The sequence below is a fragment of the Pontibacter sp. H249 genome (genome assembly GCF_037892465.1).
Classification (GTDB): domain Bacteria; phylum Bacteroidota; class Bacteroidia; order Cytophagales; family Hymenobacteraceae; genus Pontibacter.
On the sequence record NZ_JBBKTR010000011.1, the window covers coordinates 110,971 to 163,562 of the forward strand.

The following is a 52,592-nucleotide window of genomic DNA, read 5'->3' on the forward strand; positions in this document are numbered from 1 at the left end:
TAAACGCATTCTACCAACTGGCCCTGGACAGCGGGCAGCAGAGCTGGATCTTCTGGTTCCTGTTTATCGCCTTTGCTATTAAAATGCCGGTGTTCCCGTTCCATACCTGGCAACCGGACACTTATACAGAGTCGCCTACACAGGCTACGATGTTGCTTTCAGGCATTATGCTGAAGATGGGTATTTATGGCGTGATTCGTTGGCTACTACCGGTTGTGCCGATGGGTGTTAGCCAGTGGGCTGACCTGGTGCTTATACTTTCCATCATCGGTATCGTTTACGGTTCTATCATCGCCATCCGCCAGCGCGACCTGAAGCGTTTGATCGCTTACTCTTCTATTGCACACGTTGGCCTTATCGCCGCTGGTATCTTTACCCTGAACGAGCAAGGCTTACAGGGAGGTGTTATTCAGATGCTGAGCCACGGTATCAACGTAGTTGGCCTGTTCTTCATCATCGACATCATTTTCAGCAGAACCAATACAAGAGAGATCACCAGCTTAGGCGGTATCACGCAGAATGCTAAGTCACTATCGATCTTCTTTATGATTCTGTTATTGGGCTCTGTAGCGCTTCCGCTTACAAACGGTTTCGTGGGCGAGTTCTTGCTACTGTCTGGTGTATTCCAGTACAATTACATTTATGGCGCTGTAGCCGGCCTTACGATTATACTTGGTGCAGTATATATGCTGCGCATGTTCCAGGGTGTGATGTTCGGCACTAAGTCTGAGGCAACAGAAGGATTCACAGACCTGACACTGAACGAAAAAGCGGTACTTATTCCGTTAGTGATCATGGTGTTCTGGATCGGTTTGTTCCCGAACACATTCCTGAGCATTTCGGAGCCAGCTGTAATGAACCTGCTGACGATCATTAACCGCTAACAGCAGCTAAATAAAGAATAACGAGTTTATCAGAAATACGACATGACTTCGATTATACTTCTATCCATATTCGGCATCGTAAACCTCTTTGTAGGTTTCGTGAAGTCTAAGAGGATACTGTTGCCACTAGCAATCCTGTTTTTGGTAGTAGTTTTTGGTGTTAACCTGCTCGACTGGAACAACACACAAACCTACTTCAGCAACATGCTGACCATCGACAACTATGCAGTCGCTTTTACAGGCATTATGACATTAACCACTATACTGCTCCTGCCGTTCTCGAAGCGATACGCTGATGAAGAAGATGAGAATCTGGCAGAGTACTATAGCTTATTGCTGTTCGCTTTGGTAGGTGCCATCATGATGGTAGGCTACGAAAACATTATCATGCTTTTCATTGGTATAGAAATCCTTTCTATTGCCATGTATGTGGTGGCAGGCTCAAATAAGAAAAGCCTGCGCTCTAACGAAGCAGCCCTGAAGTACTTTTTGATGGGTTCATTCTTTACAGGTATCATGCTATTTGGTATTGTAATGATCTATGCGGCCACTGGTACATTTAACATCACAGAAATAGGCGCAGCACAGATAGCAACAGACGGCGTAATGAACTCTATGTTCATACTTGGTTTGCTGATGATCGTTATTGGTATTTCGTTCAAGATTTCTGCTGCCCCATTCCATTTCTGGACTCCTGATGTGTACGAGGGTACTCCCACGTTCTTTACGGCATTCATGTCTACAGTGGTAAAGACTGCTGGTGTTGCTGCATTCTTCAAATTGATGGCAGCTGCTTTTGCAGCGTCATATGTCGCTTGGTTCCCTACACTGATCGCTATAACTGTACTTACCTTAGTTGTTGGTAACATTGGCGCAGTAGTACAAAACAGTGCAAAGCGAATGCTGGCATATTCTAGTATATCGCACGCTGGTTACCTGCTGATGTCTTTAATCGCATTTAACGAAAGCTCTGCTTCTTCTATCCTGTTCTATTCACTGGCATATGCCACTGCCTCTATTGCCGCATTTGGTGTACTGATGCTGGTTTCTGATCAACGTGGTTCGCACACATATGATGCATTTAACGGACTTGGAAGAACAAACCCATTGTTAGCATTTGCCATGACAGTGTCAATGCTTTCGTTGGCAGGCATTCCGCTTACTGCGGGTTTCTTTGCTAAGTTCTTCGTATTCTCTGCCGTACTTCAGGATTCAAGCTTGATGTGGTTGATTATTATTGCTGTTATACTTGCCGCAGTTGGTATATACTATTATTTCAGAGTAGTAATAGCTATGTACATGCAGCCAGTTGAGAACAAGGAAAGAATACAAGTAAGCAGCTTAGCATCATTAACGCTTATTGTTATTACAGTACTCACTATTTTATTAGGTATTGCTCCTGCTTTGGTAAGCGATATCTTATAAAGTATAAAAACCATACAAACTAGAAGAGGCTGCCCTAATAAGGCAGCCTCTTCTAGTTTGTACCCAACATAGTAAACAAACTGTTTCTCAGGCAAGTACATATAGTATCAAATTTAAAATACACAAGATGTACAGTGCCAGTTTATACTTTCACGTTGCCATGATTATACTATTAACTGTTACCAGTTGCAACGGACAAAACACACTAGAACAGCAAACAGAAGCTGAAGTTACAAACCAGAGAGAACCAAGAATTGGAGGCAGATGCGAAACTTGTGAACTGATGTATGTTGGAATGCCTAAAAGTATAAACGAAACCGACACCAGCGCGGCATGGACCAATGGGCTACAAAAACTGATTTTATCGGGTACTGTTTATAAAGCAGACAAAAAGACGCCAGCTGCTGATGTTATACTTTACTATTGGCAAACAAACCAAGAGGGTGTATATCCCAGCAAACCAGGTATGGATCCTAAACTGAAGAGGCATGGCTACATACGAGGTTGGGTTAAAACTGATAAAAAAGGGAAGTATAAAATTTATACTGTAAGGCCAGGCTCCTACCCTAACAGCAATAATCCGCAGCACATACACATGCTGGTGAAAGAACCCACACTACCTAATGAGTATTACATTGATGATATTCATTTTGAAGAAGACGCATTACTTACAAATAGTATAAAAAAGCAATTGAATAACGTAGGAGGAAGTGGTATAATAGAAGTGCAGCAGCAAAATGAAGTACAGAGAGCAACACGTGACATCATACTAGGTTTGAACGTTTCGGATTACCCAAGTAAGTAAAGCAAAAAGAACAGCAGTGACATATATGTAGAAATAACGCGTAATCACACTACCTCTGATACATCATACTTATTAACCTAACTTATCCACATATCCACAAAGACTTCTTAAAAATAGACTAAGCCTGTAAATAACAGGTATGAAATAGTAGAGTTATCAACATAAGATTAGTGGATAAGTGAATATTTGTGGATAAACAATAAGGCCTGCCTCATTTTATGAGGCAGGCCTTATTGTTTTCTATTATTAAACCGCTGTTACTGATGCGGAATATTTTTCATTCTAATGTGTAACTCTTCTAGCTGATTACCTGAAATTGGGGAAGGGGCATCAATCATTACATCGCGGCCTGAGTTATTCTTAGGGAACGCAATGTAATCACGGATTGATTCTGAACCACCGAATAATGAGCAAAGCCTGTCGAAACCAAATGCAATACCACCGTGCGGAGGAGCACCATATTCAAACGCGTTCATCAGGAAGCCAAACTGTGCCTCAGCCTCTGCATGCGAGAAGCCAAGTAAAGTAAACATTTGCTCCTGCAACCTGCGGTCATGGATACGGATAGAGCCACCACCAACTTCTACACCATTAATTACCATATCGTAAGCATTTGCCCTGATATCACCCGGACGGTCATCGATCAGTTCGATATCTTCTGGTTTAGGCGACGTGAATGGATGGTGCATGGCGTGCCAGCGGTTAGAATTATCGTCCCACTCAAGCAACGGGAAATCAACTACCCACAATGGTGAGTAAACGTTTTTATCGCGCAAGCCCAGGCGCTCACCCATTTCCAGACGAAGTTCGTTCAGGGCTTTACGGGTTTTATTTTTGTCGCCGGCAAGTATAAGAATAAGATCGCCACGCTCAGCACCAAAAGCACTTCTCCACCCTTCCAGATCTTCTGGAGAGTAGAACTTGTCTACAGAGGACTTTATACTTCCGTCTTCGTTCACTCTGGCATACACCAAACCTGTTGCGCCAATCTGTGGGCGTTTCACAAAATCAGTTAGCTCATCAAGTTGTTTACGGGTATAGTATGCAGCACCTTTAGCCTTTATACCTACTATTAACTCTGCATCATCGAACACTTTAAAGCCTTTGTTCTTTACCAGTTGGTTAAGCTCCACAAAGCGCATATCGAAACGAGTATCCGGTTTATCAGAGCCATAATATTTCATGGCATCGGCATAAGTCATGCGAGGCAATTTACCTAGCTTGATGCCTTTTTCTTTCTCGAACAGGTAAGCGATAAAGCCTTCAAACATGTTAAGCACGTCCTCCTGCTTAACAAAAGACATTTCGCAGTCTATCTGTGTAAATTCTGGCTGACGGTCTGCACGCAAGTCTTCGTCGCGGAAGCATTTCACGATTTGGTAATACCTGTCGAACCCAGATACCATTAAAAGCTGCTTAAATGTTTGCGGCGACTGTGGCAAAGCATAAAACTCGCCTGGGTTCATGCGGCTAGGCACTACAAAGTCGCGGGCACCTTCTGGCGTAGATTTTATAAGTACCGGAGTCTCTACTTCAATAAAGTAGTGCTGGTCCAGGTAATTGCGTGTTTCACGCATCATGCGGTGGCGCAACTCCAGGTTACGGCGAACAGGTGTACGGCGCAGATCCAGGTAACGGTACTTCATGCGCAGGTCGTCTCCTCCGTCAGTCTCGTCCTCGATCAGGAAAGGTGGCAGTTTGGCAGGATTGAGTACCTCCAGCTTATGCACCACAATCTCGATAGCACCGGTAGGTATTTTATCGTTTTTAGAGTAACGCTCTACTACTTTACCAACCACTCTGATTACATACTCACGACCAAGTGTGCGAGCCTGATCTATCAGATTTTGCGGCGTAACTCCTTCTTCGTAAGTCAATTGGGTAATACCATAGCGATCACGCATATCCACCCACAGCATTCCGCCTTTATCGCGCAGGCGCTGTACCCATCCGGTTAAAATAACTTCTTCACCAACGTTATCGAGGCGCAATTCGCCGCAAGTATGAGATCGGAGCATAGTATCTTGTATAGTTTTATGCAAATGTAATAAATAGTACTTATTGTTTACTTTACAAAAGCCTTTGTTGTTTACTCTAACAGGTCGCGCATGGTGGCTACATTATTTACCTGTATGGCGTCAGGCTGCAATTTTATCATTTTAGTGATGCGGGAACGTGATTTTCCGCCGAAAAGCGACACAAACAACCCCTGCTCCTTTGCCTTTTTAACTTGCTCAAACGAGACACTTTTACCCTCAGCACAAATGCCTTCGAAATTACGCTCTACAGCAACTTTATAAGCTGCCTCAAAGTCTCCGCCTGTATCAATCATTAGCGGTGCCTCCGGATTAACCTGCCGGAAAGCCTCCAGAAATTCCGGATCCGGAGAGATGAACATCAGCTTTTCGAAGGGATAATCATACTTTTGCAACAGCGTCAGCAGCGATTGTGCATAGTATAAATTTCGTTGTGGAGTATAATTACGCAGGTCTATCTGCAGGTATGGCAGCTCCGGATAAGTGCTAAACCGCTCCAGCATCATCTCCAGTGTAACAATCTCCTCATCATGGAACAGATCGTAAAAAAAACCACCTTTATACTTAACCCCAACAACATCAGCAGCTTTCAGGTTTTCGATCATCCCGCTTTTGTCAGACATAGAGTTGAGATCTAAATCGTGGTAAAGTATAAATACACCGTCCTGGCTAAGTTGCACATCTACTTCTACTCCATCGGCACCATGCTCTTCCATAGCTTGCTCAATAGAGGCCATGCTGTTAGACGGAAGCGGATTAAAAGGATTGATCGGCGACATAAAACCAGAACCTGCATGCCCCAACACCAACACATCAGATTTAATTTTTTGGCCAAATCCAAAAGGATAATATATAAACCCTAACACAGACAACACAACTACTGTGGCTGTAACCACCAGCCAGCTGGGCATGCTGCCACTAACAGTTCTCGTATCAGTTTTTTTTGTGGTTGTTTTCAATTTTGAGGGGTCTATAGCAATTATAAAGCGAAGGTAACACCATTTCTTTTTAAATACCCTTAAATTTGCACCTGCACAACCTTAACCTTATGCAAAGTACAAGCAAAACCTCTGTAGCTAAAGCTTTTATCGCCGATGCTGATACGCTGGGCCAACCCTCGCAGGAACGTTACCTGATGCCCCTTTCAGTTATTTTGGTGATTGCTTTAGTTATACGAATGGTGGCAGCCGTGTTCTCAAAGGGCTACGCCTTCAGCGATGATCATTTTGACGTTATAACGATTGCACAAGGATGGCTGGATGGGCTACCGCTTTGGTTAAACGAGCCAATGCCGCCACGCCACAGTATGTTATACGCGCTGCTGCACTACGCCTTGTTTTACGTGTTGGAGGCCGTGGGCATTTTTAGTCCTGAGGTTAAGATGACGGTGGTACGGGTGCTGCACGGATTGTACTCGTTGCTGATCGTATACTTTGGCTACAAAATAACAGAACGCCTTTCTAATAAAGCGAATGCAAGGTTAGTAGGGTTGATGCTGGCACTGGTTTGGTTTATGCCCTTTATGAGCGTGCGTAACTTGGTAGAGATGGTGTGTATACCTCCTTTCATGGCTGCCTTTTACCTAATGCTGAAGCAGGACCAACGTGCAGATAAACGCCTGATGCCATACTTTTGGGCAGGTATTTTATTTGCACTAGCCTTCACTTTCAGATATCACACCGTACTTTTTGGCGCAGGTGCCGGTTTGGTTATACTTTACCGCAGGCAATGGAAAGAGGCTGTTAGTTTATTTATTGGCTTTGCGATTGGTGCCATGCTAATTCAGGGTACTATTGACGTTATCTTCTTCGACTATCCTTTTCATTCTATTGTAGCATACTTCCTGTTTAACACCGAAAACGCCTACGACTACAGCACCGGCCCTTTTTACCGTTTTGCCATAACCATACTTGGCTTTCTGGTGCCTCCGGTAAGTGCCTTCCTGATGCTTGGCTATACAAGAACAGCTAGACTGGCTCCGGCCATGTTCTGGGGCGGCCTTATCTTTTTTGTGGCACACTCCCTGTTCCCAAACAAGCAGGAACGTTTTATACTTCCGCTGTTACCGCTGGTCATGATACTAGGTGTTATAGGTTGGCAGGACTTTGTGCGTACTTCTGGCTTCTGGAATAAAAGGCGTAAGCTATTGGCTGCCTCCTGGGGATTCTTCTGGGTTCTGAACATCCTGGCTGCCGTTGGTCTGGCATTTACCTACACTAAAAAGAGCCGAGTTGCTCCATTGGTATACTTATCAGAAAAGCAGGACATGGATGCCATTGTATTAGAGTTTGGCAACCACAGTATCAAAAACCCGCCACTGTTCTACCTCAACCGCCTCAGCACAGACTATGATGTATACATAGAAGAAAATAAGTTATGGGATGACTATAAGAACGGCGAGAAGGTACTACCAGAGGAGTTTGTGATGGTGTATACACTGAACGGCGACAAAACAACTGCCGCCTTAGACTCTGCCATACAAGCCACGCCATACAAGCCGGATTATGTAGTGGTGGTAGGTACCAAGGATATGGAAGAGCGCATGGCACGCCTTAACATCCTGTTCCCGAACCTGAAACCGGAGCACACCATTACGCCATCTTTATACGATAAATTACTGCACTTCCTGAACCCACGCGTGCACAAAAATGAAAGTGTGCAGATATACGAGGTGGTGAGGTAGTAAAGAGTAGATTGATTTGTACTTTTATCTGTCATTTCGACTAATGGCTTTGCTGAATGTTAATCAGTTAGAATAGCAATTGTCATTACCACAACAAAGCCTATTAAATTAACCCAGGAGAGTAATATTACATACTTTCTGTATTTATACTGCTCCTCATCATTATCAGCGACAGTCACACTTATTGTGAAAGGGAAATAGATAACTGTCTTTATAAAGATATAACTCATCGGATTCAGCAAAAAACCAAGAAAGCTGACCTTAAGATTGTCTGTCTTTTGGACAAGTTTAAAATGATAGTATACTTTTAACTTGACAGTTACAATCAGTAATAAAACTATGATCAAAGCTGTATAGCCAGCAAATTCATTTATAGCCATTTCATTGCTCATAACTCCTCCCTTACCTCGTAAAAGTATAAAGGTAATTTATAGAGAAATTCCAGAAGAACACGAGAACGATGGCGCAGAATTTAGCCACGTAGAAGTTAAAGCGAAGGCGCTCTGTTAGAATATAGATGATAAAGTTATTCAGCAGAAGGCCCACTATAGCCACTACTAAAAATTTAGAATATTGCCAGCCAACTTCAGGGTCGAGGCTGCGGAAAGTCCAGATGCGATTAAGGTAAAAATTACTGGCACTGGCAAGTATAAATCCTAAACTGTTAGCTACATACTTGTTCCAGCGCAGTTTCTCTTTAGTAACGTAGGTAACAGCAAAATCAAGCAGCAAGCCAGAGAAACCAACGGTCCCAAACTTCAAAAACTTGAAAAATAGATTTTGCAGATATTCTGACATCAGCTTTTGTTAAAGTTGCCAGGTGAAGCAGCAACAGCAACCACAAAAGTAATACACTTAGCTTATCTAACCAACCTCCTTTGCAGTAAACCCCTTTACCATTTGGCCCTCAATTAAATAAGTAAAGCCTGGCAACAGCTAAGTTTTGTCGATAAAACCTGTTCATTTGTATAGTTTATTTTGAATGTTTACTAAGAATTATTTAATTGATTATTAGTAAGTTTCACCTAAAACAAACTATACCTATGGAATTAGTCATTCAAAACCTCTCCAAAACATATCCTAATGGCACAAAGGCTTTAAAGAACATCAACCTGACCATTCCTAAAGGTATGTTTGGTTTGCTTGGGCCCAACGGTGCAGGTAAGTCCTCGTTGATGCGCACCATTGCCACTTTGCAGGAAGCCGACACTGGCAGCATTATGCTAGGCGACCTAGATGTGCTACGCCAGAAAGAGGAAATGCGGAAAGTGTTAGGCTACCTGCCACAGGAGTTCGGAGTTTACCCAAAAGTATCTGCCGAAGAAATGCTAGAGCATTTTGCCGTGCTGAAAGGCATTAGCAATACGAAAGAACGTAACGAGGTGGTAAAAGCACTGCTACAGCAAACTAACCTGTACGATGTGCGCAAGAAGAACTTAGGTGGCTATTCCGGAGGCATGAAACAACGCTTTGGCATTGCACAGGCTTTGCTGGGCAACCCTCAGATCATTATTGTAGACGAACCAACCGCCGGCCTCGACCCTGCGGAGCGCAACCGCTTCCATAATTTGCTTAGCGAGATCGGTGAGAACATTATCGTTATACTTTCCACCCACATTGTAGAAGACGTAACAGACCTCTGCCGCAACTTTGCCATAATTAACAAAGGCGAGGTGCTGCTTGAGGGTGATCCGCTACAGGTAATCGATAACCTGAAAGGCCGCATCTGGCGCAAATTCATCAACAAAGACGAACTGGTACAGCACCAACTGCAGCACGAAGTTATATCATCGCGCCTGTTTGCCGGCAAAACAATCATTCATGTGCTCTCAGATGTACAGCCATCTCCTGAGTTCGAGGCCGTTGCTCCAGACCTGGAAGATGTATACTTCAGCAAGATACACGAAGCAAGCTTGCGGGAGAAGGCAGCGCCTGCCGTTGCAGTTCTGAATTAAGAATATCCTTTCCTGCTGATAATTTACTCATCTCTACCTATGGGAGGGGCTAAGAGTGAACGGACAATAGCGGATAAGATGACTTCGCTACGTGTTAAACGACATGAATTAATTCATCATTCATAATTATTAAGAAGATGTTTAAAGAGATATTTCTTTTCGAGCTAAAGTACAGGTTAAAGCGCCCTGCTACTTACATATACTTTGGCCTGTTATTCCTGATGGCTTTCCTGGCGATGCTGGGACTGGCGGGAGCGTTTGGCGCCAGCGTGATAATAGGCGATGCCAGCGGTGGCAAAGTATACGCCAACTCACCTTACCAGATCAACTGGATCGTGACGCTGTTGAGTTGGTTTGGTGTATTAGTAACTTCCGCTATGATGGGTACACCTATTTTTCGGGATTTCGAGCACAAAACGCATTCCCTATACTACACCACCCCTATCAGCAAGGCGGGCTATTTATTTGGCCGCTTTTTAGGGTCTTTCCTGATTACACTGCTCGTGTTCTTAGGCGTGGCAGTGGGTGCCTGGGCAGGCACGGTAATGCCATGGGTAGAGCCGGACAAGATTGGGCCATTTAACCTGATGTGGTACCTGCAGCCATATCTCACCATTATTATCCCGAACCTTATACTTACCGGGGCCATTTTCTTTACCCTTGCCACACTTACCCGCAGTGCACTTTCTATTTATGTTGGCGGAGTAATATTTTTGGTACTTTACGGTGTGTCCAGCAGCTTAACCAACGACTTGGATAATGAAACCATAGCGAACCTGCTCGACCCGATGGGTGCATCTGCCATTTACTATACACAGCGTTACTGGACAACCGCAGAGCGAAATACCCTAATGCTGCCGTTTAGTGAATATGTGCTGGCAAACCGTGCCCTTTGGACCGGTATCGGACTTGCACTGCTTGCTTTCTGCTATTTCCGCTTTAGCTTCTCGTTTGCCAATGTAGGTGTAAAACTGTTCCGCAGACGCAACGGCGAAGAAGCTGCCGGTGCCTTTGTACCTTCTGAGCGACTGCACCTGCCTAAGGTGAGGCAACAATTCTCCTTTAAACTGAGCTGGCAGCAGTTCCTGAAACTCACGAAGCTCGAGTTTAAAGGTGTAATTAAAAGCCCATACTTTTTGGCTATTATGGTAGCCGGCGTTATTTTCCTATTCGTTTCTGGCTCTCAGGTAGGCAAAATGTATGATACCACTACGTTTCCGGTAACGTCACAGATGGTGCAGATCCTGAGCGGCACCTTTGCCCTTTTCTTCCTGATCATCATTACGTTTTATGCCGGCGAACTGGCCTGGCGTGAGCGTGACAACAAAATAAACCAGATTTACGATGCGCTGCCTATTCCTAACTGGGTGCCGTTTGCTTCTAAGCTGCTGGCTCTGATGCTGGTGCAGGTTACGCTTCTGGTCGTGATCATGCTCTGTGGCATCATCATCCAAACGTTTAAAGGCTACTACAGCTACGAACTGGATGTATATGCAAAGGGACTATTTGGTATACAGCTGGTAGACTACCTGCTGCTGTGCGTGCTGGCCATGCTGGTGCAGGTAATCGTGAACAACAAATACCTGGGCCACTTTGTGATGGTGGTTTACTACCTGATGAACATCTTTAAAGGCCAGCTGGGTTGGGAGCATAACTTGTACAGCTATACTTCTGATCCTGGAATTACTTATTCAGCTATGAATGGCTATGGGCATTTTGTATGGCCTTTCTCGGTGTTTAAGATTTACTGGGGAGCCTTTGCCATTTTACTTGCCATACTAGCTAACATGCTGTGGCTGCGTGGCACAGAGTCTATGATAAAGTGGCGCTTTAAGCTGGCTGCTTTACAGCTAACAAGACCAACTATGGCCATGACAGGTGCAGCAATGGCCATCTTTATGGTTACAGGCGGCTACATTTACCACAACACCAACATCCTGAACAAATACCGAACCTCCGATGATCAGGAGCTGCAGCAGGCGGAGTTTGAGAAAACCTATAAAAAGTATGATGGCATTCCGCAGCCGCGCATTACAGATGTAAACCTTAATGTAGATATTTACCCGGAAGAGCGTGCCTTTGCATTTAATGGCTATTTCTGGCTTAAAAACAAGCACACCCAGCCTATCGACTCCATCCATATGATGCTGAGCGATGAGGTTGAGATAAAAAAACTAGCCTTTACGAAGGAAGCAAAGTTGGTGCTAGAGGACAAAGACAAAAGCTATTACATTTACCAGCTGGCGCAGCCACTCCAACCCGGCGATTCGCTACAACTGAACTTAGACCTGCTATTCGAGACAAAAGGCTTCAGAAACAGCGGCTCTAACACAGGCATCGTGTACAACGGCACCTTCATAAACAGCCAATATCTGCCTAAAATTGGCTACCAGAGCAACTTTGAGCTTAGCCAGGATGATGTGAGAAAAGAACATGGCCTGGCACCAAAACCACGTATGGCCGATGTGAACGATGACAAAGCACGTAAGAACACCTACATCAGCAACGAAGCCGATTGGATAAACTTTGAGGCAACTGTAAGCACTGTTCCGGAACAGATCGCCATTGCACCAGGTTATTTACAAAAAGAATGGACAAAAGACGGCCGCCGCTACTTCCATTACAAAATGGATGCCCCGATCCTCAATTTCTATTCTTTCCTGTCGGCAGATTATGCTGTTAAAAAAGATAAATGGGTGGGCAAAGACGGAAAAGAAGTAGCCATTGAGATTTACTACCATAAAGACCACACCTATAACCTGGATCGCATGATAAAGGGTGTAAAGAAGTCGCTGGATTACTTTACCCAGAACTTTAGCCCGTACCAGCACCGCCAGGTTCGCATTCTGGAGTTCCCGGGTTATTCTTCTTTCGCACAGGCTTTCCCAAACACTATTCCGTTCTCCGAGTCTATCGGATTTATTGCTGATGTAGATGATAACAACCCTGAAGAAATTGATTACCCATTCTACGTAACGGCACACGAGGTAGCGCACCAGTGGTGGGCGCACCAGGTTATCGGCGGTAATGTGCAGGGTTCGGTGCTGATGTCGGAAACCATGAGCCAGTACAGCGCCCTGATGGTGATGAAGCACGAATATGGCGAGGAGCGCATGAACAAGTTCCTGAAGTATGAAATGAACTCCTACCTAACAGGCCGCACAGCAGAACGCAAAAAGGAAATGCCTTTATACTTAGTGGAAAATCAGCCATACATTCATTACCGCAAAGGCAGCGTAGTGATGTATGCCCTGGCAGATTACATTGGTGAAGACAAGCTGAACAACGCTCTGCAGAGCTACATAAAAAAAGTTGCCTTCCAGCAAGCACCATATACTAATTCTGTTGAATTTATGCAGTATATTCGCGCCGCCGTTCCGGATACCCTGCAGTACCTTGTAAAGGACATGTTCGAAAACATCACCCTTTACGAAAACAAGACTACAGAAGGAAAATACGAGAAACTTAAAAACGGGAAGTATAAAGTTACTTTTACTGTAGACTCTAAGAAACTTTATGCCGACAGTTTAGGTTCTGAAACCGAAGCCGTTGTGAACGACTGGATTGATATAGGCGTAATGGCTCGAGAGAAAGTTAACGGTCATTGGCAGGACCAGCCGCTTTACCTTAAAAAGCATAAGTTAAAGTCTGGCCAAAACACATTTGAGTTTGTAGTGGATAAGAAACCGGCCAAGGCAGGCATAGATCCATATAATATACTGATAGACCGAAACCCTTCAGATAATACAAAGACATTGCTAGAAAGCTGATCAGCACTAGCAATAAGGCAAGCTTGTTTAAGGTGAGATGTAAGTAAGAATTGCCTTGCGCACTAAAAATCTACGTGACGTCAAAAAGAAGCCATACCTCTTGGGTATGGCTTCTTTGTTTTTATACTTTCCCTCAGCTGGCTTTACTTAAACATGCCTCCCAGCTTATCGCCAAGCCCTTTGCCGAGCGTATCCTTTAGCTTTCCTCCTACCAGGCCTCCCAAAATATCAGACTGCCCCAGATTGTCAGAGGCCATTTTCCCTGAGATTTTCTGTGTGATAAAGTTTATGGCAAATGGTGCCACTTGCTTGGCTATATTTTCTGGTATGCCTAACTTAGAAGTAAGGTCGCTTACATACTTGCTGATCATGTCATTTCCGCCAGCTGCTCCTGCTGCAGTTCCCTGTCCACCCTTTAGCATGTTCATGATGCCACTCATGTCTCCGCTGGAGGCGCGGCTTTTTACTTCCTCCATTATATTGTCTTTTGCCAGGTCCACGGACTTATTAGCTGTGTCTGGCTGTAGCTGAAACTTATTCTGCAACTCTCCGGTAAGTTGCCCCTTAACCTGGTTTATGATGTTTTCTAGCATAGTATTTACTCATTTAGTTGTAGTTATACTTCTGTTCTTTTACTCTTAAAGTATAACGGCAAACTTAACATCTGGATGTGTCCCTGGAATTTTAAAACCAGTTTCTGCGTTAGGTACTTTGGCAAAGTAATTGCACCAAAACAAGCAGTTTAAATCATTATAGCCAATAATTTTATAGCTTTGCCCCCACTACACCCATGAACATGCGTTATTTAACCTTTTTAGTAATTATCCTGCTGGCAGGGGCCACTTTCGGCCAAACCAAGCTAAAGAAGACACAAATCAGCAAAGAGATATCTGTTATGCTGCCACGTGATTTCACCCCGATGCCCGACGATGGAATTGCACGCCATTATCCTGCCACTACCAAACCACTTGCTGTTTACACCAGCCCTAATGGCCAGGTAGATTTTAGCGTAACACAAAAGCGCTCACAGTTCCGCGCCCAGGACCTGAACATGTTGCAGGAGTTTTACAAAGCCAACCTGCTGGAGAAGTTTACAGATGTTGACTTTATTCGTGAAGAGATCGTTGATATTAAAGGTGAGCAGTACATTGTGTTCGAGTTCGTATCGAAAGTAGCCGATGAGCGTGGCACTACTAACCTGGCTCCTGTTCAGAAGTATAGCATCATACAGTATACTATAAAAGGTAACCAGCTGATGATCTTTACCATGCATGCACCATTTGTACTTAAAAACGACTGGCAGCCAGCCATGCGTGAAATCATGAGCTCCATCAGGATAAAAGTATAGATTCTGTAAATCATACTTCAGGAAAGCCTCTCTTGCAAAAGGGAGGCTTTTTTGTTGAATTGAGATTCAATAGAGATTACGTCTTCTGTAGGTATAGGTAGCAATACAATGCCGTCAGCTTGAGACGAAACTGTGATTTCGAATTCTGTGAGAAATCTATTCAAGATTAGTCCTGAAAGAATTCTATAAAGATCTCTCCCGAAGGTCTAGATGACACAATTGCTGTTTTACTCACTTTAAGTTGAAGACATTGTACTGTAACCTATACATACCTTAGTCTCTTAAAGCTCATACTTACCTTCTCAGCCAAAGTATAGCTTTTCTAAACCACCATAACTTATACCTTTGCACTTATGGCAACAGAATTTTTATCGATACACAGCGACGAGCATTTTATGCAGCAGGCATTTGTGCAGGCGCAGCAGGCATTTGAGGAAGGAGAGATTCCGATAGGTGCTGTGGTGGTGGCCAATAACCGCATCATAGCCAAAGCCTATAACCAGACCGAGAAACTAAACGATGTAACGGCACACGCCGAAATGTTGGCTCTTACCGCAGCAGCTGAATACCTGGGCAACAAGTACCTGAACGAGTGTACCCTTTACGTAACCGTGGAACCTTGTGTAATGTGCGCCGGTGCCAGCTATTGGGCTCAGTTAAAAAGAGTGGTGTTCGGAACATCTGAGCCGAAGCGTGGTTATAGACGTGTAGGTAATTTGCTGCACCCTAAAACAGAGATGGTAAGTGGCATTATGGCGCAGGAGTGTGCCGAGCTGATGTCGAGCTTCTTTGCGGGTAAAAGAAATTAACTAACTTTGATACCAAGACGTACACCTTAACACTTTTGTACGGCACATATTTTTCACATATAAACATACATAAAACTATGGCTTTCGAACTTCCGAAACTACCTTATGCTTACGATGCTCTGGAGCCGCACATCGATGCGCGCACCATGGAAATCCACCATACAAAACACCACCAGGCTTACACTGATAACCTGAACAAGGCTATCGCAGGCACTGACATGGAGAACATGAGCATCGAAGAGATTATGCGCAATGTTAAAGAAGACAACAAAGCTGTTCGTAACAATGGTGGCGGTTACTATAACCACAACCTGTTCTGGACGGTGCTTTCTCCGAATGGTGGCGGCCAGCCGTCTGGCGAGATAGCTGATGCAATCAATTCTGCTTTTGGCTCTTTTGACCAGATGAAAGAGAAGTTTAACGCTGCTGCGGCTACTCGTTTTGGTTCTGGCTGGGCTTGGCTTTGCGTAAAAGACGGAAAGCTGGAAATCTGCTCTACTCCTAACCAGGACAACACACTGATGTCGTTTGCTGAAGGATGTGGCGGGCAGCCGATCTTAGGCCTTGATGTGTGGGAGCATGCGTACTACCTAAACTACCAGAACCGTCGTCCGGACTACATCAACGCTTTCTGGAATGTGGTTAACTGGGATGAGGTAACACGCCGCTATAACGAAGCGAAATAAACTATATTTATCTTAAAACAGAAAGCCCTGCCTGAGACGGCAGGGCTTTCTGTTTTACAGGACCTACAGCACACTTTACTGTATACTTTGTACATCCTGAAAGCTCTCTACTCAAATAATTTAAATTGTACCCGTGTTTGCTTTAAAGTTTCTGGCACCATAACCCGCACGCGACTCTGGTTATCGTCTACTAGAAACTGATCTACAGGTATTGCTCGCTCACCCTCTGCTTCAAATTCGGTTTTATTGTATACTTGGACAAGTACCTTTTTGCCTTTGTATTGACGTGGTACCTGCACCCAGGTAGCTTTTTTAGTTTGGGTGTTTATTAACCAGTGTGGTCTGCCTCCTGCTAATGCCACAGGCGGGTGTACCACCTGTATATCTACATAGCCTTTCTTAGCTCCGATCGTGACAGGATTTGCGCCATCAGAAGTCAAGACTGCAGGCGAATTAACTTTAGCGCAGCTGCAGGTCGTAACTTGGTCAATGGTAAGGGCATCCACGTTTGCCTCCTGTAAGTAAGCACCTAATCTTTTATACTTATCCCGCTCTTTTTCCAGAATATGATCATACCCTACATATCCAAATACTTTAGCTTGTGGGTTTGCTTTACTAGTAGCCAGCAAATTGACAGCCTGCAGTGAGTCCCGGTAATTAGATCTTGCTACAGGATCCGAGAGTTGCTTTTCCTGATTGCTCCTGATTTCGTGTCCTACTACTTTGAAGCCTTTAGCAAGGGCAGCTCTGATAAAGTTTGCAAACACAGGCTCTCTCGTATAAAACCCAGATGAAGCCACAGGATATTTACGGCTATTAACCGCTGTATCTTCTTCTGACAGTGCCTCCAGAGAAAGTATAGTATATCCAGCAGCATAAAGAGAGTCTAACATTGTAGCCGCAAAAGCCCGATGCGCCGGCACATGATGTGCCTCGTTCAAGAGAATTAGAGATGCATTCCTGGCTTTAGACATAATTACAGCAAACGGATCAGCTAATTGCACATTACCTTCTAAGCCTTTATCAAGCAGGAAGCTATTTTTTGTGTTATCTGTTGCCCCTACAAAAGATTGATAAGTAGCAAACGCCTGCTCGTAAGCCCATTTATCAAATGAGGCCTCGTTATCCTGTAAATATTTTAAAGGTGCCACGTAGTTTAGGTTTCCCTTGGCATCCGTAAACCGCTCGAAGGCACCACTAAAAGGTGATTGTTGCGCAATGCCAACCGTTGGCAAGGCAATAAGCCATATAAGTAACATTGCGTATGTTTTCATTCTGAGGTAGTTTATTATCTATATATTTTTATGAATATAAGGAATTCAGGCGTTTTTTCTGAAACTCTCCACAAGTTCTTTAGCTTATAGTATACCTGCTGCAACAGCACGCACATCCTGATCTGCCTGACCAAAATACCCAATAAAGTATAAATCCCTGCCGTAGCGCATAGCCACAGCAAGGATTTATACTTTATACTTTACCTGAAGCTTACTGCTGCGCTACCTGCTTTTTTGCTTTGTAGGCAGCCACCCCTGCATCCAGAAACTCCACAAAGTTATCTACATCTAAATCGTAAGCCGTTGGCTTAACCAGCACGTTCTCGTTCTCGTCCATCAGCACATAGTATGGCTGGGCATTTACGTTAAACTTAGTAATCTGGTAATCGGCATACTTTTTACCTATGGTTGCTTTCTCCTTGCCATCATACGCACTAATATATTTCTCCGACTCCGCCAGTTCAGTTCGGTCATCAACATAAAGTGCCGCAATTACATAGTCCTCGCGCAAACGTTTTAGCACTTCCGGGTCCGACCATACATTCTGCTCCATTTCGCGGCAGTTAACGCAGCCGTGGCCGGTAAAATCTATAAAGATTGGCTTGCCCTGCTCTGCAGCACATTTCTTAGCCTGCTCTAAATCAAAATAGCCTTGCAAGCCGTGGGGTAAATGTAAAAAATCAGCATATTTTGGCTGCTCGCATAATTGGTTTGCTGCACTAGCTACTGCTGTACCACCTGTGTTTTGCCTTATAATCTTATTAATATCAAAGTCTTGGGTAGTCTGCGGTGGCAGGTAACCTGAAAGTGCTTTAAGAGGTGCCCCGAACATACCAGGTATAAGATACACTACAAAGCCAAACGTTGCTATAGCAAAGAACAAGCGCGTTACGCTTAAGTATGGTAGGTCAGAATCGTGTGAGAACTTAAGCTTACCCAACAGGTAAAAGCCCATTAGGGTAAAGATCACGATCCATAAAGCTAAATACACTTCGCGGTCCAGAATGCCCCAGTGATACACCTGGTCGGCAACGCTCAGGAATTTAAGCGCCAGTGCCAACTCAATGAAGCCCAGCACCACTTTAACAGAGTTAAGCCATCCACCAGATTTTGGCAAACTGCTTAGCCACGATGGAAAAATAGCGAATAAAGTAAATGGTAAGGCAAAAGCAAGCGAAAATCCGAACATGCCCACTACAGGCCGTAATGTTTCGCCGCCAGCTGAGGCAACAAGTATACTTCCTACTATCGGGCCGGTGCACGAAAACGATACAAGCACCAACGTAAGCGACATAAAGAAAACTCCCAGCAATCCGCCCCTGTCGGCCTGTGCATCTACCTTGGTTAAAAAAGAACTTGGCAGCGTTATCTCAAACAACCCGAAGAATGACATGGCGAAAATGATGAAAACAGCAAAGAACAGCAGGTTCGGAAACCAGTGTGTACTGATAAAGTTAGCTCCATCTGCGCCGAACAATTTGGCTACTACCGTACCTACCAAAGTATAAATAGCAATAATAGACACACCGTAAACCAGTGCTTTAAAAATTGCCTGCCCACGGTTATCACTGTTACCTGTAAAAAAGCTCACCGTCATGGGTATCATCGGGAACACACAGGGTGTTAACAGAGCACCTAAACCGAACACAAACGCAATCAGCATAAACGACCAAAGCCCGTCAGCTTCTTCCTCAGCAACAGGCTCCGATATTACAGATGGTACAGCTTCGGAGGCTTCGTCAGGGTTTGTGGCAGTTATAGCAGTTGTGTCTTCAGACGTCTCCTCACTGGCAGCAGTATCGCTTAGGGTAGTTGTAACTTCATCGGCTCCAAATGCAGGCGACAATGGTTCCTGCCTTTTATTTAGCGCCTCCTGTTTTGCACCTGTCTGTGTTTCTACTGCAGCTCCAGTCTTACTTGCCGGTGCAGCCACACCGCTTACCGTTATCTGTTTGTTTGTAAAAGCAAAGTCGTCATCAAACGGGATGCAGCGTCCATCTACATCGGTACATACCTGGTACTCGTAGGTCCCTTTTACCTGTAGCTCTGGCTTTAGCACGCGTATTTTTTGGCGGAATTGAGCAGTACCTACAAAGTAGGTATACTCTCCCTCCCACAGGTCGTCATACTTTTTCTTCGGGTTAATCGGCTTGATTTTACCTACCAGTTCGTAGGATGGGTGCTTCTGAAATTTAAACTCTGTAACCATAGGCCCCAGATCTGGATCAAAGTCAGAAGAGTACAGGTACCAATCTTTGTCAATGCGTACATTAAATACCAGCTCTACCTCCTCGCCTACGGTTACCTGCTTTTTAGACACGTCGTAGCTCCAGCTAGCAGGCTTTAGTACCTGCGCCTGTGCCAAGGCAACTGTTAATAACAAAAACAGGAAAGTTGCCAGCAGTTGTTTTACAACTAAATGTTTAATCATGGGTGATAGTATAAATGAATGCAGCCACTCTTACTATAAAACCAGCTACAGATGCTCTTGTGTTCATATTTTGCATTACAAAAGTATGAAATTTTGTCCGGAAGCATTTTACAGTTTTGCCCTTTCAGATAAACAACCGCCACAGTCTCCTCAGCGCACTTTAATATACTCTGAATAGCGTCATTCTAAATCCATAAAATAAATCTTAGACTAAATCTGAATTACTAGTTTGAAATATTGTACAATTTATGCAGAAATATATTCGCCTCCATTGCCCCAGATGCTGCTTTACCTAAATTCACTGCATTTCCACATAAAAAAAGGTTTATAAATCATTGTAATTATCACAAAAAATTATTAAATTTTAATATTAAAATACAACCATATTACTATATAACCCGTATTCATACTATAAAAAATAAATTAAGTATCATTGGCATTAGAATAACGCTTATACACACTCGAAATTATAACTTTAGCGGACATCACTGCATTACTTTTATAAAGTAAGGAATCTTTAAGGAAGGTTTATTGTATAATTAGATAAAGAATAATTGTAATTTTACCACCTAGAATGAAAAATATCGCGGATATACAGCATGGACTGTCTTTACGAACAGAATGTGGCAAGGAATACAGCAATGCATTTAAAGCTATGAAACTTGTTCGTGATGAAAAGCATAATTTTCATCTCGTCTACAGAACGTACTCTGATGAATACATTTATTCTTTCTGCAATCCCTTCCAGGATACTTTTACAGCAGATACTTACAAATTAATCTCTGAGGCAGAGGCAAAAAAAATTTTTCTACCACGCCTGTCTCAGGATAACGTTAGTGAGTTATTTAACAACGCAGAAGCGTTCCAAAAGCAAATGGCCCTCTGAATTGCTGTTAAGTATCTTAAAACAAAAAGGTGCCTCCCGGTACCTTTTTGTTTTATAATCGATCCGAAAACCCTATCTTAACAGCAATATCTACATATAAAGGTTTAAATATATACTTGATTTAGTATCTACTCTCGTAGCACAAGCACGTATTTTACCTTAATTTTACTGCTTGCTTAAATAGCTGAGCACACAACTATGATTCTAGACATATTTATAACTGTTTTTCTGGTTCTGCTAAACGGATTCTTTGTGGCCGCAGAGTTTGCTATTGTTAAGGTTAGATCGTCGCAGATTGAGCTTCGTGCACAATCTGGCAACGCGATGGCCAAGATGGCACAGCGCATGATTACCCACTTGGATGCTTACCTTTCGGCTACGCAGCTGGGTATTACGCTTGCCTCCCTCGGATTGGGTTGGATTGGCGAAAGCGTGGTTTCCCAGATGGTTATAAATGTGATGAACTTTTTTGGCTTTAGCGGTGGCGAGGCATTGGCGCATACTATAGCGCTGCCTGTTTCTTTTGCCATCATCACAGTCTTACACATTGTGTTTGGCGAACTGGCGCCAAAATCGCTGGCTATACAGCGTTCCGAATCAACAGCACTGGCAGTATCTTATCCGCTTCGTTTTTTCTATGTTGTATTTAGTCCATTTATTTGGCTTCTGAACGGGTTTGCCAACCTGGTGCTACGTGCTATGGGCATAAGCCCCGTACATGGCGCAGAAGTGCACTCTGCAGAAGAGTTAAGACTGCTGTTTGAGCAAAGTGCGGAGGGAGGAGCCCTGCAAGACAGCCACCATGAGCTGATTGAAAATGTATTTCAGTTTAATGAGCGCATGGTAAAGCAAATCCTGGTGCCGCGTACCAAAATGACTGCTATTGATGTGAACATACCGGAAGAGGAGCTGATGGAAGTGATCTTTAACGAAGGCTACTCCCGACTGCCGGTATACAATGGCAACATCGATAATATTGTAGGTATACTTTATGTAAAAGATATCCTAAGCATTATGCGCCTGGGTAAGCCTATCAATATTGAAGCGCTGATGCGCCCAGCCTACTTTGTACCGGAAACCAAGAAAATAAACCTGCTGCTGAAGCAATTCCAGCGCCGCCACATGCACATGGCCATAGCCACCGATGAATTTGGTGGGGTATCAGGTATTGTAACCATTGAGGATATAATAGAGGAACTAGTAGGCGAGATACAGGACGAGTACGATGAGGAAGCGCCAATCGTAGAGCGAATTAACGATTTTGAGTATAAAGTAAACGGCTCCGCCTCTATTACCGATGCCAACGATTACCTGCCATACCCATTACCGCAGGGCGAAGATTATGAAACCGTAGGCGGATTAATGAACGTGATTTACGGCCATATTCCGGAGAACCTAAACGAAATGACCAGCTTTAACCAGTACGATGTGCGTGTGCTCGAAAAATCAGACCGCCGCGTAGAGTGGGTGTTGCTGACAGTAATAGAAGAAGCACGCGACGAGATAAGCTAGCACCGTATGAAGCGCCACGAAAGTATAGCACCCATATCGAGGCAGCACCACAGCGGGCTGCTAACGGCAAGGTTGCTGCAGCGCGGCGCTCCGCCTTATAAGGGCATGCCCACCACACCGGAAGCTAAGCGGGATTATACGTTAACCTTTTTAGAGCAGCACCTGCTACCGCACTTCAAACTGGAGGAGAATACTGTATTCAGGCTTGCACCGCAAGTATCGGGAGAGCTGGCACAACAAACCAAACAGCTGCAAGAGCAACATCAGCTCCTGGAGAGCCTCATACTTGCCTTACCTGACGCTACCCAGACAGAGTTACCAGACAAGTTGCACAAAATAGGAAAACTCCTGGAGCAGCACATACGCCATGAAGAACGTGTGTTTTTTGAGCAACTGCAGCAGGAGCTTCCGGATGAAAAGCTACAGGCGCTGCAGCAGCTGGTGCAACAACACTTGAGAGAGTAATTTTACTGGCCGGTAAACCAGCTGCTGTACAGCACGTAGTTGTTGGCTACTTTATCCAGGCCAGCAATCTGCTCCTCGCTTAGCTGTTTCACTTTTTTAGCCGGTATACCTGCATAAATCCATCCCGACTCACACACGGTATTCTCCAGCACAATGGCACCAGCCGCCACAATACAGTTCTTCTGCACCAGCGCATTATCCATCACAATAGAGCCCATACCTATCAGCACATTATCTTCCACAGTACAGCCGTGCACAATCGCGTTATGCCCTACAGACACATTGCTGCCAATAGTGGTAGCTGCCTTTTCGTAAGTGCAATGGATCACGGCGCCATCCTGAATGTTGGTTTTATCTCCAATGCGGATGCTGTTCACATCGCCACGGATAACGGCATTAAACCACACCGAGCAGTTGCTGCCCATAACTACATCTCCTACAATAGTGGCGTTAGGCGCTAAAAAGCAATTATCCCCCATCTGCGGCTTTATTCCTTTAACCGGAAGTATAACTGGCATAAACTTAATTATTGATTGTTAAACTGCTTAATTGTTGTTTCTGCAAAGATAATGGTTGTTTTGCCTAATGCTCGTCTTTTGCTATACTTCTGATTCACACTTACTGGTTATTCTCATTCGTACAACAATCAACAATTATCAACCAACAATCAACCTTTTCCACGTGCCTTTCAGGTAGTTATACTTTATTGTACTGGGCAGCGCTTTCCAGAAGTACTTGTTAAGCTCTACGGCAAAGCTGGGTTGCATGTAGCAGTTAATGGTGCAGCCTTCGCATTCAGGCAGTCTTCCCTCCTGCTGTTTTAGCGACTCTACTTCTTGGCTTAAGTATAAACTATGCAGGTGGCCTTGTATTGGAAAGCTTTTAGCGCCCAGGTGGTAACACGGCAGCACCAGTTCGTTTTCAGGGGAAATAACCAGGGTGGTGCTGGCGGCTTTGCAGACAGGATTGGAAGTATGATTTCCGCCATCGCGGCGCAGCTGAATAAAGCCCTCGTTCAGGTATACTTGTTTGCGCTTGCCAAACGTAGTTAGGTAATCAAGTTCCTGCTCTGTTAGCTGCTCTCCGGTTTCTACCTGGTTGTACTCGAAGGCTGGGTTAATGATGAGCACCAACTTATTCGGAAGTATAATTTTCTGATACACCTCCTCCAGCTGATGTAGATTGTTCTTAAAAACTGTGAAAAGTATATCTGGTTTCTCCCCCAGTCGCTTCGCCACCTCAATAGACTCCATCACAAAATCGTAGCAGGCAACACCTCGGCTAGTGTCGTGCTCGGTTTTATCGGCAGAATCAAGAGAGAAGTGCAGCATATCTACTTTACCTTTTAGGCGCTCTGCCAGCTTTGGATAAAGCAAACCGTTGGTGGTAAGCGTAGTTACAAACCCCATATCGTGCGCCATGCCCAGCATCTGGTCTATCTGGCGGTGCAAAAGCGGTTCGCCTCCGGTAAAGTCTATTACCTGCACGCCCAGCTTTTTCAGGTCAAGCAGGTTTTGGCGCACATCCTCCAGGGTAATATAGGGAGAGGGCTTTTCCCAGATGTCGCAGAACGAGCACTTTGCGTTACAGCGGTAAGTAACGTAGTAGTTGCAAAGCACAGGTTTAGTTCTAAGGCGCATCTGGTGGGGTATTACAAATTAATATTTACGAATTACGAATTATTAATTCAGATTAGAAAATAAGACAGAAGTATACGGAAACAAAGTATAGATGCGCTGCAATTTATACTAACAAAGTATAGATTTTCTATATTTATGCTGTTAAACGTTTAAGCGATAGTTTAATGGCCGGAATGTTAAATTTCTGAACCCTAAATTTATCAAGTTAACTCTCTAACTTTTAAACTCCCAAACTCTCTAACTCATACTCTATGAAAAGACAAAACATTTCTTCCGGTGCCGTTTGGGAAGATATTGTGGGCTACAGCCGCGCCGTGCGTGTAGGCAACACCATTGAGGTAGCCGGCACCACCGCCACTAACGGTGATGAGGTTGTTGGCAAAGGCAACCCTTACGAGCAGGCGAAGTATGCACTGCAAAAAATTGAAAAGGCGCTAGCGCAAGCCGGAGCCTCCTTAAGCAATGTGGTGCGTACGCGCATCTATGTAACCAACATCAGCCAATGGGAAGAGGTAGGTCGCGCGCACGGTGAGTTCTTTAAAAGTATAAAACCTGCCTCTACAATGGTAGAAGTAAGTGCCCTGATAAACCCTGACCTATTAGTAGAGATAGAGGCCACCGCTATACTTTATGCCGATGAAAAGCTGATAAACGAAAATGCCACGCCCTATGATGAAGTATAAAACTATACTTGCCGCTACCCTCCTGTTGCTATCTTTTGGCTGCGCCACCACCAGCACCATATTTAACCCTGCACCACAACCTGAAACCGGCAAAACACAGGTAATGCTGTTGGCGACATTACATGGCTATCACAAAACCAACCCTAACTATACTTACAGCGATGTGTACGAGATCATCCGGAAGTATAACCCCGATGTGATTGGCGTAGAAATCAGGCCGGAAGATATTGCCCAGGACACCAATTATCTGAAACAGGTGTACCCGCTGGAGATGCGCCAGATAACGGTAATGTTTCCAAAAGAAAAACTAGTGGGTTTTGACTGGTATGGACAAGAGGCGACTGGTAAACTTTTAACACCCGATGCTTTTAAAGGAGCCAACAAAGAGTTATCAAAAGTAAAGCTGCTGGAGCGCCAGATGAATGCCGACACCACATTAACGGACAAAATGGCGATGATTGCTGTATTGGTTAAAAAAATGGGAGAACTTGCCAGCACCAGCACACCAGCTCAATTTAACAACTCAGGCCATTACGAACTTACCTCCTAAATTTTTTACAACCAGATGGATGCCATGATGAAAGGCTTGCCATACGAGAACTACACCAGCTTTAACCGCCAGCGCGACGAGCACATTGGTAAGCATATCATAGAAACCATCAGGCAGAACCCTGGTAAAAAACTTATTTTTGTTATGGGAGCTAACCACAGGTTTGCAGCCCGCAAGAACATTGAGCAGGCGTTTGGCGGCAATGTGGAACTGGTGCCTGTACCAAATCCGCGTTAAGTATAAATAGAACAGTATAACACAGCATATTCGTCTGTGTTTTAACGGTGGTTGTATAGCAATTACAGTGCTTTGTATAATAAAATTTCACAGCATTATTAAACCTTTACATTTGTACCGCATCTAAAGTGCAATGGGTATTCTTGTTTAAGGTGAGATATAAGTAAGAACCCGCTTAACGCAAAGGTCACGTCTTCTGATGTGGCCTTTGTTGTTTTACACCACCCGCCTTACTGCTGGTATCCTTTAGATTCCTTGATTTAATAGTTTAAAGAAATCTGCCACATAGGTTTTACCGATGGGCAGCTGCTGCTTGTGCAGGTTTACATGTTGCCGGTCTATGGCCTCAATGTGCTGCAGCGCTACAATGTATGATTTATGAATGCGGTAAAAAGCTTCAGGAGGCAGCATTTGCATTACCTCGCTTAGCGGCATCAGGGCCAATATCTTTTTTTCAGGAGTAACAAACGATACGTAGTTTTTGTCAGCTTCCACGTAAAGTATGGCATCCAGTTTTATTTTGATCAGCTGATAACCACTTTTTATGAAAATGTAGTCTTTGGCTACGCTTGCCTCATCTTTTGCAGTTGCCCCGTTTGCAACTACTCCAGATTTAGATTGCAGCTGCTCCGCAGCCTTATTAACTGCCTTCATAAACCTGTCAAACTCGATTGGCTTAAGCAGGTAGTCTACAGCATCCAACTCATAGCTTTTAACGGCATATTCTGAGTAAGCTGTGGTAAATACAACCAGTGGCGGCTTACTTACTGCTTTCAGCAGCTGTATCCCCGAAAGGTCGGGCATGTTTATATCGAGAAAGAGCAGGTCTACCTCATTACTTTGCAGGTAAGCCAGTGCCTCCAGGCTGTTGCTGAACGACTGCTGCAGCGTAAGGTTTGGTGCCATACGTATGTAATCTTCCAGCACCTCCAGTGCCATCGGCTCGTCGTCTACTACCACACAGCGTATCATAGTCTTTTAATTTAAATGGATGTGTAATTGTGTAAGAAAAGTATGCTCCTTTTCCTGGGTATGCAGTTCGTGGCGGTTGGGGTACAGCAAAGCCAGCCTTCGGCGCATATTTTCCAGACCAATACCAGAGGCGTTCTCAGGCATACTTTCCTCGCGGCGGTGCATGCTGTTTTTAACGCTGAAGTTGAGTTCTTTACCCTGCACATCCAGCTCCATGTGTATAAACGAGGGCTGCTGGTAGCTGATACCGTGTTTAAAAGCATTCTCTACCAACGTAATCAGCAACATAGGCGGCACCTGCACCCTTTCCCAATCTCCTTTCTTCTCAAGCTTAATGTCCACGCCTTTATCGGGTAAGCGCAGCATTTGCAGAGCTATGTAATCTTCCATGTGCTTGATGTCTTTTTCCAGCTCAACCAGCGGCAGGTTACTGTCGTGCAAGGTGTAGCGCATCAGGTGGGCCAGTTTAGCAACGCTGGCAGCTGTACCGTGCGCCTGCTCACGGCGGGCCATCGAAAACAGGTTGTTTAAGGTGTTAAACAAGAAGTGCGGGTTAATTTGGGCTTTCAGGTACTTCAGTTCGGCTTCCAGTTTTTCCTGTACCAGTTGCCGTTCCCTGCGCTCATGCTCTACCCAATCTTTTAAAAACCTGTACGAAAAAGACAGCACCAGCACCAGCAGGTTCATGATCAGATTAGGCACCACAGACAAGCTATCGCGGAAAGTATAAATATCGGGCCACAGGGTGGTTAAGAGCACTGCGTCAAACAGTATCTCGAGCGTTGTAACACCTACAAACAGCAGCAGCAGCTGGATAGCAAACAGGGTAAGGCTGCGGTGCCGTTTATACTTTGGCAACAGCACCAGCGCATTTACATAAAACAGCACCAGGTTAAAGCACATCCAGGCAAGGGCAGGAAGTATAATAGAACCATCTTCCCCCTCAAAATGGTACATGGTAATGTTCGTGAAGGGACTAACAAAAAGTATGTAGCCGATCAGCCAGACCAACACGTGTAACCATACTTCTTTCTTAAGCCTTTTCATAATTTGATGCGCTGCTTTAGACTAAAGGTAATTTGTTTTAACATTATTAACCATAGCTACAGGACGAACAGCTATACTTTATGTACCAACGTGCAGGCGCAGTATACTTTCATCGCTAAACCTACTAGAATTGCCCAGGCAGGAGCAACATTGTATGAGTCCATTACAGAAGATAAATCTCTCTCTCTTCCGCACATCCAGGTCTAAAACAAAAGCGCCTGAACATTGCTGCTCAGGCGCTTTCTATAGGATTTAAGCTTTATTACGGCATGTATAAGTTTGCTCCAGGGCCTATCGGAAGATCTAGCAGAATCCAGATGATGAACATGATTACCCAACCGATCAGGAAAACGATAGAGTATGGCAGCATGGTAGAAATAACCGTACCGATACCGGCTTTTTTATCGTAGCGCTGGATAAAGGCTACAATCAGGGCGAAGTATGACATCATCGGAGAAATGATGTTAGTAACGCTATCGCCAATACGATAAGCTACCTGTGTAAATTCTGGTGTGTAGCCCAGTAGCATAAACATTGGTATAAACACCGGCGCCATAATAGCCCACTTCGCAGAAGCCGACCCCATAACCATGTTAATAGAGGCTGCCACAAGTATAAACATGATCATCAAAGGGATGCCACTTAAACCCATCGTTTTAAGGGCATCGGCACCATTGATGGCAAGTATAAGCCCTAAGTTAGTCCAGTTAAAGTATGCCACAAACTGGGCAGCAAAGAATACCAGAACGATATAAGAGCCCAGCGTTTCCATAGACTTAGCCATACCGCGCATTACATCGCTGTCGTTTCTGATGGTTTTGGCACCCACACCATAGGCAATACCCGCAATACCAGCCAGCAGGAAAATAAAGGCTACAATACCCGACATAAACGGTGAGTTCAGGATATCACCAGTCTCCGGGTTACGCAGGTAACCGTTTTCCGGGATTAAGCCGCCAAGTATAAAAGCAACCATCAAAAGTATAGCAATGGTAGCGTAAAGTATACCGCGCTTCTCTTGTGGGGTTAGGCGATCTATTGTTTGCGGTTTCTCATCGCCCTCATACTCGCCCAGCCTCGGTATTACAATTTTTTCTGTTACCCAAGTACCTAAGCCAGCCACAATAAAGGTAGACGCGAACATGAAGTAATAGTTTGCCGCTGGATTTACGGTATAGTTTGGATCAATAATACGGGCCGCCTCTGTAGATAAGCCTGCCAAAAGCGGATCAATGGTACCTAACAGCAGGTTGGCACTGTAGCCACCTGATACGCCTGCAAATGCCGCAGCCAGGCCAGCCAGCGGATGGCGACCAGCTGCCAGGAAAATAACCGCTGCCAGTGGCACCAGCAACACGTAACCAACCTCAGAGGCTGTGTTAGAGATTACCCCAGAAAATACAATAACAAAAGTAAGCAAACGCTTCGGCGACGAAAGCACCACCAAACGCAGTACCGCTCCAATCAGGCCTGTGCCCTCGGCAATGCCAATACCCAGCAAAGAGACCAGCACTGTACCCAATGGCGCAAAGCCTGTAAAGTTGGTAACCATACGTGTCAGGATCATGTGCAGGCCTTCTGCAGATAGCAGGTTAACTGGTGTTACTGTTTCGCCGGTACCTGGGTGCACAACGGCCAAATCGAACTGGCTAGCCACCCACGACAAGATAACAACGAGCAAAGCAAAGCCGGCAAATAGCGTAGCAGGGTGCGGCAGGGCATTGCCTATGCGCTCCACTACCGACAGGAATTTGTCTACTCCTGATTTTTTCTTCTGAAGTTCAGTCATAAAAAGGTTGGTATTGTTTGGTGCAGCAGCGCAGAAGCGGAAGGTTCTCCTATGCTACCAGCCTCTTAGAGGCCTTCGAATTTGGCAAAAAAATGCCACCTACCCAAATTTTACCCGAAAAGCTGTGGCTTGGATAGACTGTAATAGCATTTGCTTTAATATGGTGCCAGCCAAAACACGTGATGGTATTTATACTTATGTAACCAAGGAGAAGCAACCATAAACAACTACTCCCGCTACGCCTCTAAAGTAGAGAAAAAGTATGCCGAGGCTGCCCTGGATGAGCTTGTAGCCAACAAAGCCGTTAGCCAGCCAAGCACCAAAGCCATTGGCTGCACTATCAAGTGGAAAGAGGCTTAATTTTAACGATAACTATTTAACAATAACTAAAAGTATAAAGTCGCTGCCCGGTTAACCGGGCAGCGACTTTTTTATATCCGCAGTTAAACGTTTATAAACGCAACTAAACGTTTCATAATACGATTATAGGTTTTCTGACTGCTTTACGAGTGACACCTAGATATTCCTATCCCTACCACTGCAGCATCGGACCATGCTGCAACCCATTGGATTGCGACACATTAAACACAGCTTTAAATAACCAGGCAAGAGACTTGTCATGTACGTTCTTTAATAGTATCTTGTATTGTGTATATACTATATGCTTACCTGGAAATCAGCTACAAAACCAGCAAAACCACTTACGCACATAGTGCAGATAAACGTCATAGTGACGTATATACAGTAGTTGGGCATAATTCAATTAATAATTTATAAAAGAAAATTTATGAAGAAATTACTGACATTAATCTTGTTGATTTCGGCTACGCTACCTCAATTCTCATGTGAAAAAGAAACGATAGTAGTTCAGCAAACAGAAGCAGAACTGATATCTCTTCAACTACAAGAGTTAGTAAAGAAGGAAAATATTAAAAATGTTTTGGTATTCACGGGTGTAGCTACATTTGACAATACAGAGTTTACTGCTGGTTTGGGCAGCAACTTTAAGTTCGACAAACAATTCGTTACAACTCAAGATGTAACATGGAACTTGACCTATTTGAAAAAATACGAAGTTAAAACAAGAATGGATATTAAGTATTTAGCTCTGTATTTTTAGTTATTAGCAAAAGCTGCAAAAAAAGGACAAGAAAAACGACCTTGATTAAGTATTAATACTACAGGTGTAGAAAGAATAGTAGAACAACTAAGCCCAACACCAGCTATAGTGCATAAACGCACCATAGCCAAACCGTTGTGCCGCAGCTAAAAATAACTCAACGGATAAATCGAATTTTTAAAATTAGTGTATACGGAATAAATTAAAATGGAACATAAAAACAACCACGCAGACCCACTAATACTGGAAAAAGGACAAGGACGAGTGTATAACTGTGGGACAATGACGGCAATTTTCAAAGCAGACGAAAACGAAACCCAAGAAAAATATAGTATTTCGGAATGGTGGTTGGAACCAAAATCTGACGGACCAGGTGCACACCAACACGAAGAGAATGATGAAGTATTTTATGTTCTTGATGGTACGACTTCCATACTAATCGGAGAAAAATGGTTGGACGCAGCAAAAGGAACATTTATCAGAATTCCAGCTAAAACCATTCACGATTTTAAAAACAAAACCGACCAAAAAACAGGGATTTTAAACTTTTTCATTCCGGGTGGATTTGAACGAAATATGCCTTCCATTGTGAAGTGGTTTGAAGAGAAGAAATGAAAAAAGCCGACTGCACAACATGTGTAGAAGTAATAGTGGTTTAAGTTATAAAGCCTGAAAGTATAATCTGATTATCTTGAAAATCATACGAGTATATAATCTTAAATATTATTTTTACTCTACCCTAAGCTATGCAACTAACGATTGTTTACCTATTGAGTTTGCTGAGTATCCTTCAAACATCTGTAACAGATAGTTTAGTCATCTTCAGCCCCAACCGTAACTACTCTTATCAAGCTACTTTCATAAGTCCCTCAGGCGATACTTTGTCCAAAGAACAGATAACGCTTCAACCTAATGGGCAGCCGTGGAAGTACGATAAAACCCAAACTGCCTTTGAAATCCAATACAATAACACGCCCAAAGATTCGCTTACTTTTCTCTCCTATATAAACCCGCAGTCTAAGAAAAAGAAGAAGCCGAAGAGCTACGTTTGGATAGATGCTGAAACTACTGGCGCTATAGAGGACGAGCACCAAGTCTGGATGCATCCAATTAGGAGTAACCAGTATAACTACACCGAGATAGCACCATTCCCAAAGGTTATGCAGGATTCACTGAAAGCAGGAGGAGAGTGGAATAATGCCTTACTGATTATGATGAGCTGGGGTGCATTCAAAGGGAAGGTAGACAATCACTATCAGGCAGTACGGCAGGAAACAAGAACATATGGAAGCCTTACTCTTGAAAATTGTTGGCTTATTCGCTCTGTTGGCAAGCACAGCAAATTAGGTAACAGCTATCTCGACTTCTATTTTCACCCAAAGTATGGCTTTGTTGAAATGAACTACCGCTTTTACGATGGTGCAAAGATTTCCTATGTATTGGAAAAGGTAAGAGAGAAGGGAGTATAACTTACACCATTACTACAACTGATTACTGTGCCTACTTTTAGTTAAAGAGCAGAAACCAGATTGCCTACAAGATGTATACCCTATGCTTCGGCTGAGAGCCTCGCACAAGGTATACACAAGATGTTAGCAAAAAACTCCCTACGCTGCCTTATCAATCCCTTTCTCCCGCACATCCTGGTAGTAGTTGCAAAAACTGTTTAGCACACACTGCTCACACTTTGGGCTGTAGAAGGTACATACCCGCTGGCCATGCCAGAATAAATGCTTATGAAAATTGAACAACTCTACAGCATCTTTAGGCAGCATACCAAGAAGTATAGCGTGTGCCTTATTTGCAGTTGCTTTTGCACCTATTAAACCTACACGTTGGCTTACTCTAAAAACGTGCGTATCTACGGGGAGTACCGGTTTTTTAAAATTGAACAACAGTAGCAATGTAGCTGTTTTTAGTCCTACACCGGGTAGGCGGGTGAGCCATGCCATTGCCTCCTCTACAGGCATTTCGGCCAGAAAGTCTATGTTAATCTCCCCTCGCTCTTCTTTTATAATGCGTAAGGTTTGTTGTATTTGAGGCGCCTTTTGCTCAGGGTAGCGGGTTGTTTTAATAGCATCAGCCAATTCATTCAGATCAGCGTGAAGCACACCCTCCCAATCTACGAAACGCTCCAGCATAGTGTAATATGCTTTTTTCTCGTCTGCGTGGTTGGTGCGGTGCGATAGCATAGTAGAGATAAACTCGTGCATAGGCGTGCGGCGGCTATCTAATTTTAAGCGTTTATAGGCCTGGTTCAGCAACTCGTGCGTAAGCTGTGTTTTATCGTGGGGCGGCAGTTTATGAGCATCCATAGGTACATGTTTTATGGATTATCTCTTTACGGCTTTGGGGTTAGAGTGTTAGTCAATTTTACGCCACGAATACTTAACACAAGAAAAGCAGCTACTTACGCTTTATATTCGTTTGCATTGGTATTGCACTTTTTCTACAGAAAAAACCTCCCTTACACACAACTATTTACATGGTTTAACGCTATATCTGTTTGTAATTTTAAGAATACCCTAATCTATTTGTATGCAGATAAAATTTTTGGGAACAGGCGGTGCTTTCGATACAGACTATTTAAACTCGGCTGCACTACTCGATTTCAGGGGCATACACCTGCTCATCGACTGTGGCTTTACGGTATTTCCGGCGCTGGTTAAAAAAAGCCTGATCACAAAAGTAGACCATATCATACTTACCCACCTGCACAATGACCATTGCGGTAGCCTGGCTAATTTGCTGCTATACAAATACACCATCGAAAAGGCAAAGCCACCAGTTATACTTTATCCATCGGAGAGTTTCAGGCAACAGCTTTACAATTTCCTGAAGATACAAGTAAAAGACCCGGATAAGTATGCCGAGTTTGTGCCGCTGGAGCAATTTGAGGGTATTACAGCCGTAGACACCTTTGGACAGCACTCAGAGGGCATGCAAACGTATGCTTACATTTTTGAGGAGGATAGCTACCGCTATGTATACTCTGGCGACTTAGGCAAGCCGGAGGCACTGTTCGAGAAGCTGGAGAAGATGTCATCAAAGCAAACCTATGTTTTCCATGACATCACGTTTAACCCTGAAAATACAGGCCATACTTACTATAAAAAGCTGCTGCCTTACCTAAACGGCCTAGATATGTTTGGCTACCACTGCGACCCAACTCAAAACCCATCAGACAATCCAATACGGTTGGTATTTTTTGAGAAGGATTTGATGGCTTAGTTACCGCTGTTCTTACACATAGCTGCCATACTTCAGCAACGTATAAACTACACAAAGTGTACCTCCTACTCTCTGCCAAGTAAACAGTCTTTCAAAACATACTTTTATGTTTAAAGTTATTACCAAATACCGGCTACCCCTACACAGCTATGAATACAACTACAGAACAGAAGATCAGAATAAAGAAGCCATTTTTTCGGCAGCCACTGCATGTAGCCTATAGCATAGCATTTTTCGTGTACCTGGTCTACACCGGCCTTACCACCCCCGACCTCAAAAACTGGGCTTTAGAGAACACCCTTACCCTTTCGCTGATCATATTCCTGATAGCTTTTTACGATATATTCCGGTTCTCTGACCTTAGTTATACTTTGATTTTCTTGTTTACTCTGCTGCATATGTACGGTAGCCAGTACCAGTACCCCGACAACCCTTTCGGAGATTGGCTGCAGCAGGAGTTTAACCACTCCAGAAACCACTACGACAGGCTGGTGCACCTGGGCTTTGGTTTGCTGCTGGCTTACCCTATGCACGAGGTGCTTTTAGAGGGGTTTAAGGTAAAGCGCTTTTATAGCTATCTTATGCCAATTGAGATCGTGCTGTCGCTAAGTGCTTTGTACGAGTTGGTAGAGTGGCTTGTGGCCGATTTGGTATTTAAGGATAAGCAACGAGGAATGGATTTTTTGGGAATGCAAGGCGATATATGGGATGCACAGAAGGATATGGGCATAGCCTTGGCAGGGGCTCTTGTAGCAATGGTAATAGCTTTTGTTTTCGAAAAGGGTAAAGTAACTAGCAAAAGTTAGTTTACAGAAAAAGCGCCTCAGTGCCTACTATTTGTCGCTTTAATAGCCTTTGCTCCTGCTGCTGCTGTTTCTTCTTCGCGATGCTCCATTTTTACTTTACCCTTACCAGTCTCTATTCTCATCTCATTACCTTTAACCGTAATCTTTACAAAGTCGTCCTGGTATTGGATAGTATGTCCGTTGTAGTAGGCATGGCGCCCTTTCATGTAGCGCGCATACTGCTTAAGGGGCATACCACGGGCCAGTTGGGCATCTTTGTGTAGTGCAACCTGCACGTCTGTTTTTAATTTACTGCTATCGTCTTTTGTATTTTCTTTATCTGTGCCAACACCAGCAAAAGTAGCCGTACCTATACCACTTATTCGTTCACAGGCACTAAAAAAGCTCACCAGGAACAGGCTAAGTAAGCCTATCTGTAAATAAATTTTCATAAGCGTATTCCTCCCTCAAAGCCAGCTTTAGTTCTTGCTAATTAAGCTATTAAGGATATTAAAAAACCAGCCGCACCAAAAGGCACGGCTGGATAATTATTTATTGTTCACTAACTAGTTCACGAAAATTCAATTTTATAAATCACCACGCTCAGCGGCTTTTCTCATTTTTTCGTTTGCAAAGATCGCGATCTCCACACGGCGGTTTTGCTGGCGTCCAGCGGCAGTAGTGTTATCTGCAATTGGCTGGTCATCGGCATAGCCTTGTGTTGTTATACGGCTTCTGTCTACACCCATTTGTGAAGCATAGTTAGCCACCGACTGCGCACGGCGCTCCGAAAGCGGCTGGTTTATACTTCTGTTACCGGTGTTATCAGTATGTCCCTCTATCAGGATATTCGTATCTGGGTATTTCTGAAGTGTTTTAGCCAATTGGGCAATCTCTGTTTTAGCACCAGACTGTAATTCTGCAGAGTTGGTTGCAAACAAGATACCTGAATCGAAAGTAATTTTAATACCCTCGCCAACACGCTCTACGTTTGCGCCCTCAAGGTCGCGGCGAAGTTCCTCAGCTTGTTTGTCCATGCGGCGGCCAATCAGAGCACCAGCTGTACCACCCACAGCAGCACCAATAATGGCACCTGTAGCTGTACTACCGGTTGCTTTACCAATAGCACCACCTAACACGGCACCGGCACCGGCACCAATGGCACCGCCTTTTGCCGTACGGCTGGCATTACACGATGTAAAAAGTATACCTATAAGGGCGAAAACAGCCAGATAAATTCTTATATTTTTCATGATCATCATTTTTAATGTTTGGTTCTTGAACTCAAAAGTTCTGTGCTTAATACTCCTTTTATTTTAAAATGTTCGGTTAATTCAGGCCAACCTATAGTACCGGAATAGTAAAACGGTGCAACAATTATTAGTTTTTACTGACTCCTAACACTTTATATTGGCTATACTGTATACTTTAACGTCTTTCCTTTTTTCTTGTTCTTAAAAAGAACTGCATAAACAGTACAATTTAGTGTATACGCTCCCTGTATGGGTATAAAACAACAAGGTCTGCCAGTTAAACTGGCAGACCTTGTGCATAAGAGAGCGGATGTCGCTTCCCGAAAATCAGCTTATTTTACCTCGCCGCTTTCAGCAGCTTTCTTCAGCTCTTCGTTCGCTACAATAATAATCTCTACACGGCGGTTCTGCGAACGGCCTTCTGCAGTAGTGTTGTCTGCAATTGGCTGGTCGTAGCTATAGCCTTTAGCCTGCAGACGCGAAGCTTCAACACCAAGGCTTTTCGCGTAGTTTGCTACCGACTGTGCACGTCTTTCAGATAATTTTTGGTTTAACTCATAAGAACCTGTGTTATCTGTGTGGCCTTCTACGATCACGTTAGTTCCTTCGTATTCTTTTAGCGTTTTAGCCAGCTTCTCGATGTCACGCTTAGCGTTAGCGCTTAACTCTGCAGAGTTTACAGCAAACAAAATACCTGAATCGAAGTTAACGCGGATGGCTTCGCCTACACGCTCTACATTAGCGTTCTCCATACTTTTCTCCAGTTCTTCAGCTTGTTTGTCCATGCGGCGGCCGATTACGGCACCTGTAGCACCACCTACAGCAGCACCAATAATGGCGCCTGCAGCAGTGTTGCCCATTCTGTTACCAATAATACCACCCACTACAGCGCCAGAGCCTGCACCAATAATACCACCTTTCGTGGTTTTGTTCATGCCTTTTTTCTCAGTTGTATTTGTATCTGTTGTCGAGCCTGTTGTAGTTGTTGTACCAGTGTTACCTCCGTTACTTGCCGTTGGGGCAGTTGTTTGGCAGGAAGTAAATAGCATGGTGGCAGCTAAAAGTGAGCTCAAAGAAAATTTTACTAGTTTCATGTGTTTGTCGTTTTGGTAATTGTTCTTTTCTGTTTTTTACTTGAAATAGGGTTTGTGCTTGTATCTGTTAATCGCCTTTGCAATCTGTGTGCCAATTCTATATTGTATATTAGCTATACACGAACAATTCAATTTTTTATTTTAACCCTGATGATAAAAAACTTCGTTGGTTTACGTGCATTTACTGTTTTAGATAAATGAAAAGCGCCTGACATCTTATGTTACCAGGCGCTTTCAGTTCATTATCAGTGCAATATCACCTAAGATGTATTAGCAGTTTTTGCAGCCTTAGCTTTAGTGTTGCTATCAGTATTTTCGGTATAAATCATCTTTAAAAGATCTGACAGTCTAGTCTTCAGCTCTTTGCGGTCAACGATAAAATCAAGGAAGCCGTGCTCTAGCACAAACTCTGCACTCTGGAATCCTTTTGGCAAATCTTTACCAATTGTTTCTTTAATAACACGTGGGCCTGCAAAACCTATCAGGGCGCCCGGCTCTGCAATGTTGAAGTCGCCAAGCATGGCGTAAGATGCCGTTACACCACCAGTGGTTGGGTCTGTTAGCATAGAGATGTATGGCAGTTTCTCTTCTGCAAGTAATGCCAGTTTAGCAGAGGTTTTAGCCATTTGCATCAGCGAGAAACCAGCTTCCATCATTCGGGCACCACCAGACTTAGAGATCATCATAAAAGGTGTGCGGGTTTTGCGGGCATGGTCTATGGCGCGGGCAATTTTCTCACCTACCACAGAGCCCATCGATCCACCGATAAAGGCGAAATCCATACAGGCGATGGTAATATTTTGTCCGTTCATTTTGCCATAAGCTGTTCGTACGGCATCTTTCAGGCCTGTAGCTTTTTGTGTGGCGGCAATACGGTTCGGGTAAGGCTTACTGTCTACAAACGATAATGGGTCGCCAGAAGACAGGTTCTCGTCCAGTTCTGTAAAGTTATTATCGTCGAAAAGTATGGCGAAATATTCTTTTGACCCAACACGGTCGTGGTAGTTACATTTAACGCAGGTGCTAAGGTTTTTGCGATGCTCAGCCATGCTGGTAACTGTTTTGCAGCTCGGGCATTTGTACCACAATCCGTCCGGCGTTTCTTTTTTCTGCTCTGTAGGTGTTATAATTCCTTTTTCAGCTCTCTTAAACCAAGGCATCATAGTATTAAGCGTGCATACAGCACTTTATAGTTAAGTATACGCCTGCTACACAGCAACGTATAAAATTTAAGTGACCTGCCCTCTTCTAGCCCGGTATCCGGCACTTTGGAGAAAGCAGGTCACAAAAATATGTAATAATCGGCAGTTCTGCTACAAATTATGCCAATGTAATCTCGTTGCTCAGGTATACATCCTGGATAGCGTTAAGCAGCTCCACGCCAACCTTCATGTCTTTCTGAAATGCTTTGCGGCCAGAGATTAAGCCCATACCACCCGCACGCTTGTTAATTACAGCTGTACGCACTGCATCTGCCAGATCCGACTCGCCTTTAGACTCACCGCCAGAGTTAATTAAACCGGCACGGCCCATATAGCAGTTTGCCACTTGGTAACGCGTTAAGTCGATCGGGTTATCGTTAGCAAGTTCAGAGTACATTTTCTCGTGTGTCTTACCAAACCCGATTGCTTTAAAGCCGCCGTTGTTTTCTGGCAACTTCTGCTTGATAATGTCAGCCTGAATCGTTACGCCCAAGTGGTTAGCCTGTGCCGTAAGGTCAGCTGCTACGTGATAATCGGTACCGTCTTTTTTGAATGCGTTGTTACGCGTATAGCACCACAGAATAGTAGCCATACCTAACTGGTGCGCTCTTTCGAAGGCCTCAGCCACCTCAATAATCTGGCGAGAAGACTCCTCAGAACCGAAGTAAATAGTTGCACCTACAGCAGTAGCACCTAAGTTCCAAGCCTCATCCACAGAGCCGAACATGATCTGGTCATACTTGTTAGGGTATGTCATCAGTTCGTTATGGTTGATCTTTACTACAAACGGAATGCGGTGAGCGTACTTTCTCGACATCATAGCCAAGTTACCGAACGTAGTGGCAACAGCGTTGCAACCACCCTCAATGGCTAATTTGATGATGTTCTCAGGATCGAAATAAATAGGGTTTGGCGCAAAAGAGGCACCAGCTGTGTGCTCAATGCCTTGGTCTACTGGCAGGATAGAAAGATAGCCTGTGCCGCCTAAACGACCTGCGTTAAACAGCTGCTGCAGGCTGCGCAGCACCTGCGGGTTACGGTTAGAATTTGCAAAAATACGGTCTACGAAATCTGGACCTGGCGCATGTAACTGCTCCTTAGAAATTGTTTTGCTTTCATACTGCAGCAGGCTCTCTGCTTCAGACCCAAGTAAAGAAACGATGTTATCGTAAGTCATCTGTCTTTTAAGTTTTTTTGAAAGGGGAATTTGAATTGGTGATACAAATATATAACTCTTATATTTAATTCTATCTATACTTTTGAGATACCTGTCAGCTTCCTGTTTAAAGCTATAAAGGATGCTTTTTTAGTAGTAGTACCTGCACAGGCCCCCCACATCATACTTATACTTGCCAAAAAGGTTATCATAAAAAAACGCCGGCTCCTAAACCAGAAACCGACGCTTTAACAACAGAAACAACTACCTTATTTACACTCTTCGCTTACTACATTACCGTTTATCAACACAGTACATACATGAGAGGTATACTCGAAAGGATCACCGTCAAAAAGAACCAGGTCAGCGTCCATGCCTTGGGCTAGTGCACCAATACGTTTTTCCAGGCCCAGAATTTTAGCAGGCGTAGTGGTAATGGCTGCCAGCGCCTGCTCAGGTGCCATCCCGTTAGCTACGGCCACTCCTGCCTCGAAAAGTATAACCCTTGCCCGTGGCACATACGCCTCAAAACCACTTTGTATCGCTACAGGTATGCCAGCCTTAGCCAGAACACCAGCAGTCTCAAACGATAAATTTTTATTTTCACCATAAGACCTTGCCATGGTAGGATGAAGTATAACCGGAACACCAGCTGCCTTTATTTCGTCTGCTACCATGTAGGCTTCGGCAGCGCCATCTAACACCATATCCAAGTTAAACTCTTTTGCCAGGCGCAGTGCGGCCATAATATCGTTTGCCTTGTTAGCCGTAATTAGCGCTTTATACTTTCCAGACAATACGCCTCCCAAATATTCCATTTTCAGGTTGCGGTCTGGGCGTTTAGATACATCAGAGTTTCCCGCTTTCTTAGCATATGCCTGTGCCGCCTGCAGTTCCGAACGCAGCATGGCCATACCTTTGGCTGATGTTTTTGGGGAGTTGTAGTTATCTGCCACCGTTGCCCCTAGTGTAAAGGCCATCATTTTGGTAGTGTCTATAAGGCTGGCAAAACCATCTGGTGATGTCTTAATTGTCATCGTTTGCCCACTTACCAAGGCACCCGGCCCATGACCTGTATTAATGGTAGTAACGCCATGGCTGCGTACCCAATCTACCAGTTCTTCTTTTGGGTTGTAGGCATCCAAAGCACGAAGCTCTGGTTGTATAGGCGCTGTTTTTTCGAGTTGCTGCTGGTCGGCGGGAATGTTGTAAATACCGGCCAGGCCAACTGAAGTATGGGCATCCACTAAACCAGGCGTAACAACTTTAGCAGCGTATACTTTGTAGTTCTGCGGAATAGAAATGTTAGCTCCTACGGCTTCTATCTTACCATTTTTTAGCAGTACTACCCCGTTTTTGATAGGCGCACCTGCCATGGTATAAACTGTTTCGCCTTTCACGGCAATTTGCGCCACAGCCTGCTGCACGCTTAGCACAGCTATGCCGGCAAGTATGGCAGCGCCTAATTTTATATGTTTTTTCATGATCGTTTTCCTTGATGAAAGAATAATCGACAAAGGACAAAAGAGAGGAGTTTTTTCTTCAACAGTCTTATGTTTTTTGTCACAGAATCCTTTGTATAAAACTTAATGCGCGTGATAGTGTATCTCGCCGCTGAAGGTGTTGTAGCCACCTGTAGCAAACTTCTTATCATCTGGGTTGTGCAGATCAAAGCGCTTTTTACCCTCTACCCAGGTCTGCTCTACTTTCGTGTACACACTAAATGGCTCTCCGCTTAGCACAACAAAATCCGCATCCTTACCTTTCTCCAGCGACCCTACACGGCTGTCTAGTTCCATCATTTTAGCGCCGGCTATGGTTAGTGCCTCTATGGCCTTCTCCTGGCTCATACCTGCACGCACACCTAAGGCCGCACTTCTTAAAAATAACCTGGAATCTGTAATACCGTCATCGGTATGAAAGGCTGTGAGCACGCCTGCCTTTTCCAGCGCTGCGCCATTGGCATTGCTTACTTCCACTGCCTCTGATTTACCACCCGGTGAGTCGAGGGTAATGATAGAGGCTGATACTCCGGCTTTGGCAATTTCGTCGGCTGCTTTCCAGGCTTCGCTTACGTGGTGCAGCACCAGTTTAAAGCCAAACTCCTTCTGCAGGCGCAGTGCCGTCAGCACATCGTCGTAGCGGTGCGTATGAAAGTGCACCACGCGTTTACCATTTAGCACCTCTACTAGTGGCTCTAGGTTAGGCTTACGCTCAGGCATCTTATCTGCCTTGCCCTTTGCAGCCTTTATCTTATTGTTATAAGCCTGTGCATCTAAAAAAAGCTGGCGCGCCATGGCTGCCGACTTTGCCCTTGTACCTGGAAACGGAGCAGCTTTCATGGGATTGGTACCGTTAGCCATTTTTATGCCGCCGCAGATGCCATTGGTCACATCGTCACAAAAAGCCATATCGCTGATAGTTCTGGCTTCGCGCATTTTGAGGTAAACAGTTTGCCCGCTCATTAAGTGGCCAGAGCCTGGCATTACGTTTACAGTAGTTATACCTCCCGCCAAGGCACGCATAAACGTATCGCTTAGTGGGTTGATGGCATCAACTATTCTAACATCAGGATGCAAGGCGCCTGATCCATCGCCACCAGAGCCTTCGCCTAGGTGCGAATGAGTGTCTACCAGGCCTGGCATAAGCACCTTACCTGTTACATCAAACTCAACAGCATTTTTAGGAGATTTTACTTTATCTGCAGTACCTACTGCTGTAATCTTGCCGTTTTGCACTACCAGCACGCCATTCTCGATAGGCTGGCCTGCAACAGGAATAATTTTGGCCCCTCTGAACACATGCGGCTGCTCCTGCGCCATAAGCGGCTGCACGCCAAGCAACAGCGATAGTCCTAAAGCGGCCAATAAAGGCTTTTTAGTTTTCATCAAAGTATAAGGTGATAAGGTTAGGTTAGTTTCCCAACTTAAGCATTTTATACTTTAAATAAAAATCATTTTCAAGTGCTGAACTTACCCCTGTTGCCTTAAAGGATGCGGGCTCCTGCTTATATATCTATTTTAGTTCGCCATCGTTTAAAAGTATACAAGCAACTAATATTCTGATATATACATATGAAGACAATACTTAGAAACGTATCTCATAAACTCGTTTACATCATGCCTATTTTGATGGCCGCATTTCTGTGGTCTTGTGCCTCTAGCACACGCATTACAGGCACCTGGAAAACACCTAAGCCACCTACCGAAAAGTATGACAAGCTGGTAATAGCGGCATTAACAGATAATGTGCGGGCAAGGCAGCAGGTAGAAACTGATATGCAGGCACAGTTCCAGGCGCGTGGCATCAACGTAACTAAAAGTATAGATATTTTTCCGCCTACAGCCTCTAGTAAGGGCGGCCCGGATGTAGACCTGCTGTTAGATAAATTAAAAGCTGACGGCTACAACGGCATTATCACTGTTGCATTGATTGACGAAAAAACAGAGACACGTTACGTACCGGGCAACTATGGCTATGCTCCCATGACGCGCTTTGGGTGGTACGGCCGCTTTAGAGGATACTACTCTTACTGGTACCCCACTCTTTACGACCCAGGCTACTACACCGAAGATAAAATATACTTTCTGGAAACTAACTTATACGATGAGTCAACTGAAAATCTAGTGTGGTCAGCACAGTCGCAATCTTACAGCCCTTCTAGCTTAAGAAATGCTTCTGAGAAGCTAGCTGAGATTACGGTTAGCCAATTAGCACGGGATGGTTTGATAAAGTAGAAGGAGATTACTAAAACCAGTAAGACTGAGGGGCAACAGAAGCTCTATAAACTGACACCAAACAAAAAAGCCAGAGCTTTAGAAGCTCTGGCTTTTTTGTTCTCATTTATACTTTACTCGTTATACAGCACATGCAGTACCGTCTGCCCCACAGCTTTCAGCGTATTCCTGCTGATCACGTCCATGTTATCGGTGTGGCGATGGTGGTATGGGCCAAAGTAATCATCGGGGTTGCTCATATTATACTCAATGATGTCGATCATGCGGATGTTACCCCAAGCATTTACGTAAGAGTGGTCGTCGGTAATGGCGGGAGCATTTACATACTTAAAGTAATCAGAGTAACCTAACCTATTCCCAGCTTTCCATACTTTGTCTACAATCTCTTTGGCATACTGCATTGAAGTGCCTTCGCGTGCAAATTTTGCATTCTCAGCTCCAACCATATCTAGCAATATGCCATAGTTAGCACGGTAATTGGACACATGTTTGTTTTTGCTCCAATACTGCGAGCCCAGGCACCAGGAGTCTTGCATCACTGGATACTCACTTTCGTCTGGTTGCCCATAGTCTTCTCCGTCGAAAAAGATCATATCCACCCCAATCTCCGGCTTCTGCTCTGCGGCATGAATGGTGCGGGCAATCTCCAGAAGCACTCCTACGCCGCTGGCACCATCGTTGGCTCCGTCAATCGGCTTCTTCTGGTCTTGCTCATCTTTATCAGCAAAAGGGCGTGTATCCCAATGGGCAGCTAAAAGCACACGGTTAGCAGCCTGAGGGTTATAGCTTGCGACAATATTGCGCAGGTTCAGCATTTTTCCATCGAAAGCACGCATCTGGAAGTTCTGTACTTTTACTTCTGCACCATATTCCCGAAGCTTTTGAATAATCCACTCGCCAGTAGCATAATGCGCCTGCGTATTGGGCACACGCGGACCAAAAGCCACTTGGCGTTCTATCAACGCGTAGGCAGTATCTGCATTAAACTCTGGTGCATTTACCACATGAGTCTCAGCCTCTTCTACTGTTGTTTGTTTTGCTCCGCCCTTCTCGGCAGAGTCGCAGCTATACACAGTTAGTGAGCCTGCTGCCAGTAAAGCCAGCGCTATCAGTTTATTCTTCATAAGCCCAGTCTATTCCGGTTTTCATATCCTTGATCACGATGCCCTGCTTCTTTAGCTCAGCTCGTATGGCATCTACTTTGTCGTAGGCTTTGTTTTCTTTAGCCTCTTTGTATAAGCCAAGCACCAGGTGCAGCATTTCATCCATGTTTCCTGTCTGCTCTTCCTTCAGCCCCAGCACATCCTGCACCAGCTGCTGATAGGTATTACGAACTGTATCAAAGGTGCCGCGCTCTAATTGAGTGATACTGATCTGGCCCAAGTTTAAGCTGTTAATCTTTTTAAGCAGGTTAAACAGCGAAGCTATGGTGCGCGCCGTGTTCATGTCATCATTCAGACCACGGAAACAATCCTCTGTCAGCTTCAGCAGTTCCTCGTTCAGTTTAGCATCCGGAGTTATCTCGGTGCCCGCTTCAGGATATCTCAGCTTCTTCAGTACATTCAGGCCGTTCATCAGCTTGGTATAGCCTTTGCGTGCCGCCTGCAGTGCCTCGTTGCTAAAGTCAAGGGTGCTACGGTAATGTGCCTGAAGTATAAAGAAGCGCACCGTCATCGGAGTATACGCCTGCTCCAGCATCTCTTTGTTTCCTGAGAACAATTCGGACAATGTAATAAAGTTGCCAAGCGACTTGCCCATTTTCTGACCATTAATTGTGATCATGTTATTGTGTACCCAGTACTTGGCCTCATCAGACTTACTATTGCTTGCCTGGCTCTGTGCTATCTCGCATTCGTGGTGCGGGAACATCAGGTCGAGTCCGCCGCCATGTATATCAAAGGTTTGCCCCAAGTACTTTCGGCTCATGGCCGAGCACTCCAGGTGCCAACCAGGAAAACCATTTCCCCATGGAGAAGGCCAGCGCATAATATGCTCCGGCGAAGCGTTTTTCCAGAGTGCAAAATCTAAGGGCGAACGTTTTTCATGTTGTCCTTCTGTATCGCGGGTATTGCTTAGCAGGTCTTCGATTATGCGACCAGACAACTTGCCATATTTATGATCCTTGTTGTAGGAAGGCACATCAAAGTATACTGACCCATTCACTACGTAAGCAAAACCGTTATCCAATATTTCTTGGATCATCTCTATCTGCTCAAGTATATGGCCAGAAGCACGCGGTTCAATATCGGGCGAAAGTATATTCAGCAGTGCCATATCCTCATGGAATCGGTTAGTATAATGCTGTACTACCTCCATTGGCTCCAGGTGCTGCACTTTGGCAATTTTAGCGATCTTGTCTTCACCTTCGTCTGCATCATTCACCAAATGGCCGACATCGGTAATGTTGCGCACATAACGCACTTTATACCCCTGATATTTAAGGTAGCGGTACAGTACATCGAAGGTAACATAAGCGCGGGCATGGCCCAGGTGAGCTTCACCATAAACGGTTGGTCCGCATACATACATACCCACAAATGGTGCGTGCAATGGCTCAAATGCTTCTTTCTTGCGCGTTAGCGTGTTGTATAGGTTCAGTTTCTGTTGCATGATTATTTAAAAGTATAGGCACCTGTGGCAACCGTACTTATGTTGCTTTTATACTTGGCGTTTGTGGTTCAAAACTATAAAATATTGCGCTCTTTCTCCTAACGCTACTCAGTGGCTTTAGGCTGCAGCACATATTTGGCAGATATCGGGAAGTGATCCGAAAGCCCCATTTCATAGTGTGTCTCAAACTCATAAGCCTTCAGCTCCTCGCTGTGAAATTGGTTATCGATACGCAAAAAAGGCAGCGGACCATTATAGGTAGCCCCTACTCCAGACCCAGCTTTCACAAAGGCGTTCTTCAGTTGCTTCGCCAACTTGTTGTAAGTATAACTAAAAGGTATATCGTTAAAGTCGCCGCACACGATGACCGGGTAAGGCGATTCGTTTATATGCTCCAGCAGCAGCTCTACCTGGTTACCCCTTGCAATAAAACCACGCTTCAAACGCCGGGCCAGGTTTCGGCCTTCCTTCTTAAAACTTTCTTCGTTACCGATAGCTGAATAGGTGCTCTCAATGTCCTGCGACTTTATACTCATAGACTGCAGGTGTGCTGTGTAAACTCTTATGGTATCGCCCTTCATGTTCACATCTGCCCAAATGCCGCGGTTAACATTTGATTCCCCGAACCGGATTACTCCTCTGTTTACAATTGGGTACTTTGAGAAAATCACGATGCCGATATCAGCTTTATTTCGATCTACATACGAAACGGAGAAAAAGCGATACCTGTCGTAGCGGGTGCCGATTTTGCTGATGGTGTTGTAGGTATTGGAGCCTCGGTTACTGTAAAACTCCTGTAGGCAAATAATGTCTGCAGGGTGTTTGGCCACCCACTCGATCATATCTGTAGAGGCTTCTAGCTCGCTGCCATCTTTATCAGCATAAGCATTAAAAACATGCGTGTTAAAGCTGAGCACCTGCAGCGTTTTAGCTTCTTCATTAACTTCTTCAGCAAAGTTAATTGACACTAACCTAGCATAGTAGCCCCAGCCAAGTACAAGCACCGACAGCGGAAGAACGAGTAACCAAGAGCGCCGCAGCAGCCAGTACAAAAGAAACAAGAAGTTAAGTACAAGCGGTGCCGGCAATGAGAAGGCGATGAAGGCTGCCGGCCAGAAATTTTCAGGCGGCACCTGCAGGCATATCACTCCGAGCAATATCCAGAGCACCACCAGAGTGTTCAGAACAAGCCATACGCGCCTACGGATAGATTTAAAAGTTGCCGCCATAAAGGCAAACATACAAATTATGCTTTTATCTATACTACACCTGCAGGCAGAATATATTTATACTTTGCCAACCCATCAGATAATAAACCGAAGGACGAACTATACAGTATACCTGTTTGTTTATTTTTAGCGTACCTCAAGTGCTGATTCATCTCTAGCAGAACTCCGAAACAAATCACCCTGAATTATTTAAAGACTTAGCTGCACACACAATGTTGTATATATAATGTTTTTGTAGTAAATTTGTGGCGTTATTTCAAGGAGATGAGGGGACAAAAGAAGTCCCCTTCTTTATTTCTTAACCATTGACTATGGCACTAACTGCGCAAACGATAAAAGCTATGGCGGAGGAAAGCCTCCCCGAAAACGATCTTTTTATAGTGGATGTAGCTGTATCGGATACAGCTGTGCGCCCTAAGATAACAGTTCTTGCAGATGGTGAACAAGGTATTACCATAGATCAGTGCGCTACCATCAGTCGCCGCATCAACGCTAAAATAACTGAGCAGTTTGGTGAAGAGCTAGCGTATGTGCTGGAGGTAAGCTCGCCAGGTGTGGACTTTCCGCTAACGCAGCCGCAGCAGTTTAAACGCAACGTAGGCCGCAACCTAAAACTTAAGCTGCAGGACGGCACCGAGAAAACCGGCAAACTGGAAGAAGTAACCGAAACAGGTATAAACCTGAACGAAGAAATAAAACAAAAAGGCAAGAAGGCAACGTATGTGCCCGTGCAAATACCTTTCGGGGAAATTGTAAAAGCAAATGTTGTAATATCATTTAAATAAAAAGATAATGAACAGTTCAGTCCTGATCGAGTCGTTCGCTGAATTTGCGAAATTCAAGAACATTGACCGTCCGACCATGATGCGTATACTTGAAGACGTATTCCGTACCATGATCCGCAAAAAGTGGGGTACCGACGAGAACTTTGACATCATCCTGAACGTGGAGAAGGGTGACCTGGAGATTTGGCGCAACCGCGAAATCGTGGACGACAACTCGGAGGACATCTGGGACCATGACAAGATCAGCCTTACTGAAGCTCAGAAAATAGAGCCTGACTTTGAGGTAGGTGAAGAAGTATCGGAAGAGATACAGCTGGAAGACTTCGGCCGCCGTGCTGTACTTACTGCACGTCAGACGCTGATCCAGCGCATCAAAGACATGGAGAAGGAGTTGCTGTTCCAGAAGTATAAAGACCAGGTAGGTGAGATCATCTCCGGGGAAGTATACCAGGTGTGGAACCGCGAAGTGTTATTGCTTGACCAGGAGGAAAATGAACTGTTAATACCGAAAGGCGAACAAATTCCAAAAGACCGTTATCGTAAAGGTGACGTAGTTAGAGCAGTAGTTCAGCGCGTTGAAATTGTAAATGGTAATCCTAAAATCATACTTTCACGTACTTCACCAGCATTCCTGGAGCGCTTGTTCGAAAACGAAGTACCAGAAATTTTTGACGGCCTTATCGCTATCAAGAAAATTGTTCGGGAGCCAGGTGAGCGTGCGAAAGTAGCTGTAGAGTCTTTCGATGACCGCATTGACCCGGTAGGTGCCTGTGTTGGTATGAAGGGTTCACGTATACATAGCATCGTGCGCGAGCTAGAGAACGAGAACATCGACGTGATCAACTACACTGATAACCTGGAACTATACATTCAGCGTGCTCTTAGCCCGGCTAAGATCACCAGCATGAAAATAGACAATGAGAACGGCAGAGTATCCGTATTCTTAAAGCCAGATCAGGTATCTCTGGCTATCGGTAAAGGCGGTCAGAACATTAAACTGGCCAGCAAACTGGTGGATATGGAGATTGACGTGTTCCGTGAGTCTGAAGTATACGAAGAAGATATCAGCCTGGAAGAATTTACTGATGAGATTGAAGATTGGGTAATTGCCGAACTTCGTCGTATTGGTCTTGATACCGCAAAAAGCGTATTGGCAGTAAGCAAGGAAGATTTGCTGCGCCGCACTGAGCTAGAGGAGGAGACAATTGATGACGTGCTCTCTATCCTGCGCGAAGAGTTGGAAGAAGAAGATAACCAATAGTTGTGAGTTGAGCTCTGTTGCTGTAATTTTGAAAGAAATACAAACAGAGCTCAGCCTGCATTGGGTTACAAATACAAGTATTTAAGATTAAAATAAGAGACAGCATATTAGAACATGGCAGAAGAAACAACAAGGAGGCTTAAACAGGTTGCGACTACTTTAAACATTGGTACATCTACCATTGTGGACTACCTCTCTGCTAAAGGTTTTGACGTGGAGAATAAACCCACTACCAAAATCACAGCAGAGCAGTTCAATATGCTGGCTAAAGAATTCGCATCCTCTATGCAGGACAAGCAGGAGGCAGAGGAACTGAACATTGGTAAGAAGCCTCAAAGCAACCAGGTTATCGAGTCAGAGCCTCAGCACCAACCCGAAGTTAAAAAGCCAAGCGAGCCAGAGCAAGAGCTACAAATTAAAACTGTACACCAGCCAAAGGCAGCGGCAGAAGAGCCTAAGGCGGCTGAACCTGAAAAACCAGAGGCTCCCGCTGTTGAGAGTAAATTGCCAGGCATTAAAGTTTTAGGCAAAATTGAACTTGATGCAAAAGGCCGACCAGTGGCTAAAAAGCCGGAACCAAAAGCAGAAGAAACTCCGGCACCAGCAGATAAACCTGCTCCAGAGCCAGTAGCTAAACCTGAAGAGGCTCCAAAGGCCGAAGCTCCTGCTCAGCCAGAGGTACCAAAAGCTCCAGAGGCAGAAAAACCTGCTACGCCAGAGCCGCCTAAAGCTCCAGAGCCAAAAGCAGAAGCGCAACCTGCTCCAAAAGCAGAGGCACCGCAACAGCCAGCTGCTGCAGAAAAGCCTGCAGAGGAACCTAAAGCTGAAAAAATTACACCGCCTGCTGAACAGCAAGCACCTGCACCCGCTGCGCCAGCACCAGTTGCCGGACCAACAGATGCAGATAACGATAATAAAGAACAGATAGAAACTATTACAGGAAAAGCCGACCAGCTAAAAGGTCTTACTGTACTTGGCAAGATTGAATTGCCTACTGAGTCCAGAAGAAAAGGTCCTAAGCCGGTAGCATCTTCAGACGAGAAGAAAGGCAAGAAGAAAAAACGCAAACGCATTATGGTGGCCACAGAAGGTGGCCAGCAACAAGGCGGACAACCAGGGCAGCAGCAGCAAGGGCAACGCCCTCAAGGTGGTGGCCCACAGCAAGGTGGCCGTCCGCAGGGAGGCCCTGGGCAGCGCCCAGGAAAGCCAGGCAAAGGACCTAAGCATGCGCCAGCTCCAAGACCAGACAAGAAAGAAGTTACGGACAAGGAGATTCAGGAGCAGATTAAAGCTACACTTGCGAAACTTAGCGGTGGTAAGAGTGCCGGTGGTAACCGAGCTAAGTATCGCCGTGAAAAACGCTCCGCTATTGCAGATGCAACAGAAGAGCGCCGTATGCAGGAGCAAGCAGAATCTAAAACACTGCGTGTTACCGAATTCATCTCTGCTAACGACCTGGCCTCGTTAATGGATGTGAGCGTGAACGAAGTTATTAAGGTGTGTATGCAACTTGGTATGTTCGTTTCAATAAACCAACGTCTCGATGCCGAGGCCATCACCATCATTGCTGATGAATTTGGCTACGAAGTTGAGTTTATGACTTCAGAAGAAGAGCAGGCGCTGGAAGAGATGTCAGAAGAAAATGAGGCAGATCTGGAAGAACGTGCACCAATCGTTACGATCATGGGCCACGTTGACCACGGTAAAACCTCATTACTTGACTACATCCGTAATGCAAACGTTACTGCTGGTGAGGCCGGTGGTATTACGCAGCACATCGGTGCCTATAAGGTAAAAACCGAGAGTGGCCGTACCATTACGTTCCTGGATACACCTGGTCACGAGGCCTTTACAGCCATGCGTGCCCGTGGTGCCAAAATTACTGACGTTGTTATTATTGTGGTAGCTGCTGATGACTCAGTGATGCCACAGACAAAAGAAGCAATTAACCACGCACAAGCTGCCGGTGTACCGATTATTATTGCTCTAAACAAAATAGACAAACCAGCTGCTAACCCAGACAAAGTTCGTGAAGAGCTTGCTCAGATGAACGTTCTAGTAGAAGAATGGGGTGGTAAATACCAGTCGCAGGAAGTATCTGCTAAAACTGGCATAGGCATAGAGGAACTATTGGAGAAAGTATTGCTTGAGGCAGAATTACTTGAACTGAAAGCAAACCCTGAACGCCAATCAATAGGTTCTGTTATCGAGGCATCTTTAGATAAAGGCCGCGGCTATGTAGCAACCGTTATGGTACAAACAGGTACACTGCGTGTAGGCGATGTAGTTTTAGCTGGCTCGCACTACGGTAGGGTAAAAGCTATGACCGACCACCGTGGCAGAAAAATGAAAGAAGCAGGCCCATCTACTCCAGTGCAGTTACTAGGCTTGGATGGTGCACCGCAGGCTGGTGATAAGTTTGTGGTAATGGAATCGGAGCGTGAAGCTCGTGAAATTGCTTCCAACCGCTCTCAAATGCAGCGTGAGCAAAGCTTGCGTACTCGTAAACACATTACGCTGGATGAGATCGGCCGTCGTTTGGCAATCGGTACATTCAAAGAGCTTAACGTGATCGTGAAAGGTGACGTGGATGGTTCGGTAGAAGCCCTTTCTGACTCCCTGTTGAAGCTGTCTACACCTGAGGTACAAGTGAGCATCATCAACAAAGGCGTAGGTGCTATCTCTGAATCTGACGTATTGCTGGCTTCTGCCTCTGATGCGATCATCATCGGTTTCCAGGTGCGTCCTTCTCAGAACGCACGTAAGCTGGCAGAGCAGGAACAAATCGATGTACGTCTGTACTCTATCATCTACGACGCAATAAACGAGGTGAAAGATGCGATGGAAGGCATGCTTGCTCCAACGCTGAAAGAAGAGATAGTAGGTAACGCTGAAGTTCGAGATGTATTCAAGATTAGCAAAGTTGGTACAATTGCCGGTTGTATGGTTACAGACGGTACAATCCAGAGAAACTCTAAAGTACGTTTAGTACGCGATGGCATTGTAGTACTGGATGGTGAAATACTAGCCCTTAAACGCTTTAAAGACGATGTATCTGAAGTGCGCCAAGGATACGAGTGCGGTATTAGCCTGAAAAACTATAACGACATACAAGAAGGCGATATTATAGAGGCTTACACTGAGAAAGAAGTGAAACGTAAGCTTTAAATAAAGTATAAAATAATAAACAGAAAGCCCCGGCTGTTAAATCAGCTGGGGCTTTCTGTTTATCTACTATACAA

At 44.6% G+C, this 52,592-nt stretch carries 48 protein-coding genes (1 of these 48 running past the window's edge); 25 read left to right on the top strand and 23 right to left on the bottom strand.

Annotation, left to right across the window (positions count from 1 at the left end; translation table 11 throughout):
- From WG943_RS14270 to WG943_RS14280, 3 genes are all read left to right on the top strand, one after another.
- On the top strand, positions 1-884 hold the 3' portion of the coding sequence (locus WG943_RS14270) for a complex I subunit 4 family protein (RefSeq protein WP_340410023.1). The gene continues 568 nt to the left of window position 1, outside the view; only the last 884 of its 1,452 coding nucleotides appear in the window; the start codon falls outside the window, past its left edge; it ends in the stop codon at positions 882-884.
- A 42-nt stretch (positions 885-926) separates the two neighbouring features.
- Positions 927-2,309 (top strand): NADH-quinone oxidoreductase subunit N, encoded by a 1,383-nt coding sequence (locus tag WG943_RS14275; protein WP_340410025.1) that lies wholly within the window; start codon positions 927-929, stop codon positions 2,307-2,309.
- Between the two features lie 160 nt (positions 2,310-2,469).
- On the top strand, positions 2,470-3,114 hold the full coding sequence (locus WG943_RS14280; RefSeq protein ID WP_340410027.1) for a dioxygenase family protein: 645 nt from the start codon (positions 2,470-2,472) through the stop codon (positions 3,112-3,114).
- Between the two features lie 257 nt (positions 3,115-3,371).
- On the opposite strand, the gene aspS is transcribed toward WG943_RS14280, so the two are convergent.
- Together aspS and WG943_RS14290 are read right to left on the bottom strand one after the other, a co-directional pair.
- Positions 3,372-5,132: an aspartate--tRNA ligase gene (gene aspS / locus WG943_RS14285; RefSeq protein ID WP_340410029.1), complete on the bottom strand. Its 1,761-nt coding sequence runs from the start codon at positions 5,130-5,132 to the stop codon at positions 3,372-3,374.
- Between the two features lie 71 nt (positions 5,133-5,203).
- Positions 5,204-6,109, bottom strand: coding sequence for a glycerophosphodiester phosphodiesterase (locus tag WG943_RS14290; protein ID WP_340410030.1), 906 nt, complete (start codon positions 6,107-6,109; stop codon positions 5,204-5,206).
- An 89-nt stretch (positions 6,110-6,198) separates the two neighbouring features.
- Between WG943_RS14290 and WG943_RS14295 the strand changes: the two genes are divergently transcribed.
- Positions 6,199-7,833 (top strand): glycosyltransferase family 39 protein, encoded by a 1,635-nt coding sequence (locus WG943_RS14295; RefSeq protein WP_340410031.1) that lies wholly within the window; start codon positions 6,199-6,201, stop codon positions 7,831-7,833.
- Positions 7,834-7,892: 59 nt separating this feature from the next.
- Here the strand turns inward: WG943_RS14295 and WG943_RS14300 are convergent, their stop codons facing one another.
- Complete coding sequence (locus WG943_RS14300) at positions 7,893-8,225, bottom strand: hypothetical protein (RefSeq protein ID WP_340410032.1); 333 nt, start codon at positions 8,223-8,225, stop codon at positions 7,893-7,895.
- Positions 8,226-8,235: 10 nt separating this feature from the next.
- Positions 8,236-8,631: a GtrA family protein gene (locus tag WG943_RS14305; RefSeq protein ID WP_340410034.1), complete on the bottom strand. Its 396-nt coding sequence runs from the start codon at positions 8,629-8,631 to the stop codon at positions 8,236-8,238.
- Between the two features lie 245 nt (positions 8,632-8,876).
- Between WG943_RS14305 and WG943_RS14310 the strand changes: the two genes are divergently transcribed.
- Positions 8,877-9,788, top strand: a complete 912-nt coding sequence (locus WG943_RS14310; RefSeq protein WP_340410035.1) for an ABC transporter ATP-binding protein — start codon at positions 8,877-8,879, stop codon at positions 9,786-9,788.
- A gap of 137 nt (positions 9,789-9,925) precedes the next feature.
- Positions 9,926-13,558, top strand: a complete 3,633-nt coding sequence (locus tag WG943_RS14315; RefSeq protein ID WP_340410036.1) for an ABC transporter permease/M1 family aminopeptidase — start codon at positions 9,926-9,928, stop codon at positions 13,556-13,558.
- Positions 13,559-13,701: 143 nt separating this feature from the next.
- Here the strand turns inward: WG943_RS14315 and WG943_RS14320 are convergent, their stop codons facing one another.
- Positions 13,702-14,151, bottom strand: coding sequence for a hypothetical protein (locus tag WG943_RS14320; RefSeq protein ID WP_340410037.1), 450 nt, complete (start codon positions 14,149-14,151; stop codon positions 13,702-13,704).
- 197 nt (positions 14,152-14,348) lie between these two features.
- On the opposite strand from WG943_RS14320, the gene WG943_RS14325 reads away from it, so the two are divergent.
- From WG943_RS14325 to WG943_RS14335, 3 genes are all read left to right on the top strand, one after another.
- Positions 14,349-14,906 (top strand): hypothetical protein, encoded by a 558-nt coding sequence (locus WG943_RS14325; protein ID WP_340410039.1) that lies wholly within the window; start codon positions 14,349-14,351, stop codon positions 14,904-14,906.
- Between the two features lie 353 nt (positions 14,907-15,259).
- Positions 15,260-15,715: a nucleoside deaminase gene (locus WG943_RS14330; RefSeq protein ID WP_340410041.1), complete on the top strand. Its 456-nt coding sequence runs from the start codon at positions 15,260-15,262 to the stop codon at positions 15,713-15,715.
- Positions 15,716-15,792: 77 nt separating this feature from the next.
- Complete coding sequence (locus WG943_RS14335) at positions 15,793-16,401, top strand: superoxide dismutase (protein ID WP_340410043.1); 609 nt, start codon at positions 15,793-15,795, stop codon at positions 16,399-16,401.
- Between the two features lie 107 nt (positions 16,402-16,508).
- On the opposite strand, the gene WG943_RS14340 is transcribed toward WG943_RS14335, so the two are convergent.
- Positions 16,509-17,675: a hypothetical protein gene (locus WG943_RS14340; RefSeq protein WP_340410045.1), complete on the bottom strand. Its 1,167-nt coding sequence runs from the start codon at positions 17,673-17,675 to the stop codon at positions 16,509-16,511.
- Positions 17,676-17,886: 211 nt separating this feature from the next.
- Entirely contained in the window at positions 17,887-20,106 is a 2,220-nt protein-coding gene (locus tag WG943_RS14345; RefSeq protein ID WP_340410047.1) for a protein-disulfide reductase DsbD family protein, read from the bottom strand.
- A 655-nt stretch (positions 20,107-20,761) separates the two neighbouring features.
- Between WG943_RS14345 and WG943_RS14350 the strand changes: the two genes are divergently transcribed.
- From WG943_RS14350 to WG943_RS14360, 3 genes are all read left to right on the top strand, one after another.
- The gene (locus WG943_RS14350) at positions 20,762-20,992 is read left to right on the top strand and encodes a hypothetical protein (protein ID WP_340410049.1); all 231 of its coding nucleotides are present in this window, start codon (positions 20,762-20,764) and stop codon (positions 20,990-20,992) included.
- A 198-nt stretch (positions 20,993-21,190) separates the two neighbouring features.
- On the top strand, positions 21,191-22,504 hold the full coding sequence (locus WG943_RS14355) for a hemolysin family protein (RefSeq protein ID WP_340410051.1): 1,314 nt from the start codon (positions 21,191-21,193) through the stop codon (positions 22,502-22,504).
- A gap of 6 nt (positions 22,505-22,510) precedes the next feature.
- On the top strand, positions 22,511-22,969 hold the full coding sequence (locus tag WG943_RS14360; RefSeq protein ID WP_340410053.1) for a hemerythrin domain-containing protein: 459 nt from the start codon (positions 22,511-22,513) through the stop codon (positions 22,967-22,969).
- Between the two features lie 2 nt (positions 22,970-22,971).
- Here WG943_RS14360 and WG943_RS14365 read toward each other — a convergent pair whose 3' ends face one another.
- Together WG943_RS14365 and WG943_RS14370 are read right to left on the bottom strand one after the other, a co-directional pair.
- On the bottom strand, positions 22,972-23,487 hold the full coding sequence (locus tag WG943_RS14365) for a gamma carbonic anhydrase family protein (RefSeq protein ID WP_340410055.1): 516 nt from the start codon (positions 23,485-23,487) through the stop codon (positions 22,972-22,974).
- 138 nt (positions 23,488-23,625) lie between these two features.
- The gene (locus WG943_RS14370) at positions 23,626-24,609 is read right to left on the bottom strand and encodes a radical SAM protein (protein ID WP_340410057.1); all 984 of its coding nucleotides are present in this window, start codon (positions 24,607-24,609) and stop codon (positions 23,626-23,628) included.
- Positions 24,610-24,860: 251 nt separating this feature from the next.
- Between WG943_RS14370 and WG943_RS14375 the strand changes: the two genes are divergently transcribed.
- From WG943_RS14375 to WG943_RS14385, 3 genes are read left to right on the top strand one after another with little or no spacing between them, the layout of a single operon-like run.
- Complete coding sequence (locus WG943_RS14375) at positions 24,861-25,292, top strand: RidA family protein (protein ID WP_340410059.1); 432 nt, start codon at positions 24,861-24,863, stop codon at positions 25,290-25,292.
- Positions 25,279-25,842 carry a hypothetical protein gene (locus tag WG943_RS14380; RefSeq protein WP_340410060.1) on the top strand — a complete coding sequence of 188 codons (564 nt, stop codon included), beginning with the start codon at positions 25,279-25,281 and terminating at the stop codon, positions 25,840-25,842. Before WG943_RS14375 ends, WG943_RS14380 begins: the two co-directional genes overlap by 14 nt.
- Positions 25,843-25,866: 24 nt before the next feature.
- On the top strand, positions 25,867-26,079 hold the full coding sequence (locus tag WG943_RS14385; protein WP_340410062.1) for a hypothetical protein: 213 nt from the start codon (positions 25,867-25,869) through the stop codon (positions 26,077-26,079).
- 246 nt (positions 26,080-26,325) lie between these two features.
- Here WG943_RS14385 and WG943_RS14390 read toward each other — a convergent pair whose 3' ends face one another.
- Both WG943_RS14390 and WG943_RS14395 read right to left on the bottom strand, forming a co-directional pair.
- Entirely contained in the window at positions 26,326-27,051 is a 726-nt protein-coding gene (locus WG943_RS14390) for a LytR/AlgR family response regulator transcription factor (protein WP_340410064.1), read from the bottom strand.
- A 6-nt stretch (positions 27,052-27,057) separates the two neighbouring features.
- Entirely contained in the window at positions 27,058-28,098 is a 1,041-nt protein-coding gene (locus tag WG943_RS14395) for a sensor histidine kinase (RefSeq protein WP_340410066.1), read from the bottom strand.
- A 6-nt stretch (positions 28,099-28,104) separates the two neighbouring features.
- Between WG943_RS14395 and WG943_RS14400 the strand changes: the two genes are divergently transcribed.
- Positions 28,105-28,305: a hypothetical protein gene (locus WG943_RS14400; RefSeq protein WP_340410068.1), complete on the top strand. Its 201-nt coding sequence runs from the start codon at positions 28,105-28,107 to the stop codon at positions 28,303-28,305.
- Positions 28,306-28,360: 55 nt separating this feature from the next.
- Here WG943_RS14400 and WG943_RS14405 read toward each other — a convergent pair whose 3' ends face one another.
- Entirely contained in the window at positions 28,361-29,887 is a 1,527-nt protein-coding gene (locus WG943_RS14405) for an AbgT family transporter (RefSeq protein ID WP_340410069.1), read from the bottom strand.
- Between the two features lie 787 nt (positions 29,888-30,674).
- Between WG943_RS14405 and WG943_RS14410 the strand changes: the two genes are divergently transcribed.
- The 3 genes from WG943_RS14410 (at position 30,675) to WG943_RS14420 (ending at position 32,476) form a co-directional block, all read left to right on the top strand.
- Positions 30,675-31,007: a hypothetical protein gene (locus WG943_RS14410; RefSeq protein ID WP_340410070.1), complete on the top strand. Its 333-nt coding sequence runs from the start codon at positions 30,675-30,677 to the stop codon at positions 31,005-31,007.
- 207 nt (positions 31,008-31,214) lie between these two features.
- A complete protein-coding gene (locus tag WG943_RS14415; protein ID WP_340410072.1) occupies positions 31,215-31,622 on the top strand; it encodes a cupin domain-containing protein in 408 nt (135 codons plus the stop codon).
- 131 nt (positions 31,623-31,753) lie between these two features.
- Positions 31,754-32,476, top strand: coding sequence for a hypothetical protein (locus WG943_RS14420; protein WP_340410074.1), 723 nt, complete (start codon positions 31,754-31,756; stop codon positions 32,474-32,476).
- Between the two features lie 138 nt (positions 32,477-32,614).
- On the opposite strand, the gene WG943_RS14425 is transcribed toward WG943_RS14420, so the two are convergent.
- Positions 32,615-33,322, bottom strand: a complete 708-nt coding sequence (locus tag WG943_RS14425; RefSeq protein WP_340410076.1) for an endonuclease III domain-containing protein — start codon at positions 33,320-33,322, stop codon at positions 32,615-32,617.
- Positions 33,323-33,545: 223 nt separating this feature from the next.
- On the opposite strand from WG943_RS14425, the gene WG943_RS14430 reads away from it, so the two are divergent.
- Both WG943_RS14430 and WG943_RS14435 read left to right on the top strand, forming a co-directional pair.
- Positions 33,546-34,238: an MBL fold metallo-hydrolase gene (locus WG943_RS14430; RefSeq protein WP_340410077.1), complete on the top strand. Its 693-nt coding sequence runs from the start codon at positions 33,546-33,548 to the stop codon at positions 34,236-34,238.
- A 149-nt stretch (positions 34,239-34,387) separates the two neighbouring features.
- A complete protein-coding gene (locus WG943_RS14435; RefSeq protein ID WP_340410078.1) occupies positions 34,388-35,044 on the top strand; it encodes a DUF2238 domain-containing protein in 657 nt (218 codons plus the stop codon).
- Positions 35,045-35,061: 17 nt separating this feature from the next.
- Here WG943_RS14435 and WG943_RS14440 read toward each other — a convergent pair whose 3' ends face one another.
- The 7 genes from WG943_RS14440 to WG943_RS14470 form a co-directional block, all read right to left on the bottom strand.
- Entirely contained in the window at positions 35,062-35,475 is a 414-nt protein-coding gene (locus WG943_RS14440) for a hypothetical protein (RefSeq protein WP_340410080.1), read from the bottom strand.
- 135 nt (positions 35,476-35,610) lie between these two features.
- On the bottom strand, positions 35,611-36,276 hold the full coding sequence (locus WG943_RS14445; RefSeq protein WP_340410082.1) for an OmpA family protein: 666 nt from the start codon (positions 36,274-36,276) through the stop codon (positions 35,611-35,613).
- A 332-nt stretch (positions 36,277-36,608) separates the two neighbouring features.
- A complete protein-coding gene (locus WG943_RS14450) occupies positions 36,609-37,370 on the bottom strand; it encodes an OmpA family protein (protein WP_340410084.1) in 762 nt (253 codons plus the stop codon).
- Positions 37,371-37,630: 260 nt separating this feature from the next.
- Positions 37,631-38,530 carry an acetyl-CoA carboxylase, carboxyltransferase subunit beta gene (gene accD, locus WG943_RS14455; RefSeq protein ID WP_340410105.1) on the bottom strand — a complete coding sequence of 300 codons (900 nt, stop codon included), beginning with the start codon at positions 38,528-38,530 and terminating at the stop codon, positions 37,631-37,633.
- Positions 38,531-38,690: 160 nt separating this feature from the next.
- Entirely contained in the window at positions 38,691-39,749 is a 1,059-nt protein-coding gene (locus WG943_RS14460) for a class I fructose-bisphosphate aldolase (RefSeq protein WP_340410086.1), read from the bottom strand.
- 248 nt (positions 39,750-39,997) lie between these two features.
- Entirely contained in the window at positions 39,998-41,212 is a 1,215-nt protein-coding gene (locus WG943_RS14465; protein WP_340410088.1) for an amidohydrolase family protein, read from the bottom strand.
- A gap of 102 nt (positions 41,213-41,314) precedes the next feature.
- Entirely contained in the window at positions 41,315-42,616 is a 1,302-nt protein-coding gene (locus tag WG943_RS14470) for an amidohydrolase family protein (protein ID WP_340410090.1), read from the bottom strand.
- A gap of 186 nt (positions 42,617-42,802) precedes the next feature.
- On the opposite strand from WG943_RS14470, the gene WG943_RS14475 reads away from it, so the two are divergent.
- On the top strand, positions 42,803-43,465 hold the full coding sequence (locus WG943_RS14475; RefSeq protein ID WP_340410092.1) for a hypothetical protein: 663 nt from the start codon (positions 42,803-42,805) through the stop codon (positions 43,463-43,465).
- 113 nt (positions 43,466-43,578) lie between these two features.
- Here WG943_RS14475 and WG943_RS14480 read toward each other — a convergent pair whose 3' ends face one another.
- From WG943_RS14480 to WG943_RS14490, 3 genes are all read right to left on the bottom strand, one after another.
- The gene (locus tag WG943_RS14480; RefSeq protein WP_340410094.1) at positions 43,579-44,589 is read right to left on the bottom strand and encodes a M28 family peptidase; all 1,011 of its coding nucleotides are present in this window, start codon (positions 44,587-44,589) and stop codon (positions 43,579-43,581) included.
- Positions 44,579-46,075: a cysteine--tRNA ligase gene (cysS, locus tag WG943_RS14485; RefSeq protein WP_340410096.1), complete on the bottom strand. Its 1,497-nt coding sequence runs from the start codon at positions 46,073-46,075 to the stop codon at positions 44,579-44,581. The genes WG943_RS14480 and cysS overlap by 11 nt, the downstream gene beginning before the upstream one ends.
- Before the next feature lie 104 nt (positions 46,076-46,179).
- A complete protein-coding gene (locus tag WG943_RS14490) occupies positions 46,180-47,304 on the bottom strand; it encodes an endonuclease/exonuclease/phosphatase family protein (protein WP_340410098.1) in 1,125 nt (374 codons plus the stop codon).
- A gap of 311 nt (positions 47,305-47,615) precedes the next feature.
- Here WG943_RS14490 and rimP point away from each other — a divergent pair, with 311 nt between their 5' ends.
- From rimP to infB, 3 genes are all read left to right on the top strand, one after another.
- The gene (rimP, locus tag WG943_RS14495; protein ID WP_340410100.1) at positions 47,616-48,089 is read left to right on the top strand and encodes a ribosome maturation factor RimP; all 474 of its coding nucleotides are present in this window, start codon (positions 47,616-47,618) and stop codon (positions 48,087-48,089) included.
- Between the two features lie 7 nt (positions 48,090-48,096).
- Entirely contained in the window at positions 48,097-49,350 is a 1,254-nt protein-coding gene (gene nusA, locus WG943_RS14500) for a transcription termination factor NusA (RefSeq protein ID WP_340410101.1), read from the top strand.
- A 114-nt stretch (positions 49,351-49,464) separates the two neighbouring features.
- Positions 49,465-52,518 carry a translation initiation factor IF-2 gene (infB, locus tag WG943_RS14505; protein WP_340410103.1) on the top strand — a complete coding sequence of 1,018 codons (3,054 nt, stop codon included), beginning with the start codon at positions 49,465-49,467 and terminating at the stop codon, positions 52,516-52,518.
- Positions 52,519-52,592: the final 74 nt, after the last annotated feature.

Coding starts and splice junctions, on each gene's coding strand:
- WG943_RS14430 (WP_340410077.1), top strand. CDS start 33,546: ATGCAGATAAAATTTTTGGGAACAGGCGGTGCTTTCGATACAGACTAT.
- WG943_RS14355 (WP_340410051.1), top strand. CDS start 21,191: ATGATTCTAGACATATTTATAACTGTTTTTCTGGTTCTGCTAAACGGA.
- WG943_RS14420 (WP_340410074.1), top strand. CDS start 31,754: ATGCAACTAACGATTGTTTACCTATTGAGTTTGCTGAGTATCCTTCAA.
- WG943_RS14280 (WP_340410027.1), top strand. CDS start 2,470: ATGATTATACTATTAACTGTTACCAGTTGCAACGGACAAAACACACTA.
- WG943_RS14410 (WP_340410070.1), top strand. CDS start 30,675: ATGAAGAAATTACTGACATTAATCTTGTTGATTTCGGCTACGCTACCT.
- WG943_RS14460 (WP_340410086.1), bottom strand. CDS start 39,749: ATGACTTACGATAACATCGTTTCTTTACTTGGGTCTGAAGCAGAGAGC.
- WG943_RS14315 (WP_340410036.1), top strand. CDS start 9,926: ATGTTTAAAGAGATATTTCTTTTCGAGCTAAAGTACAGGTTAAAGCGC.
- WG943_RS14310 (WP_340410035.1), top strand. CDS start 8,877: ATGGAATTAGTCATTCAAAACCTCTCCAAAACATATCCTAATGGCACA.
- WG943_RS14445 (WP_340410082.1), bottom strand. CDS start 36,276: ATGAAAAATATAAGAATTTATCTGGCTGTTTTCGCCCTTATAGGTATA.
- WG943_RS14380 (WP_340410060.1), top strand. CDS start 25,279: ATGATGAAGTATAAAACTATACTTGCCGCTACCCTCCTGTTGCTATCT.
- cysS (WP_340410096.1), bottom strand. CDS start 46,075: ATGCAACAGAAACTGAACCTATACAACACGCTAACGCGCAAGAAAGAA.
- WG943_RS14325 (WP_340410039.1), top strand. CDS start 14,349: ATGAACATGCGTTATTTAACCTTTTTAGTAATTATCCTGCTGGCAGGG.
- WG943_RS14405 (WP_340410069.1), bottom strand. CDS start 29,887: ATGACTGAACTTCAGAAGAAAAAATCAGGAGTAGACAAATTCCTGTCG.
- WG943_RS14450 (WP_340410084.1), bottom strand. CDS start 37,370: ATGAAACTAGTAAAATTTTCTTTGAGCTCACTTTTAGCTGCCACCATG.
- WG943_RS14475 (WP_340410092.1), top strand. CDS start 42,803: ATGAAGACAATACTTAGAAACGTATCTCATAAACTCGTTTACATCATG.
- rimP (WP_340410100.1), top strand. CDS start 47,616: ATGGCACTAACTGCGCAAACGATAAAAGCTATGGCGGAGGAAAGCCTC.
- WG943_RS14370 (WP_340410057.1), bottom strand. CDS start 24,609: ATGCGCCTTAGAACTAAACCTGTGCTTTGCAACTACTACGTTACTTAC.
- WG943_RS14330 (WP_340410041.1), top strand. CDS start 15,260: ATGGCAACAGAATTTTTATCGATACACAGCGACGAGCATTTTATGCAG.
- WG943_RS14345 (WP_340410047.1), bottom strand. CDS start 20,106: ATGATTAAACATTTAGTTGTAAAACAACTGCTGGCAACTTTCCTGTTT.
- WG943_RS14385 (WP_340410062.1), top strand. CDS start 25,867: ATGATGAAAGGCTTGCCATACGAGAACTACACCAGCTTTAACCGCCAG.
- WG943_RS14400 (WP_340410068.1), top strand. CDS start 28,105: ATGCGCTGCTTTAGACTAAAGGTAATTTGTTTTAACATTATTAACCAT.
- WG943_RS14390 (WP_340410064.1), bottom strand. CDS start 27,051: ATGATACGCTGTGTGGTAGTAGACGACGAGCCGATGGCACTGGAGGTG.
- aspS (WP_340410029.1), bottom strand. CDS start 5,132: ATGCTCCGATCTCATACTTGCGGCGAATTGCGCCTCGATAACGTTGGT.
- nusA (WP_340410101.1), top strand. CDS start 48,097: ATGAACAGTTCAGTCCTGATCGAGTCGTTCGCTGAATTTGCGAAATTC.
- WG943_RS14480 (WP_340410094.1), bottom strand. CDS start 44,589: ATGAAGAATAAACTGATAGCGCTGGCTTTACTGGCAGCAGGCTCACTA.
- WG943_RS14465 (WP_340410088.1), bottom strand. CDS start 41,212: ATGAAAAAACATATAAAATTAGGCGCTGCCATACTTGCCGGCATAGCT.
- WG943_RS14295 (WP_340410031.1), top strand. CDS start 6,199: ATGCAAAGTACAAGCAAAACCTCTGTAGCTAAAGCTTTTATCGCCGAT.
- WG943_RS14320 (WP_340410037.1), bottom strand. CDS start 14,151: ATGCTAGAAAACATCATAAACCAGGTTAAGGGGCAACTTACCGGAGAG.
- infB (WP_340410103.1), top strand. CDS start 49,465: ATGGCAGAAGAAACAACAAGGAGGCTTAAACAGGTTGCGACTACTTTA.
- WG943_RS14350 (WP_340410049.1), top strand. CDS start 20,762: ATGAAACTTGTTCGTGATGAAAAGCATAATTTTCATCTCGTCTACAGA.
- WG943_RS14415 (WP_340410072.1), top strand. CDS start 31,215: ATGGAACATAAAAACAACCACGCAGACCCACTAATACTGGAAAAAGGA.
- WG943_RS14490 (WP_340410098.1), bottom strand. CDS start 47,304: ATGGCGGCAACTTTTAAATCTATCCGTAGGCGCGTATGGCTTGTTCTG.
- WG943_RS14435 (WP_340410078.1), top strand. CDS start 34,388: ATGAATACAACTACAGAACAGAAGATCAGAATAAAGAAGCCATTTTTT.
- WG943_RS14425 (WP_340410076.1), bottom strand. CDS start 33,322: ATGGATGCTCATAAACTGCCGCCCCACGATAAAACACAGCTTACGCAC.
- WG943_RS14365 (WP_340410055.1), bottom strand. CDS start 23,487: ATGCCAGTTATACTTCCGGTTAAAGGAATAAAGCCGCAGATGGGGGAT.
- WG943_RS14440 (WP_340410080.1), bottom strand. CDS start 35,475: ATGAAAATTTATTTACAGATAGGCTTACTTAGCCTGTTCCTGGTGAGC.
- WG943_RS14395 (WP_340410066.1), bottom strand. CDS start 28,098: ATGAAAAGGCTTAAGAAAGAAGTATGGTTACACGTGTTGGTCTGGCTG.
- WG943_RS14360 (WP_340410053.1), top strand. CDS start 22,511: ATGAAGCGCCACGAAAGTATAGCACCCATATCGAGGCAGCACCACAGC.
- WG943_RS14340 (WP_340410045.1), bottom strand. CDS start 17,675: ATGAAAACATACGCAATGTTACTTATATGGCTTATTGCCTTGCCAACG.
- WG943_RS14300 (WP_340410032.1), bottom strand. CDS start 8,225: ATGAGCAATGAAATGGCTATAAATGAATTTGCTGGCTATACAGCTTTG.
- WG943_RS14335 (WP_340410043.1), top strand. CDS start 15,793: ATGGCTTTCGAACTTCCGAAACTACCTTATGCTTACGATGCTCTGGAG.
- WG943_RS14305 (WP_340410034.1), bottom strand. CDS start 8,631: ATGTCAGAATATCTGCAAAATCTATTTTTCAAGTTTTTGAAGTTTGGG.
- WG943_RS14275 (WP_340410025.1), top strand. CDS start 927: ATGACTTCGATTATACTTCTATCCATATTCGGCATCGTAAACCTCTTT.
- accD (WP_340410105.1), bottom strand. CDS start 38,530: ATGCCTTGGTTTAAGAGAGCTGAAAAAGGAATTATAACACCTACAGAG.
- WG943_RS14470 (WP_340410090.1), bottom strand. CDS start 42,616: ATGAAAACTAAAAAGCCTTTATTGGCCGCTTTAGGACTATCGCTGTTG.
- WG943_RS14375 (WP_340410059.1), top strand. CDS start 24,861: ATGAAAAGACAAAACATTTCTTCCGGTGCCGTTTGGGAAGATATTGTG.